Origin of the sequence: Pseudoxanthomonas wuyuanensis, assembly GCF_900215535.1 — a bacterium.
Classification (GTDB): domain Bacteria; phylum Pseudomonadota; class Gammaproteobacteria; order Xanthomonadales; family Xanthomonadaceae; genus Pseudoxanthomonas_A; species Pseudoxanthomonas_A wuyuanensis.
Window position 1 is genome coordinate 1 of the sequence record NZ_OCND01000006.1, and the last position, 55,889, is coordinate 55,889.

Annotated in this window: 56 protein-coding genes and 1 pseudogene (1 of these 57 running past the window's edge); 30 read left to right on the top strand and 27 right to left on the bottom strand. The window is 65.9% G+C overall.

What is annotated here, in order from left to right:
- The 8 genes and pseudogenes from CRO39_RS21220 to CRO39_RS12650 form a co-directional block, all read left to right on the top strand.
- A pseudogene (locus CRO39_RS21220) lies at window positions 1-318 on the top strand (methyl-accepting chemotaxis protein); the annotation flags it as partial.
- 90 nt (window positions 319-408) lie between these two features.
- A complete protein-coding gene (locus CRO39_RS12620) occupies window positions 409-1,320 on the top strand; it encodes a CheR family methyltransferase (RefSeq protein ID WP_097122318.1) in 912 nt (303 codons plus the stop codon).
- Window positions 1,321-1,330: 10 nt separating this feature from the next.
- Window positions 1,331-1,936: a chemoreceptor glutamine deamidase CheD gene (gene cheD, locus CRO39_RS12625; protein ID WP_097122319.1), complete on the top strand. Its 606-nt coding sequence runs from the start codon at window positions 1,331-1,333 to the stop codon at window positions 1,934-1,936.
- A complete protein-coding gene (locus CRO39_RS12630; RefSeq protein WP_097122320.1) occupies window positions 1,936-3,009 on the top strand; it encodes a protein-glutamate methylesterase/protein-glutamine glutaminase in 1,074 nt (357 codons plus the stop codon). Before cheD ends, CRO39_RS12630 begins: the two co-directional genes overlap by 1 nt.
- Window positions 3,010-3,229: 220 nt before the next feature.
- On the top strand, window positions 3,230-4,420 hold the full coding sequence (locus CRO39_RS12635) for a methyl-accepting chemotaxis protein (protein ID WP_097122321.1): 1,191 nt from the start codon (window positions 3,230-3,232) through the stop codon (window positions 4,418-4,420).
- A gap of 202 nt (window positions 4,421-4,622) precedes the next feature.
- Entirely contained in the window at window positions 4,623-5,375 is a 753-nt protein-coding gene (locus CRO39_RS12640; RefSeq protein WP_097122322.1) for a sensor histidine kinase, read from the top strand.
- Complete coding sequence (locus CRO39_RS12645; RefSeq protein WP_097122323.1) at window positions 5,372-7,108, top strand: EAL domain-containing protein; 1,737 nt, start codon at window positions 5,372-5,374, stop codon at window positions 7,106-7,108. Before CRO39_RS12640 ends, CRO39_RS12645 begins: the two co-directional genes overlap by 4 nt.
- Window positions 7,074-7,349: a GIY-YIG nuclease family protein gene (locus tag CRO39_RS12650; protein WP_097122324.1), complete on the top strand. Its 276-nt coding sequence runs from the start codon at window positions 7,074-7,076 to the stop codon at window positions 7,347-7,349. Before CRO39_RS12645 ends, CRO39_RS12650 begins: the two co-directional genes overlap by 35 nt.
- Window positions 7,350-7,496: 147 nt before the next feature.
- Here the strand turns inward: CRO39_RS12650 and CRO39_RS12655 are convergent, their stop codons facing one another.
- From CRO39_RS12655 to flgA, 4 genes are all read right to left on the bottom strand, one after another.
- The gene (locus CRO39_RS12655) at window positions 7,497-8,657 is read right to left on the bottom strand and encodes an ATP-binding protein (RefSeq protein ID WP_097122571.1); all 1,161 of its coding nucleotides are present in this window, start codon (window positions 8,655-8,657) and stop codon (window positions 7,497-7,499) included.
- 199 nt (window positions 8,658-8,856) lie between these two features.
- Complete coding sequence (locus CRO39_RS12660; protein WP_097122325.1) at window positions 8,857-9,207, bottom strand: flagellar protein FlgN; 351 nt, start codon at window positions 9,205-9,207, stop codon at window positions 8,857-8,859.
- Entirely contained in the window at window positions 9,204-9,512 is a 309-nt protein-coding gene (flgM, locus tag CRO39_RS12665; RefSeq protein ID WP_097122326.1) for a flagellar biosynthesis anti-sigma factor FlgM, read from the bottom strand. The genes CRO39_RS12660 and flgM overlap by 4 nt, the downstream gene beginning before the upstream one ends.
- A 168-nt stretch (window positions 9,513-9,680) precedes the next feature.
- A complete protein-coding gene (gene flgA / locus CRO39_RS12670; RefSeq protein ID WP_176520209.1) occupies window positions 9,681-10,349 on the bottom strand; it encodes a flagellar basal body P-ring formation chaperone FlgA in 669 nt (222 codons plus the stop codon).
- Window positions 10,350-11,114: 765 nt separating this feature from the next.
- On the opposite strand from flgA, the gene CRO39_RS12675 reads away from it, so the two are divergent.
- From CRO39_RS12675 to flgL, 12 genes are all read left to right on the top strand, one after another.
- A complete protein-coding gene (locus tag CRO39_RS12675) occupies window positions 11,115-12,059 on the top strand; it encodes a chemotaxis protein (RefSeq protein ID WP_097122572.1) in 945 nt (314 codons plus the stop codon).
- 131 nt (window positions 12,060-12,190) lie between these two features.
- On the top strand, window positions 12,191-12,577 hold the full coding sequence (flgB, locus tag CRO39_RS12680) for a flagellar basal body rod protein FlgB (RefSeq protein WP_097122328.1): 387 nt from the start codon (window positions 12,191-12,193) through the stop codon (window positions 12,575-12,577).
- An 11-nt stretch (window positions 12,578-12,588) separates the two neighbouring features.
- Window positions 12,589-12,996 (top strand): flagellar basal body rod protein FlgC, encoded by a 408-nt coding sequence (flgC, locus tag CRO39_RS12685; RefSeq protein ID WP_097122329.1) that lies wholly within the window; start codon window positions 12,589-12,591, stop codon window positions 12,994-12,996.
- 36 nt (window positions 12,997-13,032) lie between these two features.
- Entirely contained in the window at window positions 13,033-13,701 is a 669-nt protein-coding gene (locus CRO39_RS12690; RefSeq protein WP_097122330.1) for a flagellar hook capping FlgD N-terminal domain-containing protein, read from the top strand.
- Between the two features lie 44 nt (window positions 13,702-13,745).
- The gene (gene flgE, locus CRO39_RS12695; protein ID WP_097122331.1) at window positions 13,746-14,966 is read left to right on the top strand and encodes a flagellar hook protein FlgE; all 1,221 of its coding nucleotides are present in this window, start codon (window positions 13,746-13,748) and stop codon (window positions 14,964-14,966) included.
- Between the two features lie 136 nt (window positions 14,967-15,102).
- Window positions 15,103-15,852, top strand: a complete 750-nt coding sequence (locus CRO39_RS12700) for a flagellar basal body rod protein FlgF (RefSeq protein ID WP_097122332.1) — start codon at window positions 15,103-15,105, stop codon at window positions 15,850-15,852.
- Between the two features lie 282 nt (window positions 15,853-16,134).
- The gene (flgG, locus tag CRO39_RS12705) at window positions 16,135-16,920 is read left to right on the top strand and encodes a flagellar basal-body rod protein FlgG (RefSeq protein ID WP_097122333.1); all 786 of its coding nucleotides are present in this window, start codon (window positions 16,135-16,137) and stop codon (window positions 16,918-16,920) included.
- Between the two features lie 10 nt (window positions 16,921-16,930).
- A complete protein-coding gene (gene flgH / locus CRO39_RS12710) occupies window positions 16,931-17,620 on the top strand; it encodes a flagellar basal body L-ring protein FlgH (protein ID WP_097122334.1) in 690 nt (229 codons plus the stop codon).
- Between the two features lie 76 nt (window positions 17,621-17,696).
- On the top strand, window positions 17,697-18,839 hold the full coding sequence (locus tag CRO39_RS12715) for a flagellar basal body P-ring protein FlgI (protein ID WP_274382274.1): 1,143 nt from the start codon (window positions 17,697-17,699) through the stop codon (window positions 18,837-18,839).
- The gene (gene flgJ, locus CRO39_RS12720; protein WP_097122336.1) at window positions 18,839-19,885 is read left to right on the top strand and encodes a flagellar assembly peptidoglycan hydrolase FlgJ; all 1,047 of its coding nucleotides are present in this window, start codon (window positions 18,839-18,841) and stop codon (window positions 19,883-19,885) included. The genes CRO39_RS12715 and flgJ overlap by 1 nt, the downstream gene beginning before the upstream one ends.
- Window positions 19,886-19,900: 15 nt before the next feature.
- Window positions 19,901-21,784, top strand: a complete 1,884-nt coding sequence (gene flgK, locus CRO39_RS12725) for a flagellar hook-associated protein FlgK (protein ID WP_097122337.1) — start codon at window positions 19,901-19,903, stop codon at window positions 21,782-21,784.
- Entirely contained in the window at window positions 21,781-22,983 is a 1,203-nt protein-coding gene (gene flgL / locus CRO39_RS12730; protein ID WP_097122338.1) for a flagellar hook-associated protein FlgL, read from the top strand. Before flgK ends, flgL begins: the two co-directional genes overlap by 4 nt.
- A 521-nt stretch (window positions 22,984-23,504) precedes the next feature.
- Here flgL and CRO39_RS12735 read toward each other — a convergent pair.
- Together CRO39_RS12735 and CRO39_RS12740 are read right to left on the bottom strand one after the other, a co-directional pair.
- The gene (locus CRO39_RS12735; RefSeq protein ID WP_097122339.1) at window positions 23,505-25,106 is read right to left on the bottom strand and encodes an OpgD/OpgG family glucan biosynthesis protein; all 1,602 of its coding nucleotides are present in this window, start codon (window positions 25,104-25,106) and stop codon (window positions 23,505-23,507) included.
- A 505-nt stretch (window positions 25,107-25,611) separates the two neighbouring features.
- Entirely contained in the window at window positions 25,612-26,739 is a 1,128-nt protein-coding gene (locus CRO39_RS12740; RefSeq protein ID WP_162125919.1) for an HDOD domain-containing protein, read from the bottom strand.
- 391 nt (window positions 26,740-27,130) lie between these two features.
- Between CRO39_RS12740 and CRO39_RS12745 the strand changes: the two genes are divergently transcribed.
- Window positions 27,131-27,682, top strand: a complete 552-nt coding sequence (locus CRO39_RS12745) for a hypothetical protein (RefSeq protein ID WP_097122340.1) — start codon at window positions 27,131-27,133, stop codon at window positions 27,680-27,682.
- Here the strand turns inward: CRO39_RS12745 and CRO39_RS12750 are convergent.
- The 10 genes from CRO39_RS12750 to CRO39_RS21295 form a co-directional block, all read right to left on the bottom strand.
- Window positions 27,657-29,654, bottom strand: a complete 1,998-nt coding sequence (locus tag CRO39_RS12750) for a hypothetical protein (RefSeq protein WP_097122341.1) — start codon at window positions 29,652-29,654, stop codon at window positions 27,657-27,659. The genes CRO39_RS12745 and CRO39_RS12750 overlap by 26 nt on opposite strands.
- 4 nt (window positions 29,655-29,658) lie before the next feature.
- Window positions 29,659-30,357, bottom strand: a complete 699-nt coding sequence (lolD, locus tag CRO39_RS12755; RefSeq protein ID WP_097122342.1) for a lipoprotein-releasing ABC transporter ATP-binding protein LolD — start codon at window positions 30,355-30,357, stop codon at window positions 29,659-29,661.
- A 70-nt stretch (window positions 30,358-30,427) separates the two neighbouring features.
- Window positions 30,428-31,675: a lipoprotein-releasing ABC transporter permease subunit gene (locus tag CRO39_RS12760; protein ID WP_097122343.1), complete on the bottom strand. Its 1,248-nt coding sequence runs from the start codon at window positions 31,673-31,675 to the stop codon at window positions 30,428-30,430.
- Between the two features lie 42 nt (window positions 31,676-31,717).
- A complete protein-coding gene (locus tag CRO39_RS12765) occupies window positions 31,718-32,095 on the bottom strand; it encodes a hypothetical protein (RefSeq protein ID WP_238394715.1) in 378 nt (125 codons plus the stop codon).
- A gap of 25 nt (window positions 32,096-32,120) precedes the next feature.
- On the bottom strand, window positions 32,121-32,363 hold the full coding sequence (locus CRO39_RS12770) for an FAD assembly factor SdhE (RefSeq protein WP_097122345.1): 243 nt from the start codon (window positions 32,361-32,363) through the stop codon (window positions 32,121-32,123).
- A 120-nt stretch (window positions 32,364-32,483) separates the two neighbouring features.
- Complete coding sequence (locus CRO39_RS12775) at window positions 32,484-33,266, bottom strand: succinate dehydrogenase iron-sulfur subunit (protein ID WP_097122346.1); 783 nt, start codon at window positions 33,264-33,266, stop codon at window positions 32,484-32,486.
- 106 nt (window positions 33,267-33,372) lie between these two features.
- The gene (gene sdhA, locus CRO39_RS12780) at window positions 33,373-35,163 is read right to left on the bottom strand and encodes a succinate dehydrogenase flavoprotein subunit (protein ID WP_097122347.1); all 1,791 of its coding nucleotides are present in this window, start codon (window positions 35,161-35,163) and stop codon (window positions 33,373-33,375) included.
- A 5-nt stretch (window positions 35,164-35,168) separates the two neighbouring features.
- Window positions 35,169-35,552 (bottom strand): succinate dehydrogenase, hydrophobic membrane anchor protein, encoded by a 384-nt coding sequence (gene sdhD / locus CRO39_RS12785; protein WP_097122348.1) that lies wholly within the window; start codon window positions 35,550-35,552, stop codon window positions 35,169-35,171.
- On the bottom strand, window positions 35,549-35,941 hold the full coding sequence (gene sdhC / locus CRO39_RS12790) for a succinate dehydrogenase, cytochrome b556 subunit (protein ID WP_097122349.1): 393 nt from the start codon (window positions 35,939-35,941) through the stop codon (window positions 35,549-35,551). Before sdhC ends, sdhD begins: the two co-directional genes overlap by 4 nt.
- Before the next feature lie 57 nt (window positions 35,942-35,998).
- Window positions 35,999-36,181: a DUF1674 domain-containing protein gene (locus tag CRO39_RS21295; RefSeq protein WP_097122350.1), complete on the bottom strand. Its 183-nt coding sequence runs from the start codon at window positions 36,179-36,181 to the stop codon at window positions 35,999-36,001.
- 39 nt (window positions 36,182-36,220) lie between these two features.
- Here CRO39_RS21295 and ygfZ point away from each other — a divergent pair, with 39 nt between their 5' ends.
- On the top strand, window positions 36,221-37,096 hold the full coding sequence (gene ygfZ / locus CRO39_RS12800; RefSeq protein ID WP_176520204.1) for a CAF17-like 4Fe-4S cluster assembly/insertion protein YgfZ: 876 nt from the start codon (window positions 36,221-36,223) through the stop codon (window positions 37,094-37,096).
- A 113-nt stretch (window positions 37,097-37,209) separates the two neighbouring features.
- Window positions 37,210-38,400 carry a 5-demethoxyubiquinol-8 5-hydroxylase UbiM gene (ubiM, locus tag CRO39_RS12805; protein WP_097122351.1) on the top strand — a complete coding sequence of 397 codons (1,191 nt, stop codon included), beginning with the start codon at window positions 37,210-37,212 and terminating at the stop codon, window positions 38,398-38,400.
- Here ubiM and CRO39_RS12810 read toward each other — a convergent pair.
- From CRO39_RS12810 to CRO39_RS12840, 7 genes are all read right to left on the bottom strand, one after another.
- Window positions 38,395-38,964 carry an NADPH-dependent FMN reductase gene (locus tag CRO39_RS12810; protein WP_097122352.1) on the bottom strand — a complete coding sequence of 190 codons (570 nt, stop codon included), beginning with the start codon at window positions 38,962-38,964 and terminating at the stop codon, window positions 38,395-38,397. The two genes, ubiM and CRO39_RS12810, sit on opposite strands and share 6 nt — an antisense overlap.
- 107 nt (window positions 38,965-39,071) lie before the next feature.
- Window positions 39,072-41,342 carry a thiamine pyrophosphate-dependent enzyme gene (locus CRO39_RS12815; protein WP_097122353.1) on the bottom strand — a complete coding sequence of 757 codons (2,271 nt, stop codon included), beginning with the start codon at window positions 41,340-41,342 and terminating at the stop codon, window positions 39,072-39,074.
- 93 nt (window positions 41,343-41,435) lie between these two features.
- Window positions 41,436-42,086 carry a glutathione S-transferase family protein gene (locus CRO39_RS12820; protein WP_097122354.1) on the bottom strand — a complete coding sequence of 217 codons (651 nt, stop codon included), beginning with the start codon at window positions 42,084-42,086 and terminating at the stop codon, window positions 41,436-41,438.
- Between the two features lie 48 nt (window positions 42,087-42,134).
- Window positions 42,135-42,680: a GNAT family N-acetyltransferase gene (locus CRO39_RS12825; protein ID WP_097122355.1), complete on the bottom strand. Its 546-nt coding sequence runs from the start codon at window positions 42,678-42,680 to the stop codon at window positions 42,135-42,137.
- 8 nt (window positions 42,681-42,688) lie between these two features.
- The gene (locus CRO39_RS12830; protein WP_097122356.1) at window positions 42,689-45,319 is read right to left on the bottom strand and encodes a DUF3857 domain-containing protein; all 2,631 of its coding nucleotides are present in this window, start codon (window positions 45,317-45,319) and stop codon (window positions 42,689-42,691) included.
- A 22-nt stretch (window positions 45,320-45,341) separates the two neighbouring features.
- On the bottom strand, window positions 45,342-46,505 hold the full coding sequence (locus CRO39_RS12835; protein WP_097122357.1) for an acyl-CoA dehydrogenase family protein: 1,164 nt from the start codon (window positions 46,503-46,505) through the stop codon (window positions 45,342-45,344).
- A 167-nt stretch (window positions 46,506-46,672) separates the two neighbouring features.
- On the bottom strand, window positions 46,673-47,494 hold the full coding sequence (locus CRO39_RS12840; RefSeq protein WP_097122358.1) for a glycine zipper 2TM domain-containing protein: 822 nt from the start codon (window positions 47,492-47,494) through the stop codon (window positions 46,673-46,675).
- Between the two features lie 172 nt (window positions 47,495-47,666).
- Between CRO39_RS12840 and CRO39_RS12845 the strand changes: the two genes are divergently transcribed.
- Together CRO39_RS12845 and CRO39_RS12850 are read left to right on the top strand one after the other, a co-directional pair.
- Window positions 47,667-47,894 (top strand): DUF6116 family protein, encoded by a 228-nt coding sequence (locus CRO39_RS12845; RefSeq protein ID WP_097122359.1) that lies wholly within the window; start codon window positions 47,667-47,669, stop codon window positions 47,892-47,894.
- A gap of 13 nt (window positions 47,895-47,907) precedes the next feature.
- A complete protein-coding gene (locus tag CRO39_RS12850) occupies window positions 47,908-48,672 on the top strand; it encodes a TatD family hydrolase (protein ID WP_097122575.1) in 765 nt (254 codons plus the stop codon).
- A 95-nt stretch (window positions 48,673-48,767) separates the two neighbouring features.
- Here CRO39_RS12850 and CRO39_RS12855 read toward each other — a convergent pair whose 3' ends face one another.
- A complete protein-coding gene (locus CRO39_RS12855; RefSeq protein WP_425479699.1) occupies window positions 48,768-49,580 on the bottom strand; it encodes a tRNA threonylcarbamoyladenosine dehydratase in 813 nt (270 codons plus the stop codon).
- Window positions 49,581-49,656: 76 nt separating this feature from the next.
- Here CRO39_RS12855 and CRO39_RS12860 point away from each other — a divergent pair, with 76 nt between their 5' ends.
- Complete coding sequence (locus tag CRO39_RS12860; protein ID WP_097122360.1) at window positions 49,657-50,073, top strand: cytochrome c; 417 nt, start codon at window positions 49,657-49,659, stop codon at window positions 50,071-50,073.
- Window positions 50,074-50,198: 125 nt separating this feature from the next.
- A complete protein-coding gene (locus CRO39_RS12865) occupies window positions 50,199-50,666 on the top strand; it encodes a glycine zipper 2TM domain-containing protein (RefSeq protein WP_097122361.1) in 468 nt (155 codons plus the stop codon).
- A 93-nt stretch (window positions 50,667-50,759) separates the two neighbouring features.
- Here CRO39_RS12865 and CRO39_RS12870 read toward each other — a convergent pair whose 3' ends face one another.
- The gene (locus CRO39_RS12870) at window positions 50,760-50,969 is read right to left on the bottom strand and encodes a cold-shock protein (protein WP_097122362.1); all 210 of its coding nucleotides are present in this window, start codon (window positions 50,967-50,969) and stop codon (window positions 50,760-50,762) included.
- 231 nt (window positions 50,970-51,200) lie between these two features.
- Here CRO39_RS12870 and CRO39_RS12875 point away from each other — a divergent pair, with 231 nt between their 5' ends.
- The 3 genes from CRO39_RS12875 to CRO39_RS12885 all read left to right on the top strand — a co-directional run bounded on the left by CRO39_RS12875 (window position 51,201) and on the right by CRO39_RS12885 (window position 54,325).
- Window positions 51,201-51,686 carry a DUF456 domain-containing protein gene (locus CRO39_RS12875; RefSeq protein ID WP_097122363.1) on the top strand — a complete coding sequence of 162 codons (486 nt, stop codon included), beginning with the start codon at window positions 51,201-51,203 and terminating at the stop codon, window positions 51,684-51,686.
- Window positions 51,687-51,741: 55 nt separating this feature from the next.
- Window positions 51,742-52,911 carry a phospholipase A gene (locus tag CRO39_RS12880; protein WP_425479700.1) on the top strand — a complete coding sequence of 390 codons (1,170 nt, stop codon included), beginning with the start codon at window positions 51,742-51,744 and terminating at the stop codon, window positions 52,909-52,911.
- A 304-nt stretch (window positions 52,912-53,215) separates the two neighbouring features.
- A complete protein-coding gene (locus CRO39_RS12885; RefSeq protein WP_097122365.1) occupies window positions 53,216-54,325 on the top strand; it encodes a sterol desaturase family protein in 1,110 nt (369 codons plus the stop codon).
- A gap of 31 nt (window positions 54,326-54,356) precedes the next feature.
- Here the strand turns inward: CRO39_RS12885 and CRO39_RS12890 are convergent, their stop codons facing one another.
- The gene (locus CRO39_RS12890) at window positions 54,357-54,992 is read right to left on the bottom strand and encodes a glutathione S-transferase family protein (RefSeq protein ID WP_097122366.1); all 636 of its coding nucleotides are present in this window, start codon (window positions 54,990-54,992) and stop codon (window positions 54,357-54,359) included.
- Between the two features lie 65 nt (window positions 54,993-55,057).
- Window positions 55,058-55,889, bottom strand: the 3' portion of a protein-coding gene (locus CRO39_RS12895; protein WP_097122367.1) for a fumarate hydratase. Its footprint extends 686 nt past the window's final position; only the last 832 of its 1,518 coding nucleotides appear in the window; its start codon lies beyond the right edge, outside the window; it ends in the stop codon at window positions 55,058-55,060.

Genomic DNA, 55,889 nt, shown 5'->3' on the forward strand with positions numbered 1-55,889 from the left:
CAGGAACAGTCCGCCGGCATCGAACAGGTCAACCAGACCATCACCCAGATGGACGAAACCACCCAGCAGAACGCCGCCCTGGTCGAGGAAGCCTCCGCCGCCGCCCGCGCCATGGAAGAACAGGCCGGCGCACTGGCCGCCACCGTGGCCATCTTCCGCCTCGAAAGCGGCGCCGGCAGTGCAGCCGGCGCGCCGGCTGCGGCCGCTGCCGCCCACGCCATCGCCCCGTCGGCAAGACCGAAGACCCCGGCCAAGCCCGTCGCCGCACCGGTGGAGGAAATCGCCCTGGCCGAAGGCGAGGACTGGCAGGAGTTCTGAGGCACGCGGCTTGCATGACGCCCGGTACCGGTAGCCGCCAGCAGCGGCGGCTACCAGCCCGCACCAGCCAACTTCCCGTCCGAGAAACCGATGTCCGTCCCCTCCCGCAGTCCCGACCTGACATCGCCGCGACGGCCCGCTGCCCCGGCGCGCCCCGCCGACGAACCGCGCGACCCGGGCGGACGCGAGTTCGAATTCGGCGATCGCGACTTCCGCCGCATCTGCGACCTGATCCGCGCCCGCGCCGGCATCGCGCTGGCCGACGGCAAGCGCGACATGGTCTATGGCCGCCTGTCGCGGCGCCTGCGCGCATTGGGGCTGCGCAGCTTCCGCGACTATCTGGACCGCCTGGAACAGGACGGCGGCGAGGAATGGCAGGCGTTCACCAATGCGCTGACCACCAATCTGACCGCTTTCTTCCGCGAACCGCACCACTTCGAGCGCCTGCGTGAAGAATTGCAGGCCTGCGGCGGGCAGGAACCGATCCGGCTGTGGTCGTGCGCCGCCTCCACCGGCGAAGAACCCTACTCCATCGCCATCACCGCCTGCGAGACCTTCGGCACGCTGGCGCCACCGGTGCGCATCCTGGCCACCGACGTCGACACCCAGGTGCTGGCCACCGGCGAGCGCGGCATCTATCCGCTGGAACGCATCGCCAACCTGGACGCCGACCTGCGCCGGCGCTATTTCCAGCGCGGTACCGGCCCCAACGACGGTTTCGCCCGGGTCAACCCCGCCCTGCGCCGGTTGATCGACTTCCGCCCGCTGAACCTGCTGGCGCCGCGCTACGACGTCAGCGGGCCGTACAAGGCGGTGTTCTGCCGCAACGTGATGATCTATTTCGACAAGCCGACCCAGCGCGACATCCTGACCCGGCTGGTGCCGCATCTGGCCGACGACGGCATGCTCTACACCGGGCATTCGGAAAACTACCTGCACGCGGCCGATATCATCCAGCCCTGCGGGCGCACGCTGTACCGGCGCGCGCGGGCCGCCGCATGAGCGCATGCCGATGAAAGCCGCGACCGCACGCGCCAGCGCCGACGACAGCGTGATGCGCTATCACGATGCGCGTTTCCAGACCCCGGCCGCCAAGCTGCTGCCCACCCAGTACCTGGTGGTGGACAGCGACATGGCGCTGGTCACGGTGCTGGGATCCTGCGTGGCCGCCTGCGTGCGCGATCCGCTGCTCAAGCTGGGCGGCATGAACCATTTCCTGCTGCCCGACGGCAATGTCGGCGATGGCGCGCCGGCACGCTACGGCAGTTTCGCGATGGAACTGTTGATCAACGATCTGCTCAAGCGCGGCGCCGCGCGCAACCGCCTGGAAGCCAAGGTCTTCGGCGGCGCCAACGTGCTGAAGGGGTTCACCAGCAATCCTGTGGGCACCCGCAACGCCGAGTTCGTCCGCCAGTACCTGGACGCCGAACGCATCCCGGTGACCGCCGAGGATCTGCGCGGCATCCATCCGCGCAAGGTCTGGTTCTTCCCGCGCACCGGCCGGGTGGTGGTGCAGCGGCTGCCGCACGCCCACGATGCCGAAGTGCTGGCTGCCGAGTCGGCCATCCGCGCACGCTTGTCCAAGGCGCCGGTCACCGGCGGCGTGGAGCTGTTCTGATGAGCGTCGCCCCGTGCAAGGTGCTGATCGTCGACGACTCGGCCGTGGTCCGCCAGTTGCTGAGCGAAATCCTTGCCGGCGATCCCGGCATCGAAGTGGTCGGTACCGCTTCCGACCCGCTGCTGGCGCGCGAGAAAATCAAGCGCCTCAACCCGGACGTCATTACCCTGGATGTGGAAATGCCGCGGATGGACGGGCTGGCGTTCCTGGAAAACCTGATGCGGCTGCGGCCGCTGCCGGTGGTGATGATCTCCTCGCTGACCGAACGCGGCGCCGATACCACGCTGCAGGCGCTGGCCCTGGGCGCGGTGGATTTCATCAGCAAACCCAAGCTGGACGTGGTCCATGGCCTGCAGGCCTACGCCGGCGAGATCGTCGAGAAGGTCAAGGCTGCCGCGCGTGCGCGCGTGCGCCCGCTGGCGCGGACCGGCACGCCGCGCAGCGGCATGGAAACCATGCTGCCGGCGGCGAAGATGCCTTCGCTGCGCTTTCGCACCACCGACCGGCTGATCGCCATCGGCGCCTCGGCCGGCGGCACCGAAGCGCTGCGCGTGGTGCTGGAGCAGATGCCCGCCGACGCGCCGGCCATCGTGCTGACCCAGCATATTCCCGCCAGCTTCAGCCGCCCGTTCGTCGAACGGCTGGACCGGCATTCGGCCATGGCGGTGCGCGAAGCCAGCGATGGCGAGGCCATCCTGCCCGGCCATGCCTACCTGCCGCCGGGCGGCCAGCACATGCGGGTGATCCGCGATGGCGCGCGTTGGCGCTGCCGCATCGACGACGGCCCGGCGGTCAACCGCCACAAGCCGGCGGTGGACGTGCTGTTCCGTTCGGTTGCGCTGAACGCCGGCGCCAACGCCATTGGTGCCATCCTGACCGGCATGGGCGACGACGGCGCCCGCGGCCTGCTGGAAATCTCCCAGGCCGGCGGCCACACCCTGGTCCAGGACGAAGCCAGCAGCGTGGTCTGGGGCATGCCCGGCGCCGCTGTGCGCCTGGGCGCGGCCGGCGAAGTCGTGCCGCTGGAACGCATCGCGGAGCGGCTGGTCGCGCTGGCGGCGCAGGCGGTCTGATCGCGCGCGGCCTTGCCTCATGTCTTGCGGATCTTCCTCGGTGGGAGCGACGGCTTTCAACAGGGAAACCTGCATTGACCATTCGCAGCCGCCATTGCCACGCACCTGGAGACTGTCGCCATTGCGATTCGACATCCCCTTCCGAAAAATCCCGTCCGCTTCGGCTAAAGACAATCTGCCGGCGGCCGATACCAGAAACGTGATTCAGTAGAGAGCTCACATGTACTCGCGCATTCTGGTTCGTCTGGCGGCACCCTTCCTTCTGACCCTGCTGTTTCCGGTCTCCGTGGCGTTCGATTGGCCGGCGCCGGCGCGCTGGGCCATCCTGACCACGCTGACGCTGGCGTGGCTGATTTTCGCTTTCTACTCGGTGCGCAGTTCGCAACGGCCTTCGCCCGAACATGCCAAGGTCATCCACGAACAGGATGCGCTGCTGTCCGAACTGCGCCGCTTCGTCGGCAACGAGATCGACGGCTCCCGCGCCGAGATCGACCGCGCCCGCGAGCTGATCCGCGAAGCGGTCAGGGGCCTGGGCCAGAGCTTCGATGCGATGAGCCGCAAATCCCGCGAACAGAGCGCCGCGGTTTCGCGCATCATCGACCGCAACGGCGATGGCGACCGCGCCGGCGTGGACGTGGCGCGTTTTGCGCAGAACGCCAGCCAGCGCATGGAGCAGTTGGTGGAAGCGCTGGAACAGGTCAGCGGCCAGAGCACCACCACCGTGCACCACATCGACGAGATGGCCCAGCACCTGGACGGCATCTTCTCGCTGCTGGAAGACGTCAAGTCGATCGCCGACCAGACCAACCTGCTGGCGCTGAATGCCGCCATCGAGGCCGCCCGCGCCGGCGAGGCCGGCCGCGGCTTTGCCGTGGTCGCCGACGAGGTGCGCAACCTGTCCGAGCGCTCCACCGCCTTCAACGAGCAGATCCGCAAACTGGCGCACAGTTCCAAGGAATCCATCTCCAAGGTCCGCGATACCGTCTCCCACATGGCCTCGCGCGACCTGGACCGTTCCCGCGAAGCGCGCGGCGAAGCGGCCAACATGCTCAACCAGGTCGCTGCCATCAACGCCTCGCTGGGCGATGGCATGCGCGACATCTCGCAGTGCGGCCAGGCCATCGACAGCAGCGTCGCCGACGCCGTGCGCGCGTTGCAGTTCGAGGATATCGCCACCCAGTCGCTGGGCAGCGCGGCCACCCATCTGGATCGCCTGACCGCAATCAACCAGGAAGCGGTCGCCCTGCAGGAACTGCTGCATCGCAGCGGCGGCCCGATGGATCACGAACTGCTGTCGGCCTTGCGCCACATCGGCAGCCGCCTGCGCGACCAGCGCGGCGAATGGGAACGCCCGCCGCACAAGCCGGTCGCCCAGCAGAACATGGGTGCGGGCACCGTCGAACTGTTCTGACAGCCTGTCGAAAAACGCGCGCCCCGCGCGTTTTTCGAGTTGCGAATCCGGCACCCATCCGGACCCGTTCCCGGCCAAGCGGTCGCTTGCGCGCCCGCTTTTCCGCCACGACGGCCCCGCTGCCGGCAGCGCCGCCAACGCAGGGCAACGGCGCGAACTGGCATACTGCGACCTTCCTGGTAAGCCGTTCTTCATTCTGCTCATGGTCCCGCCCCGCTCTGGAGCCGCAGCCGACAACGACACCCCCGCCCTGCCCGAGCCCGGCAACGGAACGCTGTTGCGGCGCGCGCTCCGGGTGGAGGAACAGGAACGCCATGCGGTTGCGCGGGTGCTGCACAACGAAATCGGCCAGGCGGTATCGGCCATCAAGATGTCGGCGCATCTGGCCCTGGACGAAGCCGACGCCGAACAGCGCCGGCAGGATCTGCAGGACATCATCCGCATTGCCGACGACACCGTCGGCCGGCTGCGCGATCTGTCGACCCGCCTGCGTCCGCCGCAGCTGAGCGGCCTTGGCCTGGAAGCGGCACTGCGCGGAGAAGTCGAGCACCTGGCTGGCGCCACCGCCGCCGTCTCGCTGCAACTGCGGCCGCTGGCGCAGGAGCCGGACGAGGAACCGGCATTGGCCTGCTTCCGCAGCGTCCAGCAGGCGCTGGCGCAGGTCCTGCGCCATGCGCCGGCCGCCCGGATCCAGCTGACTCTGGCCGATGCCGGCGAAGGCCGCTTCAGCCTGTTGCTGACCGAGGATGCCGGCGTTCTGAGCGACGATGGCAACCCGGGCGGTTTCGACCTGCCGCTGCTGCGCGGACGCGTACGAGCGCTGGGGGGACAACTGCGGCTCGCAAGCGGCGCCGGCAGCGCCACGCTGCAGTTGCACCTGCCCTACCGGGCGCGGCAGGACGACGATGCGGCACCGTCGCCGGCCGGTGCGCGCAGCGGGAGCATCCGCGAATGAACGCAGGCATCACCCCCGACACGCTTCCCGATCTCAGCGTGGCCGGAATACCGCGGCTGGGCGCCGGCGAGCCGGAACTGGCGCGGATGGTCGAAGCCGCCGCCAATGGCGGCACGCCGCTGATGCTGTTGTATGTGGACATCGATCATTTCCGCTCCATCAACGAAAACATGGGCGAGGAGGTCGGCGATCAGGCGCTGACCCTGCTCAGCGAACGGCTGCACCAGGTCACCGGGCCGGCCGCGCGCGTCTGGCGGCACGCCAGCGACGAGTTTGTGGTGGCGGTGCCGCGCGGTCCCGACACGCTTGCGCCGGAAGCGTTCGGCGACTTCGTGCGCGAACAGATAGAACTGCCGATGACGGTGCTGCCGTACACGCTGTTCCTCAGCGGCACGGTCGGTGTGGCGCTGTGTCCGGAACACGCCGAAAACACATCGCGGCTGCTGCAGTGCGCCGAGAGCGCGGTGCACCAGGCCAAGCACGAGGGGCTCAACCTCACCCGCCTCTACAGCCACGGCGCGGCCATCAGCGTACGCACCGACAGCATCATCGCCCGGCAGCTCGTCAAGGCGACCGCCAACGACGAATTGCGGCTGTTCTATCAGCCGCAGATCAACGCCCACGACGGCCGCGTGATCGGCATGGAAGCGCTGTTGCGCTGGTACTCGCCCACCCTGGGCATGCTGGTGCCCGAGCGCTTCATGCATGTGGCCGAGAAGCTCGGGGTGATCGTGCAGATAGGCGACTGGGTGCTGAAGAAAGCCTTCCAGCAAGCGCGCATCTGGCGCGACTGGGGCTTCGACGATTTCGAGATTGCCGTCAACGTCTCCATCCTGCAGCTGTTGCGGCCGGACTTCGTCGAGGAAGTGCTGCAGGCGGTGCAGGCCGCCGGCATCCCGCCGCAGATGGTGGTGCTGGAAGTCCGCCAGAACGCGCTGGCCAAGGACATGAACCTGGTCCATCGCACGCTGGCCAACCTGCACCGCGAGGGCATCCGCCTGACCCTGGACGATTTCGGCATGGGCGATTCCAACCTGGACTCGCTGATGCGTTTCTCGGTGGACAAGATCAAGATCGATCGCAGCTTCGTGCAGGGCGTGCCGGTCAGCAACCGCGAGGTCGCCATCACCTGCGCAATCATCGCCATGGGCCATCAGCTGGGCATGAAGGTGATCGCTCATGGCGTGGAAACCGACACCCAGCTGGGCTTTTTGCGCCGCAACAACTGCGACATGTTCCAGGGCCATCTGTTCGGCGAGCCGATGACGGCCGAGGAAGCCGGTACGGTGTTGCGCCGGCGCTATCTGCGCGGCGATGCGTTCGCCGCCACCAAGCCCGACCGCACCCTGCTGCTGCTGGACGACGAGGAAAACATACTGCGTTCGCTGGTCCGGCTGTTCCGCCGCGACGGTTACCGCATCCTGGCCGCCAGCAGCGTCGGCGACGCCTTCGAACTGCTGGCCACCAACGACGTGCAGGTGATCCTGTCGGATCAACGCATGTCCGACATGAGCGGCACCGAGTTCCTCGGCCGCGTCCGCGTGCTGTATCCGGATACCGTGCGCCTGGTGCTGTCCGGCTACACCGACCTGGCCACCGTCACCGAGGCCATCAACCGCGGCGAGATCTACCGTTTCCTGACCAAGCCCTGGAACGACGACGACCTGCGCGAACACATCCGCCAGGCATTCACCACCTATGAAAGCCAGCCGCACCATCGCAGCAACGGTTGAGAAAACCTGGTACCTGTATCTGATCGAATGCCGCGGCGGCGCGTACTACGCCGGCATCGCCCGCAACGTGGAGGCGCGCTACCAGGCGCACGCCAACGGCACCGGCGCCAGGTACACCCGCGCCAACCCGCCGCTGCGCCTGCTGGCCAGCAAGGCCTATCCCGACCACAGCGCCGCCGCGCGCGCGGAGTGGGAGCTCAAACGACTGCCGAAGCGGAAGAAGCTGGTCTATTTCATGTAGGAGCGACGGCTTTCAACAGCCGAATGGCTGGTCAAGTCGCGATGGCGCCCAGGCGCCATCGCCATGAGGCGATGTTTCCTGTGGGAGCGACGTCAGTCGCGACTCAGCGGTGCCGGCACCGCGTCCACAAGGAACGGCGAAGAGGGTTCAACTTTCGCTGCGGCCGTGCTGGCGGATCGGCAGGGTGATGCGGAAGCACGAGCCCTCGCCCGCCTTGCTGCGCACCTCGATCTGGCCGTTGTGCTTCTTGACGATGCCGTAGCTGATCGACAGCCCCAGACCGGTACCGCTGCCGACCGGCTTGGTGGTGAAGAACGGGTCGAAGATGCGTTGCTGGATGTCTTCGGGAATGCCGCCGCCGGTGTCCTCGATTTCGATCCATACCTCGTCGGCGTCGGTGCTGGTGCCGGTGGTGACGGTAATCCTGCCGCGCTCGGCGATGGCATGGCCGGCGTTGAGCAGGATGTTCATGAACACCTGGTTGAGCTCGGACGGCAGGCATTGCACCAGCGGCAGTTTGCCGTAGCGTTTTTCCAGCGTGACCTTGTACTTGAGCTCGTTCCAGATGATGTTGATGGTCGAATCCAGGCCGGCGTGCAGATCGGCCAGCTTCCAGGAATCGTCGCGTCCGGAATAGGAAAAATCCTTCAGGTTGCGCACGATCTGGGTGACCCGCTCGATGCCCTCGCGCGACTCGGCCATCAGCTGCGGCAGATCGCCGCTGATGAAATCGATATCGAAACGCGCGCGCATATCGTCGATTTCCGGCAGCAGCGCCTTCGGATCCGGCGCCCGCAACGCGCGCTCGTACATTTCGATCAACGCGAACAGGCTGTGCAGGTATTCCTGCAGCGAACCGAGATTCGAATGCACGTAGCCGATGGGATTGTTGATCTCGTGCGCCACGCCGGCGGCCAACTGGCCGATCGAAGCCATCTTCTCCGATTGCAGCAGCTGCTCCTGGGTGCCGGCCAGGCGCACCAGGGTCTGCCGCAGCTGGGCGTGGCGGCGCTGCAATTCCTGCTGGCGCGCATGCGCTTCGCTGATGTCGTGGAAAACGATCAGCAGGTAGCCTTCATCGCCCGGATGGCGGTGATGGTAGGCGCGAACCTGCAGGATGCGGCCGTCGGTCAGGGCCAGATCGCCATTCCAGCGTCCGGTGATGCGCGAGGCGCCCATCGCGCCGGCCGGCAGCAGCGCCACCAGCGCGGCCAGCGCGTTTTCCGTCTCCGGCACCAGCGCCCGCGCGGCGCTGTTGGCATGCAGCGGACGTCCGTTGCCGCGGCACAGCAGCACGCCGTCGTCCATCAGCTCGCTCAGCGCCTGGATGTCGGCGAACGCGGGAATATCGCCGATGCGGGCGGGGACAGCCACCGTCTTGAGTGCGATACGGGGAGATTTGCGGGGAGGATTCACGTCGCCAGTATCAGCATCCGATGCGGAGCCGGCAAGCGTTGCCTAGAGCGTGTTATGGCCTTCGCACTCATCCCAAAGGCCATAACACGCTCTAGACCACGCCCAGCGGGCGCGAGACCTGCACCCGGTTGGTCTGCCCGTGGGCATCGTAGGCGCCACTGCTTTCGCTGCGGCCCAGGTGGCGCAGCGCCCAGTTCACTTCGCGGCGGCGGCGCGCCAGCAGTGCGCCGTTGGCGTGATTGAGTTGCGACAGCTCGGCCAGGCGCGGCTCCAGCCCTTCGGTATCGGCCGCCGGCATCGCCGATTCCAGCCGACGCAATGCCTCGAGCTTGTCGCCGGTGGAGCGGATCAGCGCCTGGACGTCGTGATCGAGAATCGCCTGCCGCTCCTGCTCAAGCGCGGCGGCCAGGCGTTCGATCCACGGGTTCAGCGCTGCGCTCATGCGCCCAACTGGCGTTCCAGGCTGAGCATGCCGTCGGCGATGGCCTCGGCATTGACCTGGTAGGTCCCGGCCTGCAGCGCCTCGCGGACGGCCTGCACGCGGTTGTTGTCGACGGCCGAAGCCGACGACAGTTCGCGCTGCATCGCCTGCAGACTGGCGGCTTCGCCGGTCAGGCGCAGGCTGTCGCCGCCTTCGCTGGCTTCCACCGGACGCGAACGCTCGCCGCCGGCAGGCGCCACCCGTCCCCCGATGGGTCCGGTGCTGCGCACGGCGGCAGGCGGCGTGCCTTCGATTTTCTGGCTCATGTCGGTCTACCTGTTACGGGTTCGATGAAGTTATCGGCATTGCAGGAGGAAGCTTTAGTGACGCAGGCCACAAATTCACGGATATCCCGCCGCGCCGCCTGATTGCTTTGTCCGCATCCGGTATCGGCGGCCGGCAACGGGACTTTAGGCCTGCCGGAAAAAAAATCCTCACCGGCTTACCCAGATGTCGCCGCCGGCGCCGACGGTGCCCTGGATGACCCGGCGCGAGGACAGGTTTTCCACCATCACCCGCTCGTTTTCGCCGGCATCGCCCAAGGCCTTGCCGGCCATGCGCACTTCCACGCCGCCGCGGCGCGACACCAGCGCCACGTTGTCGCCGCGCCGGATCAGCCGCGGCGCGACCAGATCGCCGGCCGACAGCACGCTGCCGGCGCTCAGCGTCCGCCGCGCGACCTGGCCGATGGCCAGCGCCGGGTCGGCCACGGCCGCGCCGACGATGCGGCTGGCGTCGCGGGTTTCGGCGACGAAGGCATCGGCGCTGATGACCTGCCCGGCACCGATGCCGCGGCTCAAGACCAGCACGGTCTGGCTGCGCCGCACCCGCACCGGCACGAACAGGCGCCAGCCGGCATCCTGCGGGCAGCTGACCTCCACCGAATGGGAGCCCTGCACCCGTGCCGCCAGCGGACTGGCGCAGCGCGGCAAGCGCAACGCCGGGTCCAGCGTGGCCTCGGCCTCCGAGCCGGCCGGCAGCGCCGCCAGCGCGACCGATTTGATCGACTCCACCGGCTGGAAGTCGGCCGCCAGCACGGCGGTTGCGGCCAGCAGGGCGGTCAGGGCGATGGCGATACGCAGCATGGGGTGTGTCCGTCGGATCATCGACGGGGGTTCTGCAAGGGTTGTGCCATGAAGGATGACGCGGGTTTTGACGGTATTGCTGGAAAGCAAAGCTTTCGCACCTGTCGGTGCGAGTTACTTTCTTTGCTTGTGCAAAGAAAGGTAACCAAAGAAAGCACACCCCAGGCGGTGCGCCCTGCGCTGCGCTCCGGGTTCGCGGGCTCTGCGGGAATTCCGGAACGGCGCGCGTCCTGCGCGCCGCCCTGCGGGTTTAGCCCGCAGAACCCGCCGCACCTCAAGGGGCCCCTTGAAAAGCAACTGCAAAAGCAACTGCAAAAGCTGGCGCGCGGGCAGCCTGAATGTCCATCGTTGCAGCAGCTCTTGCTGTTGCTCTCAGCTTTTGACTTTTTGGGTCCCTTGAGGCGTGGCGGAGGGGGCGGGGAAGAACCCGCAGGGCGGCGCACATGGACGTGCGCCGTTTCCGGAAGGGGCAGGATGCCCCGTCCGGAAATCCCCGGCCCCGCAGCGGACCTGGAGCGCGCAGCGCGGAAGGCGCGCCGCCGGGTGGCCTTTCTTTTGGTTACTTTTCTTTGGCCACGCAAAGAAAAGTAACTCGCACCGACAGGTGCGAAAGCTCTGGCTGTTGACGTCAACCTCTCAAAAATAGAGCTTTCGCGATGCCGTGACGTTGGCTAGCTGCTCTTCCTGCAGTGAAGCTGATTGGCCCAGCCCACACTGACATCCGAAAGGGGAACTGAAGGTCCTCCCCCTCAAGTGCCCCCTCCCTGTGCCGATATGCTGTCCATGAGCCAAGACCTACTGAACCGCATCGACCAGCGTACCCGCCTGGCCGGCCACAACCGGCTGGCCCTGCTGCTGTTCCGGCTGGGCGGACGTCAGCTTTTTGGCGTCAATGTCTTCAAGGTGCAGGAAGTCCTGCGGCGGCCCCCGCTGTTCCAACTGCCCGGCCTGCCGGCCGAGTTCAGCGGCGCGGCCGACGTGCGCGGGCGCTCGATCCCGGTGCTGGACCTGGGCCTGAGCATCAGGCATCCCGAGCGCGACCCGAACCCGGAACATTCGCCCAACTACCTGGTCGTCACCGAATTCAACCGCTCCATCCAGGGCTTCCTGGTCAGCGGCGTCGAACGCATCGTCAACATCGCGGTGGAAGACATCCACCCGCCGCCGGAACTGGGCGCGGACAACAGCTACCTGACCGCGGTGACGCGCTTCCAGGGCGAGCTGATCCAGGTCATCGACGTGGAAAGCGTGCTGGCCGACATCTCGCAGGCCCGCATGGACGCCCCGCTGGCGCCGGAGATGGCCTTGCCCGCCGATGCCCCGCCGCTGCAGGTGCTGGTGGTCGACGACTCCCGCGTCGCCCGCTCGCAGATCCGCAGCGTGCTGGAGCAACTGGGAGTCACCGCGACCCTGCTCTCGGACGGCCGCCAGGCGCTGGATCACCTCTTGCAGATACACGCCGGCGGCGAGCACCCGGCCGACCGCTATGCGATGGTCATCTCCGACATCGAAATGCCGGCCATGGACGGTTATACCCTGACGACGGAAATCCGGCGCCACCCGGCCCTGGCCGACCTGTACGTGCTGCTGCATACCTCGCTGTCGGGCGTGTTCAACAACGCCATGGTCGAACGCGTCGGCGCCAACGCCTTCGTCGCCAAGTACAGCCCGCACGAACTGGCCGAGTACGTGCTCAACCGGCTCAACGAGGTCGTAGCGTCAAGCTAGAAACGAGTGAGAAGGAACGAGGAACGAGTGGAAAGCCGCTGCTCTTACTCGTTTCTCGTTCCTTCTCACTCGTTCCTAGCTTTTGGCACAGCTCTTGCCTCTGCTCTGGCAACGATCCGCTGGGGCGTGCCATGTCCAATCCGCTTTCCGACTTCCTGGGTGTCCACGCCACGGCGCTGCCGTTGCGCGAGCAGCGTATGCAGCTGATCGCCAGCAATCTGTCCAACGCCGACACGCCGCACTACAAGGCCAAGGATCTGAACTTCCAGGCCGCCCTGGAGAACGCGGCTGCCGCCAGCGCGCCGCTGCAGTCCACCGACGCCCGCCACCTGAACGGGCTGAACCTGCCGCCGCAGATCTACGAACGCGCCGGCGTGCAGCCCAGCCTGGACGGCAATACCGTCGACGCCGACGTCGAACGCGCCGCCTACGGCCGCGCGGCGCTGGAATACCGCGCCTCGCTGAGCTTCATCGAATCCAAGGTGCGCGGCATGCTCACCGCCATCACCGGCCAGTAAGGGGCGACGCCATGAGCAATCTTCCGATTTTCGACGTTGCCGGATCCGCGCTGCAGGCGCAGTCGGTGCGGCTGAACACCATCGCCAGCAACCTGTCCAACGCCGACTCCATCGCCTCCTCGCCGGAGGCGGTCTACAAACCTATCGAACCGGTGTTCCAGGCCCGCCCGCTGAATGCGGACGGCTCGCTGACCTCGGTGCAGGTCAAGGAAATCGCCCAGAGCGAGGCGCCGCCGGTCAAGCGCTACCAACCCGGCCATCCGATGGCCGACGCCGAAGGCTATGTCTATGCCCCGGATGTGGACCCGGTGGCGCAGATGGTCAACCTGATCTCGGCTTCGCGCGGCTACCAGGCCGGCGTTGAAGTGCTCAACACCGCCAAGGAACTGGCGCTGGCCACGCTTTCGATGGGCCGCTGAAGCGGTTGACCCGACCAATCCGACAGGAAACCGCCCATGAGCACCATCACCAACGACCTCTATTCCAGCTCCACCACCACCAACACCAAACCGGCGTCCGGCGCGCTGGGACAGGCCGATTTCATGCGGCTGATGACCGAACAGCTCAAGCATCAGGATCCGCTTAAGCCACTGTCCAACAGCGAGTTCATCGGACAGCTGGCGCAGTTTTCCACCGTACAAGGGATTGCCGATTTGAACACGACCGTTGCGGGATTCAACAATGCGCTGACCGGCGACCAGGTGCTGAAGGGCGCCTCGCTGGTGGGCCATTCGGTGCTGGTGCCGTCCGACCAGTTGGCGCTGAGCGGCAGCGGCGAAGCCAGCGGCGTGGTGATGGCGCCGGAGACGGGCAGCATCACCATCGAGATCACCGACGCCAGCGGCGTGATCGTGCGCAAACTGACGCTGCAAGCCGACGCCAAGGGCGAAGTCCCGTTTGCGTGGGACGGGCTTAACGCCAAGGGCGATCAGATGCCGACCGGCGCGTATTCGATCAAGGCCACGCACACCGCCAGCAGCGGCACCGCCACCACCCTCAACACCTACGTCGATGCCACCGTCGAAAGCGTGACGATCGGTTCCGACGGGCTTTACCTCAACCTTCCAGGCCTTGGCGCCGCACCGATCGACTACGTGCTGCGCATCGGCAAATCCGCTTCCTGACGTTTCACAGGCAATCCAGGCCGCAACCTCCAGGGGTATCCATCATGGCTTTCAACAGTTCGCTCTCCGGCATGAAGGCGGCCAACGCCGACCTCAACGTCACTTCCCACAACATCGCCAACGTCAACACCACCGGCTTCAAGGAGTCCCGCGCCGAATTCGCCGAGGTGTTCTCGACCACCGGCTACGGCCTGCTGCGCAACGGCATCGGCGCCGGCGTGCGGCTGACCAACGTGGCCCAGCAGTTCTCGCAGGGCGACATCAACCAGACCGGGCGCTACCTTGACCTGGCCATCGACCAGGAAGGCTTCTTCACGGTCAGCAACAACGGGACCAATGTCTATACCCGCGCCGGCAACTTCCAGCGCGATTCCAACGGCTTCGTCACCACGCCCGACGGCTACCGGCTGCAGGTGTTCCCGCCGCGCGCCGACGGCTCCGGCTTCGATACCGGCCGCCTGGTCGACCTGCAGCTGCTGACCAGCGATAGCCCGCCCAGCCCGACCACCCGGGTCAACCTGGGCGTCACCCTGCCCGGCAATGCCGCCGAACCGACCATCGCACCGTTCGATCCCGCCGACGGCAACAGCTATAACGAAACCACCTCGGTCACCGTGTACGACTCGCTGGGCGTGGCGCATGCGCAGTCGGTCTACTACGTGAAGACCGCCAATCCCAACGAATGGCAGATGCATACCTATGTCGACGGCACCTCGATGGGCGCGCCGACCACCGTGCAGTTCGACAACAATGGCGCGCTGACCGCGCCCGCCAACGGGCTGGTGACACTGGATCCGTTCACCCCGACCACCGGCGCCGGCGTGCTCAATATGACGATGGACATCAGCGGCACCACCCAGTACGGCGAGGCCTTCGCCAAGAAGGATCAGCGCCAGGACGGTTTCGCCAGCGGCAAGCTCAACGAATTCAGCGTTTCGCCCGAAGGCGTGGTTTACGCGCGCTACTCCAACGGCGTGGACCGCGCGGTCGGCCAGGTCGCACTGACCAACTTCACCAATCCGCAAGGCCTGGTGTCGCAGGGCAACAACACCTGGACGCACAGCTTCGCCTCCGGCGAGCCGCGCACCGGCGCGCCCGGCACCTCGGATTTCGGCCAGGTCGCCTCCGGCGCGCTGGAAGCCTCGACCGTGGATCTGACCGAACAGCTGGTCAACATGATCGTTGCCCAGCGCAACTTCCAGGCCAACTCGCAGATGCTGTCCACGCAGGATCAGATCACGCAGACGGTCATCAACATCAGGTGATGCGAGAAATGAGTGATGAGGAGTGAGGAGTGAGGTAAGAGCCTCACGACTCCCTCGCTCCCCATCGCACCGCTTCCACTCATTTCTCGCTCCTCTTCACTCACTCCTCGCAACTCACTTCTCGCCGGCTCACCCCATGGACAAAGGACTCTACGTCGCAATGACCGGCGCCCGCGCTTCGCTGCAGGCGCAGGGCACGGTGGCGCAAAACCTGGCCAACGTCGACACCAAGGGCTTCAAGGCGCAGTTGGCGGCGACCGAGGCGTTCCGGATCGCCGGCGAAGGGTTTCCGTCGCGGATCGACGCGATGCTGATCCAGCCGGGGTTCGACGCCAGCCCCGGCACCCAGATGGTCACCGGGCGCTCGCTGGACATCTCGCTGCGCGAAAACAACTGGCTGGCCGTGCAGGCCGCCGACGGCAGTCAGGCCTATACCCGCAACGGCGAACTGGCCATCACCGCCAACGGCATGCTGGTCACCGCCAACGGCCATCCGGTGCTGGACGAGGCCGGCAACCCGATGGCGGTGCCGCCGGCGCAATCGATCGATATCGGCAACGACGGCACGGTATCGATCATCCCGCAGGGCGAAGGCCCGCAAACCATGGCCATCGTCGGTCGCATGCGCGTGGTCGATGCCCAGCCGGAACAACTGACTCGCGGCGGCGACGGCCTGATGCGGCAGGCCGACCCGCAGACCGTCCTGCCGCAGGCCGGCGGCAACAGCCTGAGCACCGGCATGCTGGAAGGCAGCAATGTCGACGCCGCCGGCGCGCTGGTGCAGATGATCCAGTTGCAGCGCCAGTTCGAAATGCAGGTCAAGGTCATCCGTACCGGCGACGACATGGCGCAATCGTCGAACCAGTTGCTGAGGTTGGGCGGCTGAAGCGCCAGGAATGGGAAATAGGGAACGGGGAATCGAAAAAAGCCGGCTTGCGCCGGCTTTCTGACGTTCCGGGCACGCGGCAGCGCCCGTCACCATTGAAACTCAAAGCTCCCCATTCCGTCATTCCGGCGCAAGCCGGAATGACGAGGGTGTCTTTTTCTGGAGCGCCAGAAACCCGTGACGGGAATCCGCCCGGCGTTCCGGCACAAGTCTTGCCTTACTTCTTCCGAAGCGGGCTGCTGCTACTCCCGATTCCCCATTCCCGCACGGAGAAACCACGTCATGAATCAAGCCCTCTGGGTCGCCAAGACCGGACTGGATGCGCAGCAGACGCGCATGTCGGTGGTCTCCAATAATCTGGCGAACACCAACACCACCGGCTTCAAGCGCGACCGCGCCAGTTTCGAGGATCTGCTGTACCAGCAGGTGCGCCAGCCCGGCGGTTCCACCTCGCAGCAGACCCAGCTGCCGTCGGGCCTGCAACTGGGCACCGGCGTGCGCGTGGTGTCGACCTCCAAGGATTTCCAGCAAGGCAATCCGCAGCAGACCGGCCGCTCGCTGGACGTGATGGTCAACGGCCGCGGCTTCTTCGAAGTGCTGCTGCCCGACGGCACGCCCGCCTACACCCGCGACGGTTCGTTCCAGATCAACGCCCAGGGCGAACTGGTCACCAACAGCGGCTATCCGGTGCAGCCCGGCATCCAGATTCCCGAAGGCGCGCAGTCGATGACCATCGGCAACGACGGCACCATCAGCGTGACGATGGCCGGTGAAGCGCAGGCGCTGGAAATCGGCGCGCTGACGCTGACCGACTTCGTCAATCCCTCCGGCCTGCAGGCCAAGGGCGAAAACCTGTACGTGGAAACCACCGCCTCCGGCCCCGCCCAGAACGGCACGCCCGGCCTCAACGGCCTGGGCAGCGTGGTGCAGGGTTCGCTGGAAGGCTCCAACGTCAATGTCGTCGAAGAGCTGGTCAGCATGATCGAAACCCAGCGCGCCTACGAAATGAACGCCAAGGCCATCTCCACCACCGATGCCATGCTCGGCTATCTGAACAACAACGTCTAAGGCACACGCCATGAAGCGATCCGCTTACGCCATCACCGCCCTCGCCTTCGCCGTGCTGATGCTCAGCGGCTGCGCGCGCTCGTTCGGCGATGTCCGCCCGTATGCGCCGATGCAGCCGATAGAACCGGTGATGGCGGCGCAGGCGCCGGCCACCGGCGGCGCCATCTACCGCGCCGGTCCCAGCCTGAACCTTTATGGCGACCGCCGCGCCCGCGATGTCGGCGATCTGCTGACCATCAACCTCATCGAGAACACCACCGCGCAGACCTCGGCGACCACCGCCATCGACAAGGAAAGCGACATCACGCTGGCCGCGCCCAGCATCGCCGGCGCGCCGCTGACCTACCACGGCCGCGACCTGCTCAGCGCCTCGGTCAATGGCGAACGCGGTTTCAGCGGCAACGGCCGCAGCGCGCAGAGCAACCGCCTGCAGGGCAGCCTGACCGTCACCGTGATCCAGCGCCTGCCCAACGGCAACCTGGTCGTGCAGGGGCAGAAGAACATGCGCCTGAACCAGGGCGACGAACTGGTGCAGATCCAGGGCATCGTGCGCGCCGCCGACATCAATCCGGACAACAGCATTCCCTCCAGCAAGGTGGCCGACGCCCGCATCGCCTACGGCGGCCGCGGCGCGATCGCGCAGTCCAACTCGATGGGCTGGCTCGGCCGGTTCTTCAATTCGCCCATCTATCCGAATTGAGGAGAACATCATGTTGAGATGGACGGCTTTCTTTCAGCCGGGACCCGGGACCCGGGACCCGGGACCCGGAAAAGCGTTGCGCCGTGGACGTTCCTTCTCGGGTCCCCGGTCCCCGGTCCCCGGTCCCGTACTACTGGCCTCCCTCCTGCTGCTGACCGCCTTCTCCGCCCACGCCGAACGCATCAAGGATCTGGCCCAGGTCGGCGGCGTGCGCAGCAATCCGCTGGTCGGCTACGGCCTGGTGGTGGGCCTGGATGGCAGCGGCGACCGCACCAGCCAGGCGCCCTTCACCGTGCAGAGCCTGAAGAACCTGCTGGGCGAGCTGGGCGTCAACGTGCCGCCCAACGTCAATCCGCAACTCAAGAACGTGGCCGCGGTGGCCATCCATGCCGATCTGCCTGCCTTCGCCAAGCCCGGCCAGGCCATCGACATCACCGTGTCCTCGATCGGCAATTCCACTTCGCTGCGCGGCGGCAGCCTGCTGATGGCGCCGTTGCGCGGCGCCGACGGCGAGGTCTACGCCATCGCCCAGGGCAACCTGGTGGTCGGCGGCTTCGGCGCGCAGGGCCGCGACGGTTCGCGCGTTTCGGTCAACGTGCCCAGCGTGGGCCGCATTCCCAACGGCGCCATCGTCGAACGCGCGGTGCCCGATGCCTTCGGCGCCAGCGACGTGATCACGCTGAACCTGCACAAGGGCGATTTCACCACCGTCTCGCGGATGGTCGCCGCGCTGGAACAGAACTTCGGCGCCGGCAATGCCTACGCGGTGGACGGCGTCACCGTCGCCGTACGCGCACCGGCCGATCCGGGCCGTCGCATCATGTTCCTGTCGCAGGTCGAGAACCTGGAACTGAACCCGGGCTCGGCGCCGGCCAAGGTCGTCGTCAACGCCCGCACCGGCACCGTGATCATCGGCTCGCAGGTCACGGTGATGCCGGCGGCCATCACCCATGGTTCGCTGACGGTGACGATTACCGAATCGGCCAACGTCAGCCAGCCCAACGAATTCTCGCGCGGCGGCCAGACCGTGGTCACGCCGCAGTCGTCGGTGTCGATTACCGAAGGCGGCAGCCATATGTTCAAGTTCGCCGGCGGCACCTCGCTGGACGAAATCGTCCGCGCGGTCAACGAAGTCGGCGCCGCGCCGGGCGATCTGATCGCGATCCTGGAAGCGTTGAAGCAGTCCGGCGCCCTGCGCGCGGAGCTTGAGGTGATCTGATGAGCAGTCCGGCCATCGGCAGCCTGCAACCGGCGCTGGCGCTGAACGCTGCCAGCGGCACCGCCGATGCCGCGCGCATCGACGAGGTCGCGCGCAAGCTCGAGGGCCAGTTCGCGCAGATGCTGATCAAGTGCATGCGCGAGGCCAGCTTCGGCGATTCGCTGTTTCCCGGCGAAAACCAGATGTTCCGCGACATGTACGACCAGCAGTTGGCCAAGGCCATGAGCGAGGGCAAGGGGCTGGGCCTGGCGCCGATGATCGCGCGCCAGCTCGGCGGCAATGCGCCGGCCGCAGCCGGCCTGCCCGGCAGCTATGGCCTGTCCGAATACCGGCGCATGGCGCCGGGCGCATCGGTGCCGGCGGACGCCGCCCAGATGCTCGACGCCATTGCCGGCCGCAGCTCCGCTCCGGCATCGCCTCCCGATGGCGGCATGCCGTTGTCGTTTGCGCTCAAATCGATGGTGGCCTCTTCCGAAGCCTGCGATCAGGTCGAACAGGTCGCCGCCACGCCGCCGGAGAAATTCGCCAAGAACACGCCCGAGCGCTTCGTCGCGGAGATCTGGTCGCACGCGCAGACCGCCGCCCGGGAACTGGGCGTGGACCCGCGCGCGCTGGTGGCCCAGGCCGCGCTGGAAACCGGCTGGGGCCGCCGCACCATCCAGCGCAACGACGGCGGCAGCGCGCACAATCTGTTCGGCATCAAGGCCACCGGCTGGAAGGGCGAACGCGCCCGCGTCGGCACCCATGAGTACACCAACGGCGTCAAGCATTCGGAAACCGCCGACTTCCGCGCCTACGGCTCGCCGGCCGAGAGTTTCGCCGACTACGTGCGCCTGCTGAAGAACAATCCGCGCTACCAACAGGCGCTGGCCGCCGGCAAGGACATCGCCGGCTTCGCGCGCGGCCTGCAGAAAGCCGGCTACGCCACCGACCCCGGCTATGCCGCCAAGATTTCCGCGATTGCCAATGGCCCCACCCTGGGCAAGGTGCTGTCGGCGATGGGCAGCGCCGTCAGCTCGGCGGTCGCCAACACGCTGCGCCGCTGATCCAGGAGCCACCGAATGTCCAACCTACTCGCCACCGGCAGCAGCGCACTCCTGGCCTTCCAGCGCGCGCTGTCCACGGTCAGCCACAACGTCGCCAACATCAACACGCCGGGCTATTCGCGCCAGCGCGCCGAGTTCGAGGCGCGCGCCGGCACCTACACCGGCTACGGCCACCAGGGCAACGGCGTGCAGATCGTCGACATCCGCCGGATGGCCGATTCGCTGGCCACTTCGCGCCTGCTGGACGCCGGCGGCGAACTGAGCCGGCTGCAGCAACTGTCGGTATTGTCCAGCCGCGTGGACACGTTGTTCTCCGAAGCGGCCACCGGCATCAGCGCGCCGTGGTCGGGCTTCTTCGATTCGGTCAGCGCGCTGTCTTCCAATGCGGCCTCGTCGGCCGAGCGCGAAAACCTGCTGGCCCAGGCCAAGGCGCTGGTGACCCGCTTCAACCAGATCGACAAGCACCTGGACGGACTCAATGATGAAGTCAACAAAGGCCTGATTGCCGGCGTCGACGAAGTCAATCGCCTGGCCAACGAAATCGCCCAGCTCAACGGCAAGATCGGCAGCAACGCCAACACCGCCTCCGGCGACCTGCTGGACCGTCGCGATCAGCTGATCAGCCAGTTGGTCAGCTATACCGGCGGAACCGCGGTCACCCAGGATGGCGGGCAGATCAATGTATTCACCGCCGGCGGCCAGCCGCTGGTGGTCGGCACGGCCGCCAGCAAGCTGGTGACCACCTCCGACCCCTACCGCCCCGAACGTCTGCAGGTGGCGCTGGAAACCAACGGGCAACGCACCACGCTGGGCCAGAACGGCCTGGGCGGGCAGATGGGCGGATTGCTGGAGTTCCGCACCACGGTGCTGGACCCGGCCGTGGCCGAACTGGGCCGCATTGCGGTGTCGCTGGCCGAAACCTTCAACGCCGGCCACGCCGGCGGCATGGATCTGTACGGCCAGTTGGGCGGCGACTTCTTCTCGATACCATCGCCCAAGGTATCCGCGCATTCGGGCAACAGCGGCGATGCGGTGCTGCAACCGGCGCTGGGCGATCTGTCGGCATTGAATGGGCAGAACGTGTTGCTGCGTTTCGACGGCAGCAACTGGCTGGCCACCCACCCCGATACCGGTGCGGCGATACCGCTCAGCGGCTCCGGCACCGCCGCCGATCCGCTGGTGGTCAATGGCGTGGAGCTGGTGCTGGCCTCCGGTACGCCGGCGACCAACGACCGCTTCCTGCTGCAGCCCACCGCCGGCGCCGCCGGTGCAATCGGCGTGGCCATCACCGACCCCAGCCGCATCGCCGCCGCCACACCGGTCAAGGCGGCGGCGGATCTGGCCAATATCGGCAGCGGCAAGCTGAGCGGCCTCAAAGTCACCGACGCCGGCCACGCGGATCTGCTGACCCCGGTGGCCATCGAATTCATCGACGCCAACCAGTACACCATCGACGGCGCCGGTCCGTTCGCCTACAGCGCCGGCCAGACCATCAGCCACAATGGCTGGAGCCTGGTGCTGGATGGCGCACCGGCCGCGGGCGACAGCTTCAACGTTTCGGCCAACGGCACCAATTCCAGCGACAACGGCAACGCCAACCTGCTGGCCAACCTGGACGATGCGCGCGTGCTCAACGGCGGCACCACCACGCTCAACGGCGCGGTCAGCGGCCTGACCACCAGCGTCGGCTCGGCCGCGCGCCAGGCCGACTATTCTGCCGAGGCGCAACTGGTGATCTACAACCAGGCGCAGGCCGCGCGCGACAGCATTTCCGGCGTCAACCTGGACGAGGAAGCCGCGGATCTGATGCGCCTGCAACAGGCCTACCAAGCCGCCGCGCAGATCATCTCGACCGCCGACAACATCTTCCAATCCCTGCTGAGCGCGGTGCGCCGATGAACTACCGCATTTCCACCGGCATGATGTACCAGCAGTCGATCAACACGATGCTGGCCAAACAGGCCAAGCTGGCGCATACCCAGCAACAGCTTTCCTCCGGCCAGAAGCTGGTCACCGCCAAGGACGACCCGGTCGCCGCCGGCACCGCCGTGGGCCTGGACCGGGCGCTGGCCGAACTGGAACGCTTCGGCATGAACGCCAACGCGGTGCAGAACCGGCTGGGCCTGCAGGAAAGCGCGCTGACCAGCGTCGGCGATGCCATGGCGCGCATCAACGAACTCACGGTACAGGCCAACAACTCCGCGCTTGGCGACGACAGCCGGCTGGCCATCAGCACCGAGCTGAAAGCCATCTACGCCGGCCTGCTGGACCTGGCCAACAGTACCGACGGCGCCGGACGCTACCTGTTCGGCGGCACCGACGACGGCAGCGCCCCGCTCGCCATTTCCGGCGGCAATGTGATCTACAGTGGCAACCAGAGCCAGCGCCAGGTCGAAGTGGCGCCGGACATGTTCGTCTCCGACACCCTGCCAGGCAGCGAAGTGTTCATGCGCCTGCGCACCGGCGACGGCCGCGTCGACGCGCGCGCCGCCGCCGGCAACACCGGTACCGGCCTGTTGATGGATTTCAGCGTCACCAATGCCAGCGCTTGGAATGGCGGCAGCTACCGCATCGAATTCACCGCCGCCGACAGCTACCAGATCTACGACAGCAACAACGCCGTCATCGCCACCGGCGCCTACGAGAAAGGCGCCAGCATCGCCTTCGCCGGCGTGCAGATGAAGCTAGACGGCCAGCCCGCCGCCGGCGACAGTTTCGAAATCGGCCCCTCCGGCACCCGCGACATCTTCGCCACCGTGCAGAACCTGATCGCCGCGCTGGAAAGCAACCCGACCACCGACGCGGAAAAAACCGCGATGCAGAACGCATTGCAGACCTCGTTGCGCGACGTGGCCACCGCACAGGGCAGGATGATCGATGCCCGCGCCAGCGGCGGCGCGCAACTGGCCGCCATCGACACTGCCGCCAACCTGCGCGAGGCCAACGCCATCACCTACCAGGACACCTTGTCCACCCTGCGCGACCTGGACTGGGCCGAAGCCATCGGCCGCTACAACCTGGAAAACACCGCCCTGCAGGCCGCGCAAACCGTGTTCATGCAGATGCAGTCGCTGTCGCTGTTCAAGCTGATGGGTTGAGGCCGGCCCACCGCCGCAGATCTGCAGGCAAGCGCCAGATCTTCTTTTCAACGCAATCCTTTGCAGTCCCTGCCCCGCCTCGCGCGGGGGTTTTTTTTTCAGATGAGGGAACACCCATGCCTGTAGGAGCGACGTAAGTCGCGATGAAGCTTTACCGGTAACGCCTCATCGCGACTCACGTCGCTCCTACAGAAATTTACGACTTCCGATGTTTCTTCCGAACGTCGACAATCTGTCCTGAAGCTGGTGGCCAGGGCATTGCGGGACCGTACGCGGCATGGATGCCGCGTAAGAGCCCACAGGGACGTGTTTACGGCGTGTCGCGCAATGCCCTGGCCACCAGATTCCACTTAGACCCAGCCCACCCAGGGAGAAGAATTTTCTTGAAAGACTCCTCGGCATCATATCGGCATTGCTTCAATCCGCAGACAGCCACCAGCAAGGACAGCTTCATCCGCCCCACGCAGCGGGAGCCAGCGACTCATATTCCAGAAAACTTCTCTACGAAACCCGGTCCGAAATCAATACACCTTCCGCTCCGCCAACGGCGGCGGAGTCCACTGGTACAGCCAGGTTTCGCTCAACGCGCCACTTGCATCGCGCAGAAACAAACGCAGATCGATCTGGCTGCTGTCGTCCTTCTCGGGCACCGCATCGAACATCACCCGGTAGCCGTGGATCTCGTGCAGCGGCCGCGCCGAAACGGTTTCCAGCCTGGCGCCACTGGCCTGCAGCACCGGTTCGACAGAAGCATTGCGGGCAGCCAGCTGGGCCAGATTGCCGCCACGGAAATCCACCGCAAAACGCTGCGACCAGGCTAGGCGCTTGAACCCGATCACCCCGCCCAGGCCGGTGCGGGTCGACACGCACTGCGCCAACGCAGGCTCTGCCGGCGGCGCCGCTCCCCAGAACAGACGGTAGCCGAACAGCAATTCCTGCCCGGGCTGCGGCTTTTCCTTCGGATTCCAGAACGCGACGATATTGTCGAAGGTCTCGTCCACGGTGGGTATTTCCACAAGTTGCACCGAACCTTCGCCCCAACCGCCCTTGGGTTCCACCCACAGGCACGGACGCTTCTCGTAGAACACGCCATCGTCCTGGTAGTGGCCAAAATCGCGGTCGCGCTGCAGCAGGCCAAAGCCCCTGGGATCGCGATCGCTGAACATGTTGAAACGCAGCTGCGGCGGATTGGTCAGCGGCCGCCAGATCCATTCATCGCTGCCGCTGTGCATCGCCAGGCCATCGCTGTCGTGGATTTCCGGGCGCCAGTCCCAGGCCATGCGGCGATCATTCTCGCCGGTCTGGTACATGCTGGTGCACGGCCCCAGCCCGATGCGCTCGATGGCCTTGCGCGGATACAGCGCACTGTCGATTTCCATCAGCAGCGGTTCGCCCGGCGTCACCGCAAAACGGTAGGCCCCGGCGATGCTGGGCGAATCCAGCAGCGCGTAGACGACCACCGTTTCCGAGTCCCCGGCCGGGCGTTCCAGGTAAAAGGCGACAAAGTCGGGGAACTCCTCGTCGCTGCCGGTGCCGGTATCGATGGCCAGCCCGCGCGCGGACAGACCGTACTGCCCTTCAGCACCCACCGCACGGAAATAGCTGGCGCCCAGGAACGCGGCAAAATCGCGCTCGGGATCGCTGCGCCGGTTGAGGCGGAAGCCGGCAAAACCCAGATCGGCCGGCAACCCGACCTTGTCCAGCCCGCTGTCGCCATAGTCGAACATCGCCGGCTCGTACCCGATCTCGCGCGCCTGGCCGCCAGCGACCTCATGCATGGTCACCGGCTTTTTGAAGTACAGCCCCATATGGAAGAACTGCGCCAGGAAACGATGGTCATCGCCAGCCCACAATGCGTGATCCTTGCGATAGCGGATCGACTGGTACTGATCCCAGTCCAACGCCGCCACCGCCGCCGGCAGCTGGCCACCATGGCGCTGGTAAGGCGCGACAGCCAACGCCCGCGCCTGTCCCTTCAACGCAGCAAAATCGAATGGCTGCGGCGGACCGAAACGGAGGTTCTGCCCTGCCGCGCGGGAGTCATGCGGCAACAGCAACGCGGACGGCAGGCCAAGCGCAGCAAACGCGCCTGCCGCGCGTTTCAAGAATTTACGTCGATTCATCTGGTGGGGGATGGTGCAGAACCGAGGCAGCATGCTAATCGCTGCCGCGTCAAATCCATGTAGGCGCGACGGACGCAATCCTGCCTGTCCAGGCGGCGGCCGCAGATTGCAGAATCCAGCTAGCCAGTAGCGCCGGCTTGATGGCGCTGTCCCAGGCTTCGGTCTTTCTCGCAGATGGGAGGACGTCTATGCCTGTAGGAGTGGTGCCGGCATGCCGGTGCCGGTGAGTCGCGATGAAGCTTTACCATTGGCACTTCATCGCGACTCGGCCAGCCATTCGGCTATCCAGAGCCATCGTTCCTACGGAAATCATCGATCTCCGACTTTTTTCGAACGCCGGCAGACTGTCCAGAAACCGGTGGTTATGGCGTTGCCGGACACGACACACCGGAAGCGCCCGCTATGAAGGTCCGGCCCGCCATCGCAAATGGCGGGCGTTCGGCAGCGCGACGCAGTGCATCGCAAGCGCTTGCTTCAAAGTGGCCGATGGCCTGTCGCAACAGCACTACGCCGCGTGTTCGGCAATGCGCCCGCTCATCGTTTCGGCCATGTCGCGCCAGCCCTGCAACTGGTGCAGCACGCCCAGCGAGGACAGGTAGGCTTCGTCGACCGGTTCGTTGCTGGCCAGTGCGCCGGCCACGTGCACGGCGCCGGGGACCCAGAAGCTGCGCAGGCTGGAGCGCTGCGGTTGGCGATGGAAGGCCACCGCTTCAACGATGGGCATCGGCAGGCCCCACAGGCCCAGCAGGTAGGCACCGGCCTCGGTGTGGCCGGGGCGTTCGTCCGGCTCGCCGTTGGCGGCGACCGGCAGGCGTTCGTCGCGCACGCCGGGCAGCAGCAGGCCGATATCGGCCAGCAGCGCGGCGGTGGCGCCGAGTTCGGAGCTGGTATGCGGCAGGATTCTGGCGGCCAGCCGCGAGGCCAGCAACGCGCGCTGCTGGAGCGCGGCGCGGTCCACCGTGGAGCCGGTCTTGATCGAGAACACTTCGCTGGCCAGCACCAGATCGCGCAAGGTCGCAAGACCCAGGCGGGTCACCGCAGCGCGCAGATCGGTGATGGCGCGGCCATTGGAAAAGAACGCCGAGTTGCATAGCTGCAGCACCTTGGCGGCGATGGCCGGGTCGCCGGCGACCAGCCGGGCGATGTCGGCGCTGCTGCCCTCGTCTTCTTCCAGCGCGCGGGTCAGCGCGAAATACAGATGCGGCGGCGACGGCAGGTGTTCGACCCGGCCGATGGCGCGGCGCAGGCGCGGGCTGTCCAGCAGGTCGCGCAGTTCTTCCAGGCTGTGGATGGCTTCCAGCACCGTTTCCGATGCCAGCGGCAGTGGCAGGAAGCGATGGGCCACGCCAATCAGGCGCACGGGCGGCGCGCTGCCCTGCTCGCCGGTTTCCAGCAGGGCGATGCGGATGGTTTCCGGGCGCAGCGTGCGGATCTGTCCCAGCAGCGTGGGCGGCGCCAGGTCCGGCAACGACGGGCCGACAATCACGACATCGATGGCCTCGTTGGCCACCGCGAATATCGCCGCGTTGCCGTCGGCCACCGTTTCCACCTTCCACTCGTCGCCCATGTCGCCGATATAGTCGGCCAGGTCCTCGGGCAGACAGTCGGTATCGCCAACGTACAGGATGCGCAAAGCAGTTCCCCAGAAAAGGATGATCAACCCCGGCGGCGCCGCGCGGATGCGCGGAACGCTCGCCCACACGAAAATCTACCAAGAATGTCGGCCGCACCTGCACGTTCTTGAATGGCGCGATGGGATATTGCGGAACGCTTCACACTCTTTCGTCCCGCGCTGTCGGGTAAACCCCGACAAGCCGGCGCAGCCGTTGCATCAAACGCGCAAGACCGGGACGCGGCGCATCCTTCCGCCAACGAACCACCTGCCTCACCCTGGCAGCCAGGCGAGTCGCGATAAAGCCTTGCCTGAGCCTCTCCGATAACCAGCCGTCTCCAGATTGCGCTTTCCGCCCCCTGCGGCCGTTGCCCGGCTGTGGTCAAATGCGAGCAGCCGAAGGAGAACCGACATGAAGCCTGCCGCCATTGCCATCGTCCTGAGCTGCCTGCTGTCGAGCGCTTGCGACAAGCCGGCCAACGCCCCCATCACGGCGGCGGAAGCCTCCGCCACGGCCGGCGACGGCGCTGCTGCCGCTGTGCCTGCCGGCAATACGGGCCCGGTGGACGAAGCCGGCGCGGCGCAGGTCGACAGGTCCATCGATGAGATCCTGGGCGATCACAGCCGCTACCGGGCCGTCATCGAATCCCTCCAGCAGGCGGTGGCCGCGAACGACAGCGCCGCGGTGGCGGCCCTGGTCGACTATCCCATCGACGTGGAAATCGATGGCCGCAAGACTGCCGTCAACGACGAAGAGGCATTCATCGCCGACTACGACAGGATCATGACGCCTGCCATCGCCAAGGCGATTGCGGATACCCGCTACACCAACGTGCTGGTCAACTGGCAGGGCGTGATGCTGGGCAACGGCGAAGTATGGATCAACGGCATCTGCAAGGGCGCCTCCAACGGCTGCGACGACTTCGACGTCAAGGTCATCACCATCCAGCCGACCATGCGCTGACCGCCGACGGGACGGCTTCAGCCGGGCGGGCATCCAGTTCCGCGCGGACGGACTCGGGCAGTTCGCATTCGCCGCCGTGGTACAGCGGTTGCGGCCAGCCTTTCCCCATCAGCAGGCCGGCGCCATTGGCCAGCACCGAATCCGGATCGGCACCGGGGCACTGCGCCGCCATCAACACCGTCTGCCCTTGCCGGTCGATCCATTGCTGGACGAAGTAGCTGCCTTGCGCAGTCCGGTAGGACTTGCCGACGATGCTCGCCACCGGACTGGCAACGCCATCGAGCTCGCGTTCGCGCGGCAGGTCCAGCAGACTGCCATCGCGGCGGGCGAACAGCACCGCACCGTCGGCGCCGTGCAGGCGCAGGTATTCGTGCTCGCCCAACTGCCCCCGGCTCCACCAGCGGTCCGCTCCCCACGGCTTGACCTGGTAATACCGCGGCGCAAGCGCTTCATTGCCGTCGGCATCCATCAGGCCGTAATAGCCTGCGCGATTGAAGACCAGCCAGCCTTCGCTGGGCGGCTCGGCATGATCGAACGCCGCACCGACGAAGCCGCCCGTGCCGGTGTTGAACAGGCGCATGGTTTCGCCGGTGGCGACCAGCAACAGGCGGCCCCCGGCATCGACTTCGCGGATGTCGCTGTCCGGCGGCAATAGCCAATGCCGGAAATCGGCTGCCACCCAGATCCGTCGTTGTCCCTCCAGGCTTCCGACAAATCCCGGCCCCCGGCTCCTCAGTTCGGTCACCGCAGGGTGGTGGAACAACACCTTGCCGTCGCGATCCACCAGCGACCAGCCCGGCCGCCCGGCTGCGCCGCCCTGCGGATAGCGCACCAGCACATCAGGCCGGCCGTCGACGGCCTGCACATTGTCATGACCCAGCGCAAACACCGGTGCGGCCCGGTCATCGATGATCCGGCCATCATCATCCTGTCCCTGCGCGCGGCTCACCCGCCAGCGGCCCGGGACGATTCGAACCGGGTAGCCGTAACCTTCGGGCAATGGATGGAAGCTGCCGTCGCGCTGCAGCAGGCCCTCGGTCATTACCGGTTCCACCGCTTCTCCACCTGCCTCCACCACGGCCAGTGCGGCCTGCAGATCCGCGAAGCGGAATGCCCGCACCGCCATCGGCCAGTCTTCCTCCAGGCGATCGCTTGCGCCGCTGCGCAGACGCGGGAAATAGCTGCCCGCCAGGTAGCGCAGTGCGCCCTGCGGATTGCCGCGCTCATCCAGCACCGCCCAGGTATTGCCGCCACGCGCCAGCCACCGGCCGTCGTCCATCGCCCGCAAATCGTCCCAGTCGCCTTCCAGGTGCACCCCGCCCTGCTCGTCGCGCAACTGGCAAGGGCGTTCGCGCGCGTAGTCGCAGATCCAGTACAGCAAGCGCTCGCGGAACGGGCCGGACACGCGCATCTCGTCCTCGCCGAGTTGCAGCGCCGGTTTGCCGTGCCAGGCCAGGATCGTTTCCGGCCCGCGCTGCGGCACCCAGACGATGCGCTCGGGATGGATGGTCAGCCGCCACTGCCCGTAGCCCTGCTGCCACGGCATCGCCACTGCACCATTGGCGTCGACCAGGCTGGTGTCGCCGTTGCGGACGACCGGCCACAGCGCGCCGCGGTAATCGCGTTCGCCGGAAGGGTGCTGCGGAAGCGGTTCGTCTTCGACGTCGGCGCCTTGCATGCGCGCCATCTCATTGCCGCGATCGTCAAGCCAGATCTCGGCGCTGGCGTCGTAGTCGCTGGCCAACCAGCGATCCGGCGCCACGCGGCGCAATGGCGTCAACGGCGCGCGGACAAGGCGCCCGTCCGTATCCGCCACGCCCCACCCCGGAAAGCCGGAGGCGTGGAAAAGAAACACCCGCGCTTCGCCGGCGGCCGGTGTGTCGGCAGCTGCAAGCGCCGGGCCGGCGTGCATCAACAGCACGCCCGCCGTCAGCCGCCACCAGCGACCGCTCGTCGGCATCTTGAAGGCCATCGGCTCAGGCTTCGCCGGGCGCCAATTCCCGCAGCTTGCCCTCGTGCAGTTCCAGCACCCGGTCCAGCCGGCGCGCCAGGCGGCGGTCGTGGGTCACCAGCACCAGGCTGGTCTTCTGCGCGCGGTTGAGCTCCAGCATCAGCTCGAACACCGTGGCGGCGGTTTTTTCGTCCAGGTTGCCGGTCGGTTCATCGCCCAGCACGCAGGCCGGCTGGTTGACCAGCGCGCGCGCCACCGCGGCGCGCTGGCGTTCGCCGCCGGACAGTTCGCCCGGCTTGTGCTCGATGCGGTGGCCCAGGCCCACCTGCTCCAGCAGCGCTTTGGCGCGCTGCGCAGCGGCCGGCGCCTCGGCGCCGCCCAGCATCACCGGCATCATCACGTTCTCCAGCGCGGTGAATTCCGGCAGCAGGTGATGGAACTGATAGACGAAACCCAGCGCACGGTTGCGCAACTGCCCGCGGGCGGCATCGGACAGCGCCGACATCTTCTGCCCGGATACAAAGACTTCACCGGCGGTCGGCGTATCCAGCCCGCCCAACAGGTGCAGCAGCGTGCTCTTGCCGGCGCCGGACGCGCCGACGATGGCGACGGTTTCGCCGGCGTGCACGCTCAATTCCAGGCCATCGAACACCGGCGTGCGCAGCTTGCCCTCGGCATAGGTCTTGCCCAGTGCTTCGGCGCGGATCACCTCATCGTGCGGCATCGGCTTCTGCGTCCCCGTTTTCCCGTTTTCAACAGCCGTACGGCTGGTGTTTCCGATTCCCGATTCCCGGCTATTCATAACGCAGCGCCTCCGCCGGCTGGGTACGGGCCGCGCGCCAGGCCGGGTACAACGTGGCCAGGAAACTCATCGCCAGCGCCACCAGCGCGATCATCACCACATCGCTGGACTGCAGGTCGTATGGCAGGCCGGTGATGTAGTAGACGTCCGACGGCAACAAGGTGATGTTGAAGGTCGCCTCGATGACGCCAAGGATGCGTTCCAGATTCATCGTCAGCGCGATGCCGCCGATGACGCCGGCCACGGTGCCGATGATGCCGATCAGCGAGCCCTGCACCATGAACACCTGCATCACCCCGCGCGGGGTCAGGCCCAGCGTGCGCAGGATGGCGATATCGGCCTGCTTGTCGGTGACCAGCATCACCTGCGAGGACACCAGGTTGAAGGCGCCCATGGCGATGATCAGCGACAGCAGGATGCCCATCACCGTCTTTTCCATTTTCAGCGAGTGGTACAGATTGGCGTTTTCGCGGGTCCAGTCGCTGATGCGGTAAGGCCCTTGCAGATTGATGGCCAACTCGCGCGCCACGTTCCAGGCCTGGTCCATGTCGTGCAGCTTCAGGCGCACGCCGGTGACCCCGTCGCCCATCCGCAGCACCCGCTGCAGATCGCTCATGTGCACGATGGCCAGGTTGCGGTCGATGTCGTTGTGGCCGACCGCGAAGATGCCGCTGACGGTGAAGCGCTTGATCCTGGGTGCGGTGCTCATCGCAGAATGCTGAAGCGCCGTGGTAGTCACCAGTACACTGTCGCCGACGCCTACCCGCAACCAGGCAGCCAGTTCCTGCCCCAACAGAATGTCGAACTCGCCGGGCCGCAACGACTCCAGCCGTCCGGTGGTCATCTTGTCCGCCAGTACCGAAACGCTCGATTCGCGCTCCGGCTCAACACCACGCACCAGTGCGCCCTGTGGTTCGGCGTTGCCGCTCAGCATCGCCTGTGAATCGATGTAAGGCGCCGCGCCGGCCACGCGCGGATCCTTCAGCGCCACTTCCACCGCATGCGGCCAGTCGTGCATCGCTTCGCCGGCGCCGCTGACGGTGGCATGCGCGGTCATTTGCAGCAGGCGGTCGCGGATCTCGCGCTGGAAGCCGCTCATCACCGACAGCGTGGTGATCAGCACCGTCACTCCGAGCGCGATGCCCAGGATCGAGGCCAGCGAAATGAAGGAGATGAAACCATTGCGGCGTTTGGCGCGCAGGTAGCGCAGGCCGATGGCGACAGGGATGGGTTTGAACATTGGGACCTGGTTATGGGCATGGCTGGCCCGTCGGGCCCGTGGCTATGGTGCCATCGCCGGCCGCTTGCGCGAAGCGCCGCCGCTGCCGGCGGCCAGACGCAGTTCACGTCGGCGTGCCGGCGGCAGCGTATCGGGCCACCAGCTCAGCCGCTGGCTGCGGCCGGAACCGTCGCACCAGCTCAGGAATGCCAGCGGACCGCGCCATTGCAGGTCCGCGTCCTCCAAGACCCTGCCCTGCAGCGTGGGCGGGCGCTGGTCGCCGGGGAAAACCAGTTCCAGTCTGGGCTGCCCGCGATAGCGCCGGCACCGCCAGATCCCGTAGAACGGCATGCCAACCGCCAGCGGCCAGGCCGCCCAGCGCGGCGTTTCCGAGGCCAGCAGCGAAAACCCGGCCAGCACGGCCAGCAGGACGATGGCCATGGAAAGCCACCACGAAGGCCGCCACTCAAGCCGGCAGCTGACGGATCCGCTGGATAAGCGATGCGAGCGCGACATCGGGACACTGCTCATAGCCCATGAACCAGCGCCAGAGCTTATCGTCCTCGCAGTCCAGCAGCTGTAGGAAAACCCCGCGTTCGGTGTCGGAAGATGCCGCCCATTCGCGGCTGAGGTAGCGCTCGAACAGCTGATCCAGCTCGCGCATGCCGCGCCGGCAGCGCCAGCGGATGCGCTTGAGTTCGGTATCCATGAGATCAAGAGTAACCGGGAAAGTCGCGCCTGCGGCACCGCCAAGCGTACTTCCCCGTCGACGGAACGTACGCTCGGCCATTCACAGGCCGCGTCAGCGGCCGACTTTGCCCATAACCCATCAGGCGCGGCGCGCCATCATCAGTTTCTTGATTTCGGCAATGGCCAGCGCCGGGTTCAGGCCCTTGGGGCAGGTCCGCGCGCAGTTCATGATGGTGTGGCAGCGGTACAGCTTGAACGGATCTTCCAGGTCGTCCAGGCGCGCACCGGTGTCCTCGTCGCGCGAATCGACGATCCAGCGATAGGCCTGCAGCAGGATCGCCGGGCCCAGATAGCGTTCGCCGTTCCACCAGTAGCTGGGGCAGCTGGTCGAGCAGCACGCGCACAGGATGCATTCGTACAGGCCATCAAGCTGTTTGCGGTCTTCCGGCGACTGCAGCCGTTCGCGGTCCGGCGGCGGCGGCGTCTGCGTGCGGATCCACGGCTTGATGGAGGCGTACTGCGCGTAGAAATGGGTCAGGTCCGGCACCAGATCCTTGACCACGTTCATATGCGGCAGCGGGTAGATCGGCACCTCGGCCTTCTTGCAGTCGCTGATGGCGCGGGTGCAGGCCAGCGTGTTGGTGCCGTCGATGTTCATCGCGCAGGAACCGCAGATGCCTTCGCGGCAGGAGCGGCGGAAGGTCAGCGTGGGGTCGATCTCATTTTTTATCTTGATCAACGCATCCAGAACCATCGGGCCGCAGGCATCCAGATCCACCTCGTAGGTGTCGGTGCGGGGGTTCTGATCGTCGTCCGGGCTCCAGCGATAGACCTTGAACGTACGCACGTTCTTCGCGCCTTTCGCGGGGAAATGCTTGCCCTTCTGGATCCGGGAGTTCTTCGGGAGTGCGAATTCGGCCATGGCTTTAAATCCGTGATGCGTGATGAGTGATTAGTGATTCGAAGAAGCGGGTCGCGGCACCTGAGGCGCCTGGCGAATCACCAATCACGAATCACCATTCACGGCTTTAGTAGACGCGCGGCTTCGGCGGCACCACGTCCACGTCCTTGCTCAACGTGTACATGTGCACCGGGCGGTAATCGAAACTGCACCTGCCCTGCTCGTCGACGTTGACCAGCGTGTGCTTGTGCCAGTTGACGTCGTCGCGCTCGGGGAAATCCTCGTGCGCATGCGCGCCGCGGCTCTCGTGGCGCTGTTCGGCCGAATTGATCGTGGCCACCGCGTTGAGCAGCAGATTGTTCAGCTCGTAGGTCTCGATCAGGTCCGAATTCCAGATCAGCGAACGGTCGCTGACTTTGACGTCCTGGAACGAATCGAACACCTGCGCCATCTTCTCGCAGCCTTCCTTCAGCGTCTTGCTGGTGCGGAACACCGCCGCGTCGGACTGCATGGTGCGCTGCATGTTGTCGCGGATGACCGCCGTCGGCGTGTCGCCATTGGCGTTGCGCAGCTTGTCCAGCAGCGACAGCGCCTTGTCGCAGGCATCGCCGGCCAGCGGCTTGTGCGAGGCGCCGCTCTTGATGGTCTCGGCGCAGCGGTTGGCCACCGCGCGGCCGAACACCACCAGGTCCAGCAGCGAGTTGGACCCCAGCCGGTTGGCGCCGTGCACCGACACGCAGGCCGCTTCGCCGATGGCATACAGGCCCGGCACCACCGCGTCGGGGTTGTCGCCGACCTTGCGCACCACTTCGCCGTGGTAGTTGGTCGGAATGCCGCCCATGTTGTAGTGCACGGTGGGAATGACCGGAATCGGCTGCTTGGTCACGTCCACGCCGGCGAAGATGTGCGCGCTTTCGGCGATGCCGGGCAGCTTCTCGTTGATCACTTCCGGGCCCAGGTGGGTCAGGTCGAGCAGGATGTGATCCTTGTGCTCGCCGACGCCGCGGCCTTCGCGGATTTCGATGGTCATCGAGCGGCTGACCACGTCGCGCGAGGCCAGATCCTTGTAGTGCGGCGCGTAGCGCTCCATGAAGCGCTCGCCATTGCTGTTGCGCAGGATGCCGCCTTCGCCGCGCACGCCTTCGGTGATCAGGCAGCCGGCGCCGTAGATGCCGGTGGGGTGGAACTGCACGAACTCCATGTCCTGCATCGGCAGTCCGGCGCGTAACGCCAGCCCGCCGCCGTCGCCGGTGCAGGTATGCGCCGAGGTGGCGCTGAAGTAGGCGCGGCCATAGCCGCCGGTGGCCAGCACCACGCCATGGGCGCGGAACAGGTGCAGCGAGCCTTCGGCCATGTCCAGCGCCAGCACGCCGCGGCAGACGCCTTCTTCGTCGAAGATCAGGTCCAGCGCGAAGTACTCGATCATGAAACGCGCATCGTGCGCCAGCGACTGCTGGTAAAGCGTATGCAGCATGGCGTGGCCGGTGCGGTCGGCGGCCGCGCAGGTGCGTTGCGCCGGCGGGCCTTCGCCGAACCTGGTGGTCATGCCGCCGAACGGACGCTGGTAGATCTTGCCTTCTTCGGTGCGCGAGAACGGAACCCCGTAGTGCTCCAGCTCGATGATGGCCGGAATCGCCTCGCGGCACATGTACTCGATGGCGTCCTGGTCGCCCAGCCAGTCCGAACCCTTGATGGTGTCGTAGAAGTGGTAGCGCCAGTCGTCCTCGCCCATGTTGCCCAGGGCAGCGGAAATGCCGCCCTGCGCGGCGACGGTATGCGAACGGGTCGGGAACACCTTGGTCAGGCAGACGGTCTGCAGGCCCTTGGCGGCCAGGCCGAAGGTCGCGCGCAGGCCGGCGCCGCCGGCGCCCACCACGACCATGTCGTACTTGTGTTCGGTAATCTTGTAGGCAGACATCTGGTTCAGTTCCCTAGCGCGATGCGGGCCACCGCAAAAATACCGACGATCGCGCCAAGCACGGCGACGAACTTCACCGAGACCTGCAACGCCAGGGCCAGCAGCGAGTTGTGGATGTAGTCTTCCAGCACGACCTGCAGGCCGATCTGCGCATGCCAGAACATCGCGACCAGGAAGCCGACCAGCAGCACCGCGTTCCACGGCTTGGACACCGCCTCGGCGGCGGCGGCATAGTCGGCGCCGACCAGGCTCAGCACGAACACCAGAAACCAGATCGCCAGCAGCACAAGCGCGGTGGCGGTCAGCCGCTGCAGCACGAAATGCTCGGTGCCGGTCTTGGCCGCGCCCAGGCCGCGCACATTCTTCAATGGAGTGCGGTACTTGTTCATACGCCACCTCCGGCCAGCACATAAGCCCAGACCAGCACGGTAATGACCAGACTGCCGAACACCGACAGCCAGCTGCTGCGCACGAAGGCGGGAATGCTGAAGCCGTGGCCGAAGTCCTGCACGATGTGGCGGATGCCGTTGCACAGGTGGTAGGCGAAGGCCCAGGTCCAGGCGAACAGGAACAACTGGCCGTACCAGGCCGCGGCGATGCCGCTGAAGCAGGTCCAGGCTTCCGGCCCCATCATCAGGGTCAGCAACCCGGCGGCGATGACCAGCGCGCCGAAAGCCAGGAAGATGCCGGTGATTCGATGCAGGATCGAGGTGGCCATCTGGATCTGCCAGCGGTAGACCTGCAGATGGGGGGAAAGCGGACGTTCTCGGGTCGCCATTCGCTGGGCTCGTTTCTCGGCTGGGCGGTCGTGCGACCGCGTTGGCTCAATGCTGGATCAGAAATCGATGCAGCGTCCGTTTTTTTCCCAATCCCCATAACGCGTCGGCTCGGGACCGACGCGCCCGCCTATTTCGGCTGGCGCCTTTTCCTTCCGCACTGTCGGCACCGGCAAAACCTCGCCATTGGACAACTGTGTTTCGGATCCGGAGTCTGGAATGGAAGGGGTTTGGCCTATCATGTGATTCTCGCAACGCACAAAATTTTAATCCCCGCCCCCTTGGCTGACAACCTTTCCCCTACCCTGGCGCGATTCTTCGCCGTTCCGGACCACGGCATCGTGGCGCTGGACGGGCCGGACGCGACCGCCTTCGCGCATGCCCAGTTCGCCAACGACGTGGCCGCACTGGCCCCCGGGCATTGGCAGTGGAATGCCTGGCTGACCCCGAAAGGCCGGGTAATTGCGGTGTTTGCGCTGGTCAAGGCCTCCGACGACAAGCTGCTTCTGGTGTTGCCTGACCATCCGGCGGAGCTGTTCGCCGAGCAGTTGCGGCGCTTCGTCTTTCGACGAAAGTTGCAGATCGCCGTCCCTGCCGATCTGCGGGTTTCCGCTGCGTTCTCCCCCCCGGCTTTGGCCCGGAATGCGCAAATCGGCGTGTTGGAGGACGGTCTGGAACTGGATTTCGGCGCCGATGGCGGTGGCCGTACGCTGCGGTTGAGCCGGTCGCTGGCCGCCGGCGACGGCGACGGCGACGATGAGGCGCTGGCGCAACGGTGGCAGGCGTTCGATCTGCGCCACGGTTTGCCGCGCCTGCCGTCAGCGCAGCGCGAACAATGGACGCCGCAGCAACTGTCGCTGGACCGGCTGCGCGCCTACAGCGTCAAGAAGGGTTGCTACCCCGGCCAGGAGATCGTTGCCCGCACGCACTTCCTTGGCAAGGCCAAGCGCGGGCTGGCGCTGTTCCGCGCCCGGATGCCGTTGCGGGCGGGTGCCGCCGTCAGCGACGGCGCGCGCGATATCGGCACCATCGTCAGCGCCTCGGCCGATGGAGCGCTTGCCCTGGCGGTGCTGCCGCTGGACCGCGAACCGCTGCCGCTGAGCTGCGGCGGCAGCGGGCTTGACGAAATTCCGTTGCAGGAAGGGTTGGCGCGCTGATCGGCGTCGGCCGTGCGGCCGGCGCTAATGTTGCGCAGCATTGATCCAGGTCATTTCGGCCGATGCGGCACCTGCGCAAACTGTCCTCATCTGCCGCTGCAAGGTGAGGTTCCATGAAACACGATGTCGTCATCGTCGGCGCCGGCCCGGCGGGGCTGTGCCTGGCCAGGGCGCTGGCCGACCAGGCGCTGGACGTGGCCCTGGTCGAGCGCCTGCCGGCGCAGGCGCTGGCCGAGCCGGGCTACGACGGCCGCGAAATCGCGCTGACCCACGCCTCTGTGCGGATCCTGAAGACGCTGGGCGTGTGGGAACATCTGCCGGACGATACGGTGTTCCCGTTGCAGGGCGCACAGGTGATGGACCGGAATACCGCGCCGGTGCTTCGTATCGACAGTGCGCTGGTAGCGCAGGAACAGCTGGGCTGCCTGGTCGCCAACCAGCAGATCCGCAGGGCCGCCTGGCAAGCGGTTTCGCAGGCTCCGGGCATCGCCGTCTACAGCGAAGCGCAGATCGAACGCGTCAGTACCGGTCCCGACGAAGCGGGCGTCGAACTGGCCAACGGAGAACGGCTGCAGTGCCGCCTGCTGGTGGCTGCGGACAGCCGCTTCTCCGAAACCCGGCGCGCGCTCGGCATCCAGGCCGACATGCACGATTTCGGCCGGACCATGCTGGTATGCCGGATGCGCCACGCGCTGCCGCATGGGCGCATTGCCTGGGAGTGGTTCGGGCACGGACAGACGCGGGCGATGCTGCCGTTGCAGGAACACCACGCCTCGATCGTGCTGACGGTGACCGGCGAAGAAGCGCAACGGTTGGCCGGGCTGCCGGCGGAACGTTTCGGCCAGGAAATGCAGGACCGCTTCGAACAGCGGCTGGGCGAAATGTCGCTGGACGGCAGCCGCCACCTGTACCCGCTGGTTGGCGTCTATGCGCGCCGCTTCGTCGGTTGCCGCCTGGCGCTGGTCGGCGATGCCGCGGTGGGCATGCATCCGGTCACCGCGCATGGTTTCAATTTCGGGCTGGCCAGCGTGGAACGGCTGGCCGCGGCCATCGGTACCGCCCAGCGGCAGGGCAAGGACCTGGCCGACCCGGCCCTGCTGGCGCGCTACCAGCGCCAGCACCGGCGGGGCACGCTGCCGCTGTACCTGGCCACCCGGGCGATCGCCGGCCTGTATACCGACGACCGCCCGCCGGCGCACTGGCTGAGGACGCTGGCGCTGCGCGCCGCTTCCCGGGTCACCCCGTTCCGGCGTGCGCTGGCCGAAAAGCTGCTGGACGATGGCCAACCGCAACGGGCGTCATGACACGCCCTGGCGTCCTGGATGGGCATTGACCCAGGCGACGAACCTATCGGCAAAGCCCTGCAGGAACTTCCGCGTGCCCTCGTTGCCGATGTTGCCGTCGTCGTCGAACAGGCCGTCCTTGTTCTGCACGTAGACTTCCGGCTGCCCCATCAGCGCGATGTCCAGATAAAGCAGCACATTGCGCAGATGCTGCTGCGCCATGCCGGTGCCGGTAGCGCCGACCGAGATGCCGATGGCAGCGCCCGGTTTGCCGGCGAAGGAATTGGCGCCCCACGGACGCGAGGCGATATCCACCGCGTTCTTCAGTACGCCCGGAATGGAACGGTTGTACTCCGGGGTGACGAACAGCAGCGCGTCGGCCGCTTCGATCTGCCGCTTCAGCTGCATGCACTCGGCAGGATAGTTCTCGTCGAAATCCTGGTTGTACGGCGGCAGATGATCGATGCGGATGTAATCGAACGAAAACTCCGCCGGCATCAGCTTCTCCACCGCCCTGGCCAGCTTCCGGTTGAAGGATTCCCTGCGCAGGCTGCCGACGAACACCGCGATCTTGAGCTTTGCCATGGAACGGCTCCCGTGGAATGTCCGCACAGACTATGCCGGACACCTGTAAGCGGGATGTCAATTCCGCGCCCGAACCGGCCCGGCGGGAACGGCGGGGACACCGTTCCCTACCCGGTTTTCGCCAGACGCTCCGCCGCCGCCACGATGTCGTCGTCGCCCGGCAATACCAGCAAGGCGGCACCCGCCAGCGGCGTGTAGGTGTCCGCGCCGACCACGCGCTGGAAAGGCCGCGCGCCATGGCCGCCCTCGGCAATGGCGGTGATGATGCCTTCGCCCACGCCCGCCGAATGGCGGCCTTCGTCCACCACCAGGATGCGCTTGGCGGTCTTCGCCTGTTCGACGATGAAGGCTTCGTTGAGCGGCACCAGCCAGCGCAGATCGACCACGCGCACTTCCCAGCCATGCTTCTGTTCGATGCTGCGCGCGGCGCGCAGGCTCATCGGCACGCCGTTGCCGTAGGTGAAAATCACCAGATCCTCGGCCTGCTCGCGGTAGATGCGCCCCTCGCCCAGGGCAATGGCCTGCTCCGGCGCCGGATAGGGGAACAGCCACTGGCCGTCGCCGGCTTCGTACAGATCCTTGGTCATGTACAGGGCAATGGGTTCCAGGAAGACGCCGACGCGGCCATCCACCTTGGCCAGCGCAGCCAGCGTGCGCAGCATCATCGCCGCATCGTCGCCGCGCGACGGACAACCCACTACCAGGCCGGGGATGTCGCGCAGGGCGGCGATCGAATTGTCGTTGTGGAAGTGACCGCCGAAACCGCGCTGGTAACCGAGCCCGGCAATGCGCACCACCATCGGGTTGCGGTACTGGTTGTTGCTGAAGAACTGCAGGCTGGCCGCTTCGCCACGGATCTGATCGCAGGCATTGTGGAAATACGCCAGGTACTGGATTTCCGGCAACGGCAGCATGTCCAGGTTGGCATAGCCCTGGGCCAGCCCCAGGATCATCGTTTCGTCCAGCAGCGTATTGAACACGCGGCTGCCCTTGAACGCCTTGTGCAGGCCCTTGGTGACCGTGTAGACGCCGCCTTTCTGCGCCACGTCCTCGCCGAACAGCAGCGCCTCGGGATACTTGCAGAACAGATCGTGCAGCGCTTGGTTGATCTGGATGGCCAGATGGCGCGGCGGCAGCGCTTCCGGCAGCTTTTCCTCGCTGCCGAACACGGCAATGCGCTTGTCCTGCGGCGCAGCGCGCACGGCCTCGGCCATCACCGCATCCGGCGAGTATGGCGCCAGCGGTGCGACGACATCCTCCAGGCGCGTAATCTTGGGCCGGCGGTCGGCCTCTTCGGCGGCGGCGAAGCAGCGTTTGCGGATGGCCTCGTACCAATCCAGCAGTTCCTGTTTCGACAGCAGTCCCGATTCCAGCGCGATGGCAGCAGAACGCAGCAGCGGATCGGTCGCCTCCACCGCGCACAGTTCCTCGATCGGCCGCCATTCGATTTCGAAATCGGTACCGGCATGGCCCATGATGCGGGTGGTGCGCAGGTGCAGGAAGGTGGGCCGGCGCGTGCGCCGGCAATGCTCCACCGCCGCCTGCACCTGGCCGTAGCCGGCGGCCAGGTCCAGGCCATCGGCGTAGAAATAATCCAGATCCGCGCGGCCGGCGAAATTGCGCTCTATCCAGCCCCCCGGCGTCTTGACCGATATGCCGATGCCGTTGTCCTCGCAGACGAACAGCACCGGTGCCGGCAGTTTCTGGTAGGCGGTCCACGCCGCCGCGTTGAATGCGGTCTGTGCGGTGGCATGGTTGCTGGAGGCGTCGCCGAACGAGCAGATAGCGATGCTGTCTTCGGGAATCGGTGAGGCATGGCCGATACGGCGCGCCTGCTCGATGGCGATGGCGGTGCCCAGCGCCTTGGGCAGATGCGAAGCGATGGTGGAAGTTTGCGGCAGCACCCACAACGGTTTGCTGCCCCAGACCTTGTGGCGGCCGCCGCTGGCCGGATCTTCCGCACTGGCCGCGAACGACAAGGCCGAATCCATGACAGGGTCCATGCCCGGCAGCTTGCGGAAACGTTCGGCCATGAACCCGCCGCTGCGGTAGTGCAGGAAAGCCGGATCCGTATGCCGGGTCAACCGCGCGACCATCGCGTTGCCTTCGTGGCCGGAACTGCCGATGGTGTAGAAGACCTTGTTCTGCACGCGCAGCACGCGCGCCATCAGATCCAGATGCCGCGAGATCAACTGCGATTCCAGCAGTTCGGAGAAACCGCCCGCATCCAGCGCGCTGCCATCCAGGATGGCCTGGCCTGCGGCAGGGCGTGCGCGGCTTGCGCCGCTCCACTCGCCGACGAATTCGATGAAGTTCCGGTCGCAGATTTCGGCGCGGTTGAGGCCCTTCATGCGGGCGGGAATCGGTTTGGAGGTCATGCGGTTTCCGTGGTTGGGGCCTGCGCGCCCGAGGGTTGTCTATCGCGTTGCCGGCGGGCGGGATATCGGGAGGTAGATCCGGACGAGGCAGGTTCAGGACGCGGCCAGACGCTCAGCGGCTTCATCGCTGACCGCAGGCATCGGCACGAATCCCGCAGTGGCGCGCACGCGCGCCAGCCAGTCGGTGATACGCGGAAACCCGCCCAGGTCGAAGCCGCCATCGGCCGCGCAATCGGTATACGCGAACAGCGCGATATCGGCCACGCCATAGCGTTCGCCGGTAAACCAGTGCGCCTTGCGCAAATGCTGCTCCATCACCGCCAGCGCCTGTTCGCCGCGTTCGATCAGCCGGGGCAGCTCGGCGCGGCGCGGCGAATCCAGCGGCGTCCAGCCGCGGATGAAGCGCGCCACCGCGACATAGGGTTCGTGGCTGTACTGCTCGAAGAACAGCCAGCTCAACGCCTGTGCGCGCTGCCAGGCGTCGGCAGGCAGGAATGACGTGTTCTCGGCCAACCAGCACAAAATGGCGTTGGACTCGGTCAATATGTGGCCGTCTTCGCGCTCCAGCATCGGCACCTTGTCGTTGGGGTTTTTGGCCAGATATTCCGGCGTGCGGGTGGCGCCATTGGCGCTGTCGACCTCGATCCAGCGGTACGGGCGGCCAAGCTGCTCCAGCAACAGCCGCACCTTGTGGCAGTTGCCCGATACCGAATAGCCATGGACGGTAAGCGTTTCGATCGGCATGCGCGGGCTCCGGGAATTAAGAAGGGGTTCGATGAAGTGCCGATGGCGTCACATGGCCTGCCGCGCATGCCATTCGGCACGCGACTGCCCCCAGATTTCCACCGGTTTTCCTTGGTGCGGCTCGGGCAGTTCGCCCATGCGCAGCAACCGCGAACCGAGCTTGGCGGCGACCGCCTTGGAGTTGCGATTCTCCGGGGCAATGGTGTGGATGACCTCATCCCAGCCCAGGTGGGCAAACGCCCAGCCGGTGGCCGCGGCGGCGGCCTCGGGCGCATAGCCCCTGCCCCAGTGTTCGCGGGCGATGCTCCAGCCGACCTCGGTGCCCGGCCAGCCTTCCGGCTGCCATGGTCCGACCCGGCCCACCCACTGTCCGCTGGCTTTCTCCAGCACCGAAAAAAACGCGAAACCCTGCAGGTGCCAGGCACCGATCACCGAAGCAAACGATCGCCACGCAATCGGCCTGGCCTGCATACCGCCGATATGGCGCGCCGCTTCCTCATCGGCAATGAACGCCGCCCACGGCTCGAAATCGTCCGCCTGCGGCGGGCGCAGGATCAGCCGTTCGGTTTCCAGTTGCAGATCGAAGATGCTCATTTCGACAATTATCGGAGCGAAAGCGCTATCGACACCAGCGTGCCCAAGACCACCAGCGGAAATACGCTCAACCCGACCACCGCGGCCCCCTTGCGCCTGGATACGCCTGCCACCCCAGCACAGGCCCCGGCCAGAGACACCATCCACCACAACAGCCCGGCCAGTACGAAGGCTATCGCGACCAGTTGCGAGGGTAGCCGACTTATCGTTTCAAATTCCTGTTCATCCAGCCAATCCAGCCTGAATCCCAGCGCTATCATTGCCAACACGATGAACACCAGCAACGGCGCCAGCGCCATACCGTAAGCCAGGCGTATATCCTGATACGGCACTCTATGGCCAAACAGCCTCAGCGCCAGCTTGAGCAGCCCTGCAAACAACGCCCAGCGCAGGCACAAGGCGATGAAGCCTCCCATAAGTGCCCCGAGGGTAAGCAACGAGGGAGTGGCGACCGCGGCGGCGCCGCGCTCCAGCATAAGCTCGGCAACAACGGCCACCGTTCCGATAACGCCACCGGCAGCCATCCCACCTCCTGCCATGCGTCCTGCCACCGTGGCCTTGGGGCGGTACAGCATGCCTGCCACTACCCAGCGACCACGCCGCAACCAAAGCACAGCGAGCAGCAGCAACGCCCCTCCCCATGCAGACAGCGGCCATAGCCAATCGCCCAACTCACCGCTCAAACCGCTCCATTTCGGTACCAGGTCGACGTCGTATTGCAACAACTCCCTTACTTGCAAAAAATCCTTGCGCACACGAGCAAAATCGTCGGCGGGCACCTCATCGGCCAATCTCTTCCATTCTGCAGCGATGACCAGTCGCCCGTCCGCATCCACGGCCACGGTTCGACGAAACTGAAAGTAGGGATTTTCCACAGCGTCCTCGCTGGCCTGAATGCTCCATCCATCGGGGTGCTTGCTGCGTACGGTATGGCGGCCAAAGCGGGGGCCGCCCAACGCCAGCGGCGTACGCCGCGCTTTCTCGGCTAGGCGAGGCGCCCAGTCCAATGCCTGGAACAGCACGATGCCGAACCCAGTGCCGCCCGCGGTGCCATCCCATTGCAGGCGATAGCGCTCACGTACCGATAGCGCCTGCTCGCCATCGCTCAGCTGCGGTTCGCCGTCGGCACGCAGGCCTTCGTAATAGTTCTGCATGTAGCTGAGATAACCCGTACCGACCTTTTCCGCACCATCTCTGGAAAAGTTCTCGCGAATGCGATCGGCGTAACCCTGCAGATAACGCGTATCCACTTCGAACTCGGCATTCAGTGCGTCAGTGCTTCCGGAAAAATCGAGGCGTTGATCGACCTCGACTTGCGGCTGCGCGGGGAACGGCGCCGGAATTTCCACCAGGTCGTCGCTACCAGCGGCGACGGCCAAACCGAAGCCGAAGTCCAGGGGCTCACGACCGGTAAGCGGCCCCCGCTCCCGGTAGCGTGTGGGATCGATCCATATCTCCCCATCGGACAGGTACGCACGCACGACAACATGGTCGAAGGCCAGCGGGCTTGGCATGCGTAGACGTACCGCGCCACGCAGGCCGCTGTGCACCAGCACCGGTTCCGCCGCAATGCCTACCTCATGCAACAATGCGATGAGCAGATGGGCCTTGTCCTTGCAGTCGCCGAAACGGCGTTCGGCGACCAGCTCCGGCAGGTTGGGCGCATGCGAGTTCAACCCCATGTCCAGGCCGGTATAGCGCACCTGGCCTTGAACGAATGCTATGGCGCGCGCCAACGAACCGCCGGGATCCGCGCGGTTCAGCCCGATCCGCTGAACGAGTTCGGCAGCCTGAGCGCGGTCGCGAAAACGGCCAGGGTAAAGCGGCAACGCCCAATCCACCACGTCGCTCCAGTCGCTGGCGGTGGTTGCTTCGATACGACGATGGTCGTCATAGCTAGTGGGGGTGGACTCTTCCTCGTCGATACTAGCCAGCGCATGTCCGCGGGCCTGCCACCACCGTTTTCCATCTTCGATGCCGCTATGGGTCTGGAATCCCTCAAGATCGCCCCGAAAGCGCAACGGCAACTTTTGCGGATAGACGATACGGACTTCGCGCATTCCGAGCGGCACGCCGTAACGTGCATTCCAGTAGTCGTAGTATCCGCCGGCGAACACCGGATTGTAGCCATCAATGGTGTACCGGTACTCGATGCGGTCGTCGAGGCGGATGTCAGGAATGGTGACCGACAGGGAGCGACTGCCATCCAGCAATCCGGATTCCAACCCCGATTCGCGGCGCAAGACCTCGATACGCGACTGTTGACGCCGATCCAGTCGCTGACCATTGCGCCAGACGTCAACCGCATGCAGCGTTACCTGCTGGAACGCCGGCTGGTAATCGATGCTGAACTGACCTGCTGCGGCCAAGCCACGCTCATGTACGACGTCATAGCTAACCTGTCGATGCCAGGCGGGTCGTTTGCCCGTCAAATCCAGCCGATCTGCCACCACCAGGTAACGCAGGCCGTCTGAGGCCACCGCCGGCAGTTCCGTACCCAGAGACGCGAGCGCACTGGACCCAGGTGAATCGTCGGCGAGGCGGTACTCGCTGGCTGCTCCGCGCGGAACGGAGGCAGCGATCAGCATAGCGATCAGCGGCAGCGCTCCCCAGCGCCGCTTCTTCGGGTTGTTGCTCAAGTCGGCCCCCCGTAAGTTAGGCTCAGAACGCGTTGATGCCGGTCAACTCGCGCCCGATCACCAGCTGATGCACGGTTTCCGTGCCTTCGTAGGTGATGACCGATTCCAGGTTCAGCGCATGGCGGATGGCGGCGTGCTCGGTGGTGATGCCGGCGCCGCCAAGCAGGTCGCGGCATTCGCGGGCGATATCGATGGCCATGCGGCAGTTGTTCCACTTGGCCAGCGATACCTGCGCCGGCTGCATGCTGCCGGCATCCTTGAGCCGGCCCAGTTGCAGCGACAGCAACTGCGCCAGGGTGATGCGGCGGGCCATCTCGGCCAGCTTGATCTGCGCGCTCTGGGTGGCCGCCACCGGGCGCTCGAACAGGATGCGTTCCTTGGAATAGTTCAACGCTTCGTCTAGGCAGGCGATGGCCGCGCCTATCGGGCCCCAGGTGATGCCGTAGCGGGCCTGGGTCAGGCAGCCCAGCGGACCTTTCAGGCCTTTGACGTTGGGCAGGCGGTTGCTGTCCGGAACGCGCACATTGTCGAAGAACAGCGAACTGGTCACCGACGCGCGCAGGCTCATCTTGTGCTTGATTTCCTGCGCGCTGAAACCGGCCATGCCCTTCTCCAGCACGAAGCCCTGGATGCCCTCGTCGGTCTGCGCCCAGACGATGGCGATGTCGGCCAGGTTGCCGTTGGTGATCCACATCTTGGAACCGTTGATCACCCAGTCGCCGCCATCGCGCACGGCGCGCGTCTTCATATTGGCCGGATCCGAGCCGCCATGCGGTTCGGTCAGGCCGAAGCAGCCGATGACCTTGCCGGCGGCCATGTCCGGCAGCCAGCGCTGGCGCTGCTCTTCGCTGCCGTAGGCGTAGATGGGGTACATGCACAGCGAGGACTGCACGCTGACGAAGCTGCGGATGCCGGAATCGCCGCGCTCCAGTTCCTGGCAGATCAGACCGTAGCTGACCGCGTTGAGACCGTGTCCGCCGTATTGCTCCGGCAGCGAGGAGCCCAGCAGGCCCAGTTCGGCGATTTCCGCCACCAGTTCCTTCGGAAAGCGGCCTTCGTCGAAGGCCTCGCCGATGATCGGACGTACGCGTTCGTCGGTGAAGCGGGCCACGGTGTCCTGTACGGCACGCTCCTCTTCTGACAGCAGCGAACGGACGTCGAACAGATCGTAAGGGTGCAGGGCCATGTCTCAGAACCGGGTTGCGGGCAATCCGGCATTGTATTCGCGCGCCCTTGCCCGCCGTAACCCCCGCAACCGAAGTCGGTTCCCGGTTCCGGCCATCAAGCTGTCGTGCACAAGCAAAAGGCCGGCATGCGCCGGCCTTATGCTGGGAACGACCCGGTTGCCGATGCTCAGCCCTGTTCGGGGCCCGACATCGCGGCGGTCTGGGTCACCACCTGGCCGTCGATGACCGGCAGGCGGTCGCTGGCCGGCTTTTCGTCCAGGCGAATGGTGTTTTCCTGGCCGTCGAAGCGATAGGTCACGTCGTAGCCGACCACCTTGTCGGTATTGCCCAGGGCGATGCGGGTACCCGGCTTGCCGGCCATGCGCATGGTGCCGGTGCTGCCGTCGGGATTGCGGTAGGTCACGTTGTAGCCGGTCACCCGCGAGGATTCGGACGTCGCGTTCTCGGTACGGCACTGGCGCTCGGTGCGGGTCACCACCCTGCCGCCGACATGGTTCTTGTCGACCTTGTTGCCGATGGCGCCACCAGCCACCGCGCCGGCCACGGTGGCGGCTTTCTTGCCGCTGCCGCTGCCGACCTGGTTGCCGAGCAGGCCACCGATGACCGCACCGGCCACCGTGCCGCCGACGTTGCCATCGCGTTCGGGCAGGCGCTCCTGCACCACCACGTCCTCGCAGACCTCGCGCGGCGTGACGGTGCTGGTGGTCTCACGCACCGGCTCGCTGCCGATGACCGTGGCATAAAGTTTTTCCGTGGAAGTGACCGGATTCACCTTGATCACGTCGGCGTACTGCAAGGTGTTGGTCGGGATCTGGTTGTCCAGCGCCGAATCGTCGCCGATGGCATCCGGGTCCAGAGGCGCCGAGGTTTCGCTCGACGCGGCCAGTTCGGGACTCTTGTTGCCGCTCTTCATGAAAGCGGCGGTGGCCACGCCACCCACCAGCAGCGCGCCAACGGCGACCAGAATCGTAGTGGTATTGCTTTTCATCGCTGCCTCCAATGTCGGGCCGTGCCCGGGTCATATCACGCCATCATTGCAGCACGACGAAGCTGAACCGAGTCCGGATTTCGCCAGCATGAATCTGCCGTAATGTGAACGGCGCCAGGCTTTGCCGCGGCATGTTAGCGTGACGGCATCCGTCCGACCGAGGTAACCGGCCATGGCCAGTCCCATCCTGCTCCCGTTGCTCGAATGGGCCAGAAAGCTGCGCTATCCCACCCTGTTCAAGCTGACCGCCGCGCTGTTCCTGCTCACCCTGTTCTTCCCCGACCCCATCCCGTTGGTGGACGAAGTGCTGCTGGGACTGGGCACCTTGCTGCTGGCCAACTGGAAGAGCCGCAAGGACAAAAGCCCGGCTGTCATCGAGCACCCGCACCGCCAGGGCTGAGCGCGGCGCCGTGCTGATCGACAGCCACTGCCACCTGGATGCGCCAGAATTCGACGCCGACCGCGAGGCCGTGGTCCGGCGCGCACGCGCCGCTGGCGTTGGCCGGCAGGTCCTGCCGGCGGTCGACGCCGCCGGCTGGCCCGGACTGCGCGCGATATGCGCCGGCGAAGAAGGGCTGTTCCCGGCCTACGGGCTGCATCCGATGTTCCTGTCCTCGCACCGGCCGCAGCACCTGCCGCTGCTGCGCGAGTGGATCCAGCGCGAGCGCCCGGTCGCGGTCGGCGAATGCGGCCTGGATTTCTTCGTCGAGGGCCTGGATGCGCAGAGCCAGCACGACTATTTCGAAGGCCAGCTCAAGCTGGCGCATGAATTCGGCCTGCCGGTGATCGTGCATGCCCGGCGCGCCGTCGATGCGGTCATCGCCGCCTGCAAGCGCATCGGCAACCTCCGTGGCGTGGTGCACAGTTTTTCCGGCAGCCCGGAACAGGCGCGCCAGCTGTGGCAGCTGGGTTTCCTGATTGGCCTGGGCGGGCCGGTCACCTACGAACGCGCCAACCGGCTGCGCAAGCTGGCCGCGACGATGCCGCTGGAACATCTGCTGCTGGAAACCGACGCCCCCGACCAGCCCGACGCCGGCATCCGCGGACAGCGCAACGAACCGGCGCGGCTGGCCACCGTCTGCGAAACCATCGCCCGGCTCCGCAATGAGGACCCTGCCGTTATCGCCGCCGCCACGACCGCCAACGCGCAACGCCTGTTCGGCCTCCCCGCGGCGTAGGACGCAGCTTGCTGCGCTGCTGGTAGGTCCCGGCCGAAACCGTCGGGCAAAACCGGCTACGAAGAGCCAGCAGGCACCGCGTGCGCGCGGCAGGGTCAGGGAACCTTCTTTTCCTTCAGCAGCAATTCCAGCGCCCGGCCGACCATCGCAAACGCGAACGCGCCGGTGATATGGGTGGCCGCCCCCAGCCCTACGCCGCAATCGAGCTTCAGCGCCGCGTCGGCACCCAACTGCGGGCGCAGTCCGCAGACGCTGCCGTCGGCCTGCGGGTAGCGGACGTTCTGCAGCGAATACACCGCCTGCACGCCGAAGTAGCGGTCCGGGTTCTTCGGGAAACTGAATTCCGCGCGCAGCTTCTTGCGCACCAGCGCCAGCAGCGCGTCGTGTTCGGTGCGCGACAGATCGCGCAGGCGGATCTGGGTCGGGTCGGTGCGGCCGCCAGCGGAACCGGAAACGATGATGGGCAACTTGCGGCGCCGGCACCAGGCGATCATCTCAACCTTGACCCGGAAGCTGTCGCAGGCGTCCAGCACCAGGTCGAAGCCGCGGTCGAGCAACTGCTCCATGTTGCCTCCGGTCAGGAACATCGGCAGCGCGTCGACCTCGGCCAGCGGATTGATCGCCCGGCAGCGTTCGGCCATCGCTTCGGCCTTGTTGCGCCCGTACTGGCCATCCAGCGCGGGCAGCTGGCGATTGGTGTTGGAGACGCAGATGTCGTCGGCGTCGATCAGGGTCAGGTGACCGACACCCGAGCGCGCCAGCGCCTCCACCACCCATGAACCGACCCCGCCCATGCCGACCACCGCAACCCGGCTGTGCGCATACCGCGACACCGCTCCCTGGCCGTACAGGCGGTCGATGCCGGAAAAACGTTCGCGCAGGGGCGCTTGCAGTGCAGAACTGTCCATCGGCCTATTGTAGGACGTGGCGTTGCGCGCCGGTGGCGTCGTACCATCGCCCGGTCAATCACAAGGAGCCAGCCTGATGGCCAGCAATGCGTCGCGATACCTGTTCCTGTTCCTGCTCGGCCTGCTGGTCGGCGCCATCGCCACGGTGATGGCGGTACGTGCGCTGCAAGCGCGACAGGACCCGTTTCCGCACGCCGTAATGAACGTGATGGGCAAGCACGCCGGCTTGCTGGGGCAGAAAGTCGCGCAGAACCGCTGCGCCGCCACCGACACCGTGCCGCATGCACGGGCGCTGCGCACCATGGCCAACGATCTGGAAACCGCATTCCCCGAACTGGCCGACGATCAGCGCTTCACCACTCATTCCAGCCAGTTCCGCGCCCACCTGGATGCGGCGCTTTCGGCGCCGCCCACCGACTGCGCGGCCGCCGGTGCGCTCAACGAGCAGATCAAGGAAAGCTGCAAGGCTTGCCATCAGGATTTCCGCGGATGAATTGCCGCTGACCCGTTCCCGCCACAACGCTGACGGTGCCGCCAGAATTCTCGCCGTGTTCATTCTGCCGCGTTCACGATGACGGCGAATGGCGGGCCAGCGTGGCAACCGCCCAGGAGGACGCTATGAAGATTCGATTGCTTGCTGTCGGCGCCATCGGCGCCATCGCCCTGGCCGGTTGCGCCACCACCTCGCCCGGCTACGGCAGTGGCGGCTATAGCGCACCTGCCGCGTCGTCGCGCTACTGCGCCGACTGCGGCATCGTTACCCGTATCGAACGTGTGCCTTCCGGACGCACCGCGCCGTCGGCCACCGGTGCGGTGCTTGGTGGCATCGTCGGCGCGGTCGCCGGCCGGCAGATTTCCGACCGTACTGGCGGCAGCGAAGGCAACAAGAACGTTTCCACCGCCGCCGGTGCGGTTGCCGGCGCCGTTGCCGGCAACGCCATCCAGAACCGCGTCACCGACGACACCTACGACGTGCATGTGCGCATGGACGATGGCCGCACCATCGTGATCAACCAGCGCGATCTGGGCGGCATCCGCGAGAACACCTATGTGCGCGTGCAGAATGGCCGGGTAGTCATCCGCTAAGCCCGCATCGCAGCGCCGCAACAAGAAAAAGCCCGACTTTCGTCGGGCTTTTTCTTCAAATCCGGCTTGCGGCAGCCGGGTGAAACCTCTGGATTAAAGCGCTTCGACCGCGTCGGCCTGCAGACCCTTCTGCCCCTGCACGACGGTGAAGCTGACTTTCTGGCCTTCTTTCAGGCTCTTGAAGCCCTGGCTCTGGATGGCACGGAAGTGCACGAACACGTCTTCGCCATTTTCGCGGCTGATAAAGCCGAAGCCTTTGGCATCATTGAACCACTTTACAGTTCCAGTCTCACGATCAGCCATCTACTTGCTCCTTGAAACGGTTGGTGGAAAACGCCCCGTGAGGCGGCTGGTTGCAAGGAGGAAGCGAGGTACAACGATGTAGCGGATCATCGATCTACCGCATCAGGCCACGATTCACGGTGACCTTGGCAACAGCAGCGGCCGCACATTAACCCGGCATTTATGAAAAAGCAAACATTTGGCAAAGTGGTTTCTGCGCGTCCAAACCTTTGATTCGGCTGGGAGAATTGCTTGGATATCAATACCCTTTATTACGCCGTGGCCGCCCTGCTGATTGCGGTCGGAATCGCCGGGGTGATCCTGCCGGTGCTGCCCGGTCTGCCGCTGGTCTTCGTGGGCATGCTGCTGGCCGCCTGGGCGGGGGATTTCCAGCAGGTCGGCTGGGTCAGCCTGACCGCGCTGGGATTGCTGACCCTGCTGTCGGTGGTGGTCGACTTCCTGGCCACCGCGGTCGGCGCCCAGCGTGTCGGCGCCAGCCGGAAAGCCTTGCTGGGCGCGGTTATCGGGACATTTGCCGGTTTGTTCTTCGGCCCGGTCGGGCTGTTCGCCGGGCCCTTCGTAGGCGCCTTGCTGGGCGAGCTCTGGCACGGCCGCGAGCTTGGCCAGGCGACCCGGGTCGGCTTTGGCACCTGGCTGGGCATCGCGCTGGGCGTGGTGCTGAAGCTGGGGCTGGCCTTCGCAATGATCGGTCTGTTCGCGTTCGCCTGGTTCCTGTAATCGGCGCTGCGGCAGAATGCCCTGGTTTCCCTCCACCCTCCGCCAAGGTCGTTCAATGACGAATACAAGCCTTTCGCTGTCGTTGCCGATGTTAGTAATTGCATTTACTTTCGTCCTGCCTGTTGCAGCGCAAGAAACATTGCCGTCGCAATCCCGTGGGGAGGCCTGCATCGCGGTGGACAACGATGCCGCACGGCTGGCCTGTTTCGATGCGGCATTCGGACGCACGCCGGACGACACTCACGCCGCCGACGCCGAGGCGATGGCGGCCAGGAACAGCCGCGAGCAGCAACGCGCCGCAGCCACTGCCGAGGCGCAATCGCAGTCGCTGAGCGAGCGCAGCCGGCGCCGTCTTGGCGCGCTGTTCCGCACCGACGACCCGACGATGCAGGAGGCACTGGCCAACGCCGGCAAGGGTTCGCTGCTGGACAGCCGCTGGGAACTGGCCAAAGACTCCAAGCTGGGCGTGTTCCAGCTGCGCGGCTACAAACCGGTCTATCTGCTGCCGGCGTTCTGGACCAGCGACAAGAACGAGCTGCCGCAATCGCCGAATCCGCGCAACACGGTCGCCGAGCCGTTGGACCTGCAGGAAACCGAAGCGAAGTTCCAGCTCAGCTTCAAGACCAAGTTCGCCGAGAACCTGTTCGGCGACAACGGCGATCTGTGGGGCGGTTATACCCAGAGTTCGCGCTGGCAGGTCTACAACGGCGACACTTCGCGGCCGTTCCGTGAAACCGACTACGAACCGGAAGTGCTGCTGGTATTCCGCAACAGTTACAGCATCGGCGGATGGAAGGGCCGCATGGCCGGCATCGGCATCAACCACCAGTCCAACGGCCGCGAAGACCCGCTGTCGCGCAGTTGGAACCGGGTGATCGCCACCATCGGCCTGGACCGCGACAACTGGGCGCTGGTGCTGCGCCCGTGGTTTCGCATTTCCGACGGCAACGACGACGACAACCCGGACATCGAGGACTACATCGGCCGCGGCGATGCGATGCTGACCTACAGCAATGGCGGCCACGAATTCACCGTACTGGGCCGCCACTCGCTGCGCGGCGGCGACGACTCCCGCGGTGCGGTGCAACTGGACTGGGGCTTTCCGATCAACCGCACCTTCCGCGGCCACGTGCAGGCCTTCCACGGCTATGGCGAAAGCCTGATCGACTACAACCACAAGGCCACCTATTTCGGCCTGGGTATCTCGTTGCTGGAGTGGTATTGAGAGGCCGGGACTGGGGACTGGGGACTGGGGACTGGGGACTGGGGACTGGGGACTGGGGACCGGGGACCGGGGACCGGGGACCGGGATTGAAACATCCTGTTGTCTGAGAGAGCACGGTCTTTCAGACAACAGGACCACCATCCCTCGTTTCTCGTTTCTCGTTTCTCGTTTCTCGTTCCTCATTTCTCGTTCCTCGTTCCTCGTTCCTCGTTCCTCACTCTTCCCCCCTCCCCTCCTCACTCCTCGTTCCTCCTCCCCAGTTCCTCGGCTATGCTTCCCGGCAACCCGACTGCCGACCCGACGCATGGACCGCAAACGCCGCTCGTTCTTCGCCTATTCCTCCGCGTTGCTGGGATTGCTCAGCCTGTTCGCGGTGCTTTGTTTCCACTTCCCCGAACTGCTGACCAGCAAGGAATTCCGTGCGGTCTATACCGAAGGCTTCGCGCGCAATCTGCTGTTGGTCGGCCTCAGCGCGGCCTTCGGCCTGGGTACGCTGGCGATCCTGCGCGATCGCAACAAGCGCATCGCGCTGATCGGTGTCGGCAGCGCAACGCTGGCGGTGCTGCTGGGCGGCACCAATGTGCAGTTCGACGGTATCGGGCAGACGCCCTACTCGCTGGGGCTGGACTGGTTCGTCATTTCGCTGTTCTTCTCGGCGCTGGTGTTCGTGCCGCTGGAGCACTACCTGGGCAAGCGGCGGATTTCGCCGCTGCGTTCCGGCTGGCGCACCGATGTGGCCTATTTCTTCATGAGCCATGTGCTGGTGCAGTTCATCCTGATCCTGGTGACCGCCTCCACCTCCACCATCGCCGGGCTGGCCGCCTTTCCGGCGCTGAAGAATGCGATCCAGTCGCTGCCGGTGTGGGCGCAGTTCCTGATCGCCGTTTTCGTGGCCGATCTGGCGCAGGCGCTGCTGCACCGGGCCTACCACAACATTCCCTGGCTCTGGCGGTTCCATGCCGTGCATCACTCCAGCCGCGAGATGGACTGGCTGGCCGGATCGCGCATCCACTTCATCGAGATCGTGCTGACCCGCAGCGCGGTGCTGTTGCCATTGCTGATCCTCGGGTTCTCGGCCTCGGCAGTGAACGCCTATGTGATCCTGGTCGGCCTGCAGGCGGTGCTGGCGCATGCCAACCTGGGTATCCGCTTCGGCGTGCTGGAATATCTGCTGGTGCTGCCGCGCTATCACCACTGGCACCACGCGCGGCACCCGGACTATCTGGATGTGAACTACGCCATCCACCTGCCGCTGGTGGACATGCTGATGGGCACATTCAAGCTGCCGCGCAAGCAGGAAGACTGGCCCGAGGAATACGGCGTGATGAAGCTGGAAACCGTGCCGCGCGGCATCCTGCGCCAGCATCTGATGCCGTTCCAGAGCGGGCGGAAGTTCGACGAGTACGTGGACTGAGCGATCGTCGCTCCCACAGGATGCACTTTCGCTACGTCCAGTCGGTCAGCCCCTCGCGGGCATAGACTTCCTTGAAACTCGGCAGCGCCTTCATGCGCTGCGCATGGGCTTGCAGCACCGGCCAGGTATCGGTCGGCTTGGGCATGTTGCGCGACCAGCGCATCAGCATGGTCAGCAGGAAATCGGCGGCCGTGCGCTGCGCGCCGAGCAGATAGGGGCCATGCGCGTCCAGATGATCGGCAACTTGCCCCCACGCCTTCTCCAGCTTCGCCCGGGCATGCTGGCGGCTGGCGTCGCTGTTCTCCGACCCTGCGATTTCATCCGAATAGAACCACGCGCGATAGGCCGGCATCAGCGTGTTGGCGCAGAACAGCATCCAGCGGTAGTACTGCGCGCGTTGGCTGCTCGCCACGGCCGGCGCCAGTTCCGCCTTCGGGTGCAGATCGGCCAGGTGCATGACGATGGCCGCGGTCTCGGTGATCGCCTGCCCGTCCATCACCAGCGTGGGCACCACCCCGGCTGGATTGAGCTTCAGGTAATCGGCGGATTTCTGGTCGCGCTTGTCGAAGTCCAGCTCATGCAGTTCATGCGGCACGCCCAGTTCGATCAACAGCCAGTGGACGACCAGACTGGCGGTGCTCCGGGAGTAGTAGAGGGTGGTGGGCATGGGATTCCTTATCGGGTTTCTGCCCCTCCCCTGCGAAGGCAGGGGGAGGGAGTTGTTGTTTTCCTTTACTCCACCAGCACCGGGATCTTGCCGATGCGCGCCTGCCATTGCTTCGGGCCGGTGTTGTGCACCGAGGTGCCCTGCGAATCGACCGCTACCGTCACCGGCATGTCCTGCACCTCGAATTCATAGATCGCCTCCATGCCCAGGTCGGCGAAGCCGACGACCTTCGCCGCCTTGATTGCCTTGGAGACCAGATACGCCGCGCCGCCGACCGCCATCAGATAGGCGGACTGGTGCTTGCGGATGGCCTCGATGGCTGCCGGGCCGCGCTCGGCCTTGCCGACCATGCCCAGCAAACCGGTCTGGCTGAGCACCTGCTCGGTGAACTTGTCCATGCGCGTGGCGGTGGTCGGGCCGGCCGGGCCGACCACTTCGTCGCGCACGGGATCGACCGGGCCGACGTAGTAGATGAAGCGGCCGCGCAGGTCGACCGGCAACGGCTCGCCCTTGTTGAGCATGTCGACCATGCGCTTGTGCGCAGCATCGCGGCCGGTCAGCAGCTTGCCGTTGAGCAGCAGCACTTCGCCGGGCTTCCAACTGGCCACGTCCTCGCGGGTCAGCGTGTCCAGGTTGACGCGGCGTCCCTTGGAGGCGTCGTAGGTCAACTGCGGCCAGTCTTCCAGCGACGGCGGCTCCAGCATCACCGGCCCGCTGCCGTCCAGGGTGAAGTGCGCGTGGCGGGTGGCGGCGCAATTGGGGATCATCGCCACCGGCAGGTTGGCCGCGTGGGTCGGATAATCCTTGACCTTGATGTCGAGCACGGTGGTCAGGCCGCCCAGGCCCTGCGCGCCGATGCCCAATGCGTTGACCTTTTCGTACAGCTCCAGGCGCAGC

Excerpts from the sequence above, each read along its gene's own strand:
- CRO39_RS12655 (WP_097122571.1), bottom strand. The coding sequence starts at position 8,657 with ATGGACGACGGCGTGCTGCTGTGCCGCGGCAACGGACGTCCGCTGCAT.
- sdhC (WP_097122349.1), bottom strand. The coding sequence starts at position 35,941 with ATGGCGACCCGAGAACGTCCGCTTTCCCCCCATCTGCAGGTCTACCGC.
- flgM (WP_097122326.1), bottom strand. The coding sequence starts at position 9,512 with ATGAGCCAGAAAATCGAAGGCACGCCGCCTGCCGCCGTGCGCAGCACC.
- flgK (WP_097122337.1), top strand. The coding sequence starts at position 19,901 with ATGTCCAACCTACTCGCCACCGGCAGCAGCGCACTCCTGGCCTTCCAG.
- flgH (WP_097122334.1), top strand. The coding sequence starts at position 16,931 with ATGAAGCGATCCGCTTACGCCATCACCGCCCTCGCCTTCGCCGTGCTG.
- CRO39_RS12840 (WP_097122358.1), bottom strand. The coding sequence starts at position 47,494 with ATGAAAAGCAATACCACTACGATTCTGGTCGCCGTTGGCGCGCTGCTG.
- CRO39_RS12835 (WP_097122357.1), bottom strand. The coding sequence starts at position 46,505 with ATGGCCCTGCACCCTTACGATCTGTTCGACGTCCGTTCGCTGCTGTCA.
- CRO39_RS12650 (WP_097122324.1), top strand. The coding sequence starts at position 7,074 with ATGAAAGCCAGCCGCACCATCGCAGCAACGGTTGAGAAAACCTGGTAC.
- flgE (WP_097122331.1), top strand. The coding sequence starts at position 13,746 with ATGGCTTTCAACAGTTCGCTCTCCGGCATGAAGGCGGCCAACGCCGAC.
- CRO39_RS12635 (WP_097122321.1), top strand. The coding sequence starts at position 3,230 with ATGTACTCGCGCATTCTGGTTCGTCTGGCGGCACCCTTCCTTCTGACC.
- flgL (WP_097122338.1), top strand. The coding sequence starts at position 21,781 with ATGAACTACCGCATTTCCACCGGCATGATGTACCAGCAGTCGATCAAC.
- CRO39_RS12620 (WP_097122318.1), top strand. The coding sequence starts at position 409 with ATGTCCGTCCCCTCCCGCAGTCCCGACCTGACATCGCCGCGACGGCCC.
- CRO39_RS12845 (WP_097122359.1), top strand. The coding sequence starts at position 47,667 with ATGGCCAGTCCCATCCTGCTCCCGTTGCTCGAATGGGCCAGAAAGCTG.
- CRO39_RS12810 (WP_097122352.1), bottom strand. The coding sequence starts at position 38,964 with ATGGCAAAGCTCAAGATCGCGGTGTTCGTCGGCAGCCTGCGCAGGGAA.
- CRO39_RS12765 (WP_238394715.1), bottom strand. The coding sequence starts at position 32,095 with ATGGCCATCGTCCTGCTGGCCGTGCTGGCCGGGTTTTCGCTGCTGGCC.
- lolD (WP_097122342.1), bottom strand. The coding sequence starts at position 30,357 with ATGCCGCACGATGAGGTGATCCGCGCCGAAGCACTGGGCAAGACCTAT.
- CRO39_RS12825 (WP_097122355.1), bottom strand. The coding sequence starts at position 42,680 with ATGAGCATCTTCGATCTGCAACTGGAAACCGAACGGCTGATCCTGCGC.
- CRO39_RS12855 (WP_425479699.1), bottom strand. The coding sequence starts at position 49,580 with ATGGACAGTTCTGCACTGCAAGCGCCCCTGCGCGAACGTTTTTCCGGC.
- CRO39_RS12735 (WP_097122339.1), bottom strand. The coding sequence starts at position 25,106 with ATGAATCGACGTAAATTCTTGAAACGCGCGGCAGGCGCGTTTGCTGCG.
- CRO39_RS12645 (WP_097122323.1), top strand. The coding sequence starts at position 5,372 with ATGAACGCAGGCATCACCCCCGACACGCTTCCCGATCTCAGCGTGGCC.
- CRO39_RS21295 (WP_097122350.1), bottom strand. The coding sequence starts at position 36,181 with ATGATAGGCCAAACCCCTTCCATTCCAGACTCCGGATCCGAAACACAG.
- CRO39_RS12640 (WP_097122322.1), top strand. The coding sequence starts at position 4,623 with ATGGTCCCGCCCCGCTCTGGAGCCGCAGCCGACAACGACACCCCCGCC.
- flgB (WP_097122328.1), top strand. The coding sequence starts at position 12,191 with ATGTCCAATCCGCTTTCCGACTTCCTGGGTGTCCACGCCACGGCGCTG.
- CRO39_RS12630 (WP_097122320.1), top strand. The coding sequence starts at position 1,936 with ATGAGCGTCGCCCCGTGCAAGGTGCTGATCGTCGACGACTCGGCCGTG.
- sdhD (WP_097122348.1), bottom strand. The coding sequence starts at position 35,552 with ATGAACAAGTACCGCACTCCATTGAAGAATGTGCGCGGCCTGGGCGCG.
- CRO39_RS12760 (WP_097122343.1), bottom strand. The coding sequence starts at position 31,675 with ATGTTCAAACCCATCCCTGTCGCCATCGGCCTGCGCTACCTGCGCGCC.
- flgC (WP_097122329.1), top strand. The coding sequence starts at position 12,589 with ATGAGCAATCTTCCGATTTTCGACGTTGCCGGATCCGCGCTGCAGGCG.
- CRO39_RS12880 (WP_425479700.1), top strand. The coding sequence starts at position 51,742 with ATGACGAATACAAGCCTTTCGCTGTCGTTGCCGATGTTAGTAATTGCA.
- CRO39_RS12675 (WP_097122572.1), top strand. The coding sequence starts at position 11,115 with ATGAGCCAAGACCTACTGAACCGCATCGACCAGCGTACCCGCCTGGCC.
- flgG (WP_097122333.1), top strand. The coding sequence starts at position 16,135 with ATGAATCAAGCCCTCTGGGTCGCCAAGACCGGACTGGATGCGCAGCAG.
- cheD (WP_097122319.1), top strand. The coding sequence starts at position 1,331 with ATGAAAGCCGCGACCGCACGCGCCAGCGCCGACGACAGCGTGATGCGC.
- CRO39_RS12745 (WP_097122340.1), top strand. The coding sequence starts at position 27,131 with ATGAAGCCTGCCGCCATTGCCATCGTCCTGAGCTGCCTGCTGTCGAGC.
- CRO39_RS12820 (WP_097122354.1), bottom strand. The coding sequence starts at position 42,086 with ATGCCGATCGAAACGCTTACCGTCCATGGCTATTCGGTATCGGGCAAC.
- CRO39_RS12775 (WP_097122346.1), bottom strand. The coding sequence starts at position 33,266 with ATGGCCGAATTCGCACTCCCGAAGAACTCCCGGATCCAGAAGGGCAAG.
- CRO39_RS12860 (WP_097122360.1), top strand. The coding sequence starts at position 49,657 with ATGGCCAGCAATGCGTCGCGATACCTGTTCCTGTTCCTGCTCGGCCTG.
- ubiM (WP_097122351.1), top strand. The coding sequence starts at position 37,210 with ATGAAACACGATGTCGTCATCGTCGGCGCCGGCCCGGCGGGGCTGTGC.
- flgJ (WP_097122336.1), top strand. The coding sequence starts at position 18,839 with ATGAGCAGTCCGGCCATCGGCAGCCTGCAACCGGCGCTGGCGCTGAAC.
- sdhA (WP_097122347.1), bottom strand. The coding sequence starts at position 35,163 with ATGTCTGCCTACAAGATTACCGAACACAAGTACGACATGGTCGTGGTG.
- CRO39_RS12660 (WP_097122325.1), bottom strand. The coding sequence starts at position 9,207 with ATGAGCGCAGCGCTGAACCCGTGGATCGAACGCCTGGCCGCCGCGCTT.
- CRO39_RS12700 (WP_097122332.1), top strand. The coding sequence starts at position 15,103 with ATGGACAAAGGACTCTACGTCGCAATGACCGGCGCCCGCGCTTCGCTG.
- CRO39_RS12750 (WP_097122341.1), bottom strand. The coding sequence starts at position 29,654 with ATGGCCTTCAAGATGCCGACGAGCGGTCGCTGGTGGCGGCTGACGGCG.
- CRO39_RS12815 (WP_097122353.1), bottom strand. The coding sequence starts at position 41,342 with ATGACCTCCAAACCGATTCCCGCCCGCATGAAGGGCCTCAACCGCGCC.
- CRO39_RS12770 (WP_097122345.1), bottom strand. The coding sequence starts at position 32,363 with ATGGATACCGAACTCAAGCGCATCCGCTGGCGCTGCCGGCGCGGCATG.
- CRO39_RS12885 (WP_097122365.1), top strand. The coding sequence starts at position 53,216 with ATGGACCGCAAACGCCGCTCGTTCTTCGCCTATTCCTCCGCGTTGCTG.
- CRO39_RS12865 (WP_097122361.1), top strand. The coding sequence starts at position 50,199 with ATGAAGATTCGATTGCTTGCTGTCGGCGCCATCGGCGCCATCGCCCTG.
- CRO39_RS12890 (WP_097122366.1), bottom strand. The coding sequence starts at position 54,992 with ATGCCCACCACCCTCTACTACTCCCGGAGCACCGCCAGTCTGGTCGTC.
- CRO39_RS12690 (WP_097122330.1), top strand. The coding sequence starts at position 13,033 with ATGAGCACCATCACCAACGACCTCTATTCCAGCTCCACCACCACCAAC.
- CRO39_RS12870 (WP_097122362.1), bottom strand. The coding sequence starts at position 50,969 with ATGGCTGATCGTGAGACTGGAACTGTAAAGTGGTTCAATGATGCCAAA.